This window comes from Mesorhizobium sp. M4B.F.Ca.ET.203.01.1.1, assembly GCF_004791025.1.
Taxonomy (GTDB): domain Bacteria; phylum Pseudomonadota; class Alphaproteobacteria; order Rhizobiales; family Rhizobiaceae; genus Mesorhizobium; species Mesorhizobium abyssinicae.
In genome coordinates this window covers 1-56357 of the sequence record NZ_SRUO01000023.1, presented here as the reverse complement: position 1 = coordinate 56357, position 56357 = coordinate 1, and the positions used below count along the sequence as shown (strand labels likewise).

The window sequence follows — 56357 nt, the reverse complement described above, 5'->3', positions numbered from 1 at the left end:
AGCCAGGGCGGAGGACACGTCCTGAGCATCATCTGCGTGCGCAACAGCACCTCTTGGATGGATTGGGGCTCCGCCACTTTGATCGGGTGGATTTTTGCCGCGACAACCTTGGCTGCCGAAGGTCCGCCAATCGCCAGACAAAACAGCAGATGACAGCCCTTCAGCGCATCCACCTTGGGCGTGATGCGGTCATCGCCCTCGGCCCGATGCTCCCCGCTTTCATCCGAAACGTCATCGAAGGCCACGGCTTCGACGAGGTTCCACTCCTCGCGCGTCACGTCGTAGACAGCAAAGCGTCTGGCCGACCCGAAATGGGCGTTGAGGTCCTTCATGTCCTGAGTGGCGATCGCGACGCGCAATGCGCATGCACGTTGTTCCGGCATCGGTGCGAAAACCTCATTACTGACCAGCGAGAGGCGGCGAACAGCGTTCATCTGATATTTCTCGATTACGGAGTGGATCAAGCGCCTCAGGAGTGGGCGCGTGTTGGTTGGCCTGGAAGATGTTGGCGACCTCGAAGATCAGGTCGCGGGTGCCCTGATAGAGAATTGCGAGCTTGTGCTGGCTGCCTAGTCGATCGAAGACCGGGAACCCGATGCGCATGAGCGGAATTCCGAGCCGCTCCGATGCTTGGCGCCCGTGCGAATGCGTGACAAGCAGGTCAGCACCGACGGCAAGACTTTCCAGATCGCCGAGATCGCCGATCTGAACCGAAACCGCCGGGACTTTCTTGAGAATTTTAGACCTGTCGGTCGTTGTGACGGCCGCGGCTATCTCGGAGCCGAGGCCAGCAAAGAAGGCTGCGAGTTGGAACAGCTGGTCTGGTTCGGCAGCGATGGCAATTTTCTTGCCGCCGAAATGGAAATGTCCGTCGAGCATCGCGTCCTGCAATTGCGCCCGGCGCCGGCGCACGCGGGCCGGTACCGCCGCGCCCGAAATCGCAGACAGCAGCGACACGAAGCGGTCCGTGTCCTGCAGCCCAGTCAGTGACTGGAACAACACGTAAGGCACGCCGGTCAACCCGTGCAGCACTCTCGCCGGACGGCGCATGTGCTCACCGATGGCGATGCATTGCATGGCCGTGCCCAACTCGCGAACGTCCTCGACGCTGGTGCCGCCGTATGTAGTCGCTACCCAGCGGTCAGGAACCGTACCGTCGAGCGAGCCTGAAATGTCGGGCAGAATAACCGGCTTGAGCCCAAAGCTTTCAACCATGTCACGCATATGCTCGACGTCGGCGACAGTGAGGTTGCATCCGGGCAGGATCGCGATCTTCTTCGGCTGCCGCGCACGTTCGCCCGAGCGTGTAATCCCTTTGATCATTGCGGTGACTGCCCTGGCCCAGCCCTCTTCGATCGCGCCGTCAAAATCCGGCGTGTTGGCCAGCACGACCTCCGTACCCGCAAGCTCTTGCGTGTGCTTCAGCTTGACGTTGGCGATATCACCCGCGCAATCTTCGCCACGCGTCTCCACGAGCGCGGTCGTGCACACCCCGATCAGCTTTGGCTTCGTGCGGTTCTTGAGGTTGAGGATCGCCTCTTCCAGATGGTCGGCTGCGCCGAGGATGGTCGCCACCTCATCCATCGCCGTAGTCTGCAAGGGAATCGCTTCTTTGAAGTGCCGCACGAAGAGAACGAGCGCAAAGCTTGTGCATCCCTGGCTGCCGTGGAACAGCGGCATCGCACCGTCGACGCCAAGAAAGGCAAAGGCGGCACCCAGCGGCTGCGACGACTTCAGCGGGTTGACCGCAGCCGATTTGCTCTGGAGAAGGATGCGGGCCATCGGTCGCCTCAACACTCGTGTGCCGTCGCGCATGCGAATTCATCAAACAGGTACGCGGTCTCGTTCCTCGTGCACGGCAATTCGCCTATCAGATCAGGCTGGCAATCCCACGGGGCCGGCTGGCGCACCTGAGACCAGATCGGATTGTGAATGGCGAGGTCGATCTGGCGTACGAGTTCCACCATGCCGTCATAGCCGGCATAAGGATGCTGGCGCTCCTGGTTGATATCGAGCCAGGGCGTCTTGGCCTTGAGCGCAATGAATTGCGTGCGACCGCCCGACAGCATGATATCGGCCCTGTGTTCAGAGAGCATGGCGTACAGCTCGCGCGCAGCCATGGATTCGAACATGTGCTTGTCGTGCTTGAGAACTTGTTTGATGCGCTCCTTGTCCTGCACCGTAGATTTCTTGACCGAGGTGCCGACGATCTCGATTCCGATCTCCATCAGCGCATGGACAACCGACCAGGACTTCACACCGCCTGTGTTGAGCAGCACGCGCTTGCCTTGGAGCCTTTGCCGGTAGGATTCGAGTTTCTTCCACGCGATCGCCTCCTGCTGCGCGATTAGCGTCTCTGTGCGCTCGAGGATCTCCGGATCGGCGCCCTTCCTCACCAGCAGCCTGACAAGGTTGCGAAGAGCTTGCGATGTGTCGGAGATGCCATAGAAGGAGCCCTCGAAGAACGGGATGTCCCAGCGCTCCTCCATCTTGCGGGCAAGACTGATCAGCGCGGTCGAGCACACCATCATTGCCGCCCGGGCGCGGTGCGCGGAAGCAATGTCGCGGTAACGCGCATCGCCGGGAATGCAGGCGCGCACCCGGATCCCGAGCCGATCGAGGAGCGGCTTTACAAGCCAGAATTCGCCCGAGAGGTTGAATTCGCCAAGGATGTTGATGTCGTAGGGCCCAGAGTCGTCGGGTTCGACCGTGCCGATGACATGATCGAGCAACGCCTCGGCGGCGAGCTTGTTGCCGAGGTTCTTGGAGCCTGCCAGGCCAGGCGCATTGATCGGCACCACGGCCAAACCGAACTTTTCCGTGGCGCGTTTGCACACGGCCTCGATGTCGTCACCGATCAGCGCCGTTACGCAAGTCGAGTAGACGAAGATCGCCGGCGGCGCGTATGTGTGCTTGATCTCGCGGATCGCCTTGAAGAGTTTCCGCTCGCCCTGCCCCATCACCAGGTCGAGTTCGGTGAGGTCGGTCGTGAAGCTTGTCCGCCACAAGGTCGGTCCTGACGAAACCGCACCACGGTTGTCCCAAGAATTGCCCTCGCAGGCAAGCGGCGCATGGACCAGATGCGCAACGTCGGTGATCGGCTGCAGGACGATCTTGGCTCCGTCAAAGGCGCAGCCGCCGGCTGCCGCCCCTGGTGTCAGCGACTTCGAGCAGCCCTCCTTGCGCGCCTTGGCATCTTTGCCACGGTTCTTATCGCAGGCGGGCTCATCGAAGGCGTCCTTGATTTTGGCGCTGAGGGAGGACATTGCTCAGCCTCCCCAGTCCATTGGGCAAGGAATGGCCTCGGCGAAAAGCCGGCCACGGCTCTTAGCGCGTGAGGTCATAGGAATAATCCGTCACACCCGTCTCGCTCGTCTCGCGATCGAGTTTGTCGAAGATCTTGTCGAGGATCGTCGTAAGCACGCGCAACGCGCCCTGGTAGCCAAAGAGCGCAAAGCGGTGATGATGGTGCCGATCGAAGATCGGAAACATCAGCCGGATCAGCGGCGTTCCGGTGTCGCGCTCCAGGTACTTGCCGTAGGAATTGCCGATCAAAAGGTCCACCGGCTCGGTAAAGAGCAGTGAGCGCAGCGCCCACAGGTCCTTGCCCGCCCAAACCTGGGCAGCCTTGCCGAAAGGCGAGGATGCTAGCAGCTTCTTCAAATCGGCTTCCCATGCCGAGGTGCCATTGGTGGCGAGGCAATGGGTTGGCTCGCCGCCGGTCTCCATGACAAAGCGGGCCATCGCGTGAACGAAGTCGGGATCGCCGTAGATGGCGTATTTCTTACCATGCAACCAGGATTGGCTGTCCGCCATGGCGTCTACCAGTCGGCCGCGCTCGAGGCGAATTGCCTCGGGGATCTCCTTGCCGGAAATCGCCGCGACCTCCATCAGGAATTCGTCGGTCGCCTGAACGCCGAGCGGATAGTGGAACGAGGCCGTCGCCTGCCCGACCTCCTCGCAATAGCCCAGCGTCTTTCGGGTGTTGTGATGCTGCAGCGAAAGCGTTGCCTCGGCGTTGAGGGCCTTCTTCACCTCGTTGATCTTCGTGCCCCCGTCATACATGCGGTATTCACCGTCCGAAGGCGTATCGAACTGGTCAGAGGCATCCTGGATGAATGTGTAGGACACGCCCATTACATCGAGCAGGCGCTTGAGCTCCCGGTTGTTGCCGACGCAGAAGCCGTCGAAGCCCGGAATGATGTTGATGGCTCCTTCGACTTGCGTACGCTCCTGGCCTTTCCAGAAGTGCTCCAAAATGCCTTTGACCATGTTGTCATAGCCGTCGACATGACTGCCAACGAAGGCCGGCGTGTGGGCAAAGGGCACGTCGAAGTCGCGCGGGACTGAATCTTCGTCCTTGGCGTTCTGGATGAAGCTGTGCAGGTCGTCGCCAATGACCTCTGCCATACAGGTCGTCGACACGGCAATCATCTTCGGGTCGTAGAGCTGGTAGGTGTTGGCGAGCCCGTCGACCATGTTCTTCAGGCCGCCAAACACCGCCGCATCCTCGGTCATTGAGGAGGAGACCGCCGCGGCAGGCTCCTTGAAATGGCGCGACAGGTGCGAGCGGTAATAGGCGACGCAACCTTGGCTGCCGTGGACGAAGGACATGGTTCGTTCGAAGCCGGCGGCAGCGAATACCGCACCCAGCGGCTGGCAGGCCTTGGCCGGGTTCACGACAAGCGCTTTGCGGGCGAGGTTCTTTTCGCGGTATTCCCACGTCTGGGTGAAATCGCGCTGATCGGAAACGATCTCATCGGGGTGCGGACATTCGAAGTTTAGCTTCTTCTCAGCGAGCATCTTTCTGTATTCCGGCTCGCGGAACAGGGGAGCGTGATCGAGAATTTTTTCAGCCGACTGCGGCATGATGATTACCTCTTTTGCATCTGGCTGCGCGGTACGGCAGCTCAGGACGTCAAGACGTTCCAGGCTCCGGCGGATCAGAGGCCGCGGGAGTTCACCGTCTCAGTGGGAGACTGGGGCTAAAGCAGATGTTTATTCGGCAGCCATCGCCCGCTCATCGCCCCGGCTTCTTTTCCAAGGCGCGTGGAATAGGTCCCAGACCGGGTTGTTGATGGCGAGATCCACATCACGTGCGAAAATGGCAAAGCCATCGTACCCGTGATACGGGCCTGAATAATCCCAGGAATGCATCTGGCGGAACGGTATGCCCATCTTCTGCACCGGGTATTTTTCTTTGATTCCCGAGCCGACCAGATTTGGGCGAATCCCTTCGATGAATTTCTCCAACTCATAGCCGGTCACGTCATCATAGATCAGCGTGCCGTTCTTCACGTAGTGGCCGGTGCGCTGATAGTCGTCGCTGTGGGCGAATTCATAGCCGGTGCCCACGATGACCATGCCGAGGTCCTCGTAGGCCGTGACGACGTGGCGGGGGCGCAGGCCGCCGACATAGAGCATCACGGTATTTCCTTCCAGGCGCGACAGGTACTTGGCGATGACCGCATCAACAAGCGGCCTGTACTTGGCAATGACCTTTTCGGTCTTTTCCTCGATTTCCGGCCCAAAATGCTTGGCTATGTTGCGCAGAGAGGCTTCGATCTGGGAGGGACCGAAGAAATTGTACTCCATCCAAGCGACGCCATACTTTTCCTCCATATGCCGACAGATGTAGTTCATCGACCGGTAGCAGTGGATAAGATTGAGCTTAGCCTTCGGGGCGCGCTCGATCTCTGCGAGTGTGGCGTCACCCGACCAGTTGCCGACCACGCGCAGCCCTATCTCCTCAAGCAGTATGCGCGAGGCCCAGGCATCGCCGCCGATATTGTAGTCGCCGATGACGTTGACGTCGTAGGGGCCGGCCTCGAACTTGACATCCTTTTTGTCGAAGACCCAATCCCGGATCGCATCATTGGCGATGTGGTGGCCAAGCGACTGCGAGACGCCGCGGAAACCCTCGCAGCGTACCGGCACGATCGTCTTGTCATACTCCTTGGTCTTTTTGCGAGAAACCGCCTCGGTGTCATCGCCAATCAGGCCGATAGGGCATTCGGATTGCACGGTGATGCCGTTGTTAAGCGGAAACAAGACTTCAATCTCGTCAATGATCTGTTCCAGCTTCTTGTCGCCGCCGAAGACGATGTCCTTCTCCTGGAAATCGGAGGTGAACTGCATTGTCCCGAACGTGTCGACGCCCGTCGTACCGACGTAGTAGTTGCGGCGCTGCGACCAAGAGTATTGGCCGCAGCCGACCGGGCCGTGCGAGATATGGACCATATCCTTGACTGGCCCCCACACCACGCCTTTCGAACCCGCATATGCACAGCCGCGAATCGTCATCACCCCGGGAATGGACTTGATGTTCGATTTGACGTCGCATTCGGAAAGGACCTCGCTTTCCCCGCCAGCCTCGTTGCCGCTCTTTGCGACGTTGAGGTGCTTCTTGCGGCGCTTCGCCGCCTTGTCGGGATAATGCGACAACACCTCTTCGATAAGCTTCGCATGAAGAGCACCGTCATTCTCGTATTCCCGGCTCATGAGTCCCCTTTCAAGGTTGGGTGACGCCTCAACGAATAGGCGCCGTTCTCTGCAAGGCGCGCCGATTCATGGCAGCGCTAATGTCACTACTGGGCCGCCGCCTTCGCCGCTTCCTTGGAGTGAAGCTCGGCAAGCATCTGCTCGTCGGTCTTCATGATGCCGAAGTCGAGCAGCATCTCCTCCAGCTCCTCCATGGTGATCGGCGTCGGGATCGTACCCTGGCCCGAATTGGCGTGGATCTTCTCGGCCAGAGCGCGGTATTCCCCTGCCTGCTTGGAGTCCGGCGCGTACTGGATCACCGACATCTTCCTGAGTTCGGCATGCTGGACGATGTTGTCGCGGGGCACGAAGTGGATGAGCTTGGAATTCAATCGGCCAGCCAGTGCTTCGGCCAGATCGAGTTCACGGTCGGTTTGACGTTCATTGCAGATCAGCCCGCCCAGCCGCACACCGCCCGAATGGGCATATTTGAGGATGCCCTTGGCGATGTTATTGGCGGCATAGAGCGCCATCATCTCGCCGGACATGACGATGTAGATCTCCTGGGCCTTGCCTTCGCGGATCGGCATGGCGAAGCCGCCGCATACCACGTCGCCGAGGACGTCATAGGAGACATAATCGACATCGTCATAAGCGCCATTCTCCTCGAGGAAATTGATCGAGGTGATGACGCCGCGGCCGGCGCAACCGACACCCGGCTCGGGGCCGCCGGACTCCACGCACTTGATGCCTCTGTAGCCGACCTTGAGCACGTCCTGGAGTTCGAGGTCTTCCACCGAACCTTCCTGTGCGGCGAGATCCAGGACGGTATCCTGAGCTTTCGAATTCAGGATCAAGCGTGTGGAATCGGCTTTGGGGTCGCATCCTACGATGAGGATTCTCTGCCCGAGGTCGACAAGGGCGGCGAGCGTATTTTGGGAGGTGGTGGACTTGCCGATGCCGCCTTTGCCGTAAAAGGCGATCTGACGCAGACCTGACATAATAGCTTTCCTTCCTTCGTTCTAATCATCGCGACTGCCCGCGACACAAGTGCCGATAGGCAGCTCGTGCCGCCTCACACCAAGCATCGCAAAAAGCGTACCAGCGTGATCGGCCGATCCGAGAAGAAACTTCGTTATTAAATTCCAGCCACTTAGACGGCGGCAAAACGCGCGAGCGGGCCTTTCAGGCGTCTGTCACGGACACGACAAAGCCGACACAGATTGTCGTGCGCCATCGAAACCGCCCTGTGTCGAGCTCGAAGCGGGATAATGGGGAGCTAGCCCAAAGCTGATGGCGAGACCATCGGAAGACGTCGGCTATTGTCTTTCCAGCCTGCGGTCGCTGGATGAGCAGGAGCCTGGGGCTTGACCGCCGCGCGGAATAGTTCAGGCAGGCTTGCGGAGCGGGAACGCCGGCGGCCGATAGACATCCGCGCTTAACCTTTCATAGCCCGTCTACGAGTTGGTTCCGCCGACGCGCTATATCGAAGGCAAATAATTCAGTACCTTAGCACGAGATCATTGATATTTTCAAAAAGATACGTATTATACGGATATAACGGATTATCGGGACAATTCTATGTCGGTCATTAGCTCGGTTGAATTTCAGCGCAACTTAGGGGTGTATCAGGACAAGGCGCTAGCGGAACCCGTGATCATCAGCAAGAATGGCCGCGAACGGCTTGTGCTGCTTTCGGTCGATGAATACCAGCGCCTAAAGGCGCATCGTGACGGCACTAGCGCGGGGCCTGAGAACGCAGCCCCCCCTGCTTTGCAGAGCACGGCGCACTTTTCACTTAAGAACCAAATACCAACCGAGCCACTAAGGGAATTGCTGTCGCACTTTCATTCGATCAAATCTGCCTTCGTGTACGGTTCAGTCGCCAAAGGCACGGACACAGAACGCAGCGATATCGATTTGATGGTGGTCGGCGATAACCTGAACCTCTCTGAACTTTATTCAGCCGCACAAAACGCGGAACTGAGACTAGGCCGAAAGGTCAGTCCGACATTTCTGTCGCCGGAGGAATGGCAACGAAAGGCGTCGCAGAAAGGGTCGTTTGTCCGAAAGGTAAGTACCCTTCCAAAGATTTTCCTCATCGGCTCGGAGAAAGATTTACAAGCGTGGGCAAGCAAGAACTAGACAACCTCGTAAAGATTGGGCTGATGAAAAGTGAGCCCCCATCGCTGTCCGAATATGACGGCATGCTGGGTGGCGCCCGCAAGAATTTAACTGACGCACAGAAAGGTCTCGACCCCGACAGCCAATTCACTCTCTTATATGGAGCTGCGCATCGGCTTGCCCTGGCAGCCCTACGCCGCGAAGGCTATCGCTCGGACAATCGCACTTCGGTGTTTCAAGCGCTCGTTCATACCGTCGGAACCGACAAGGCTGACATTCAGATTTTTCTAAAGCGCACAACGAGCGAAACCTCTCCGAGTACGAGGGGCACACAGACATTGATGCCAAATTGCTAGCTAACCTTATTGAGTGCACCACGAGGCTAGAGGTTTCGGTTGGCAAACTAGAACCGCCAGAAGATGACGAGTGAGCGGCAACCGAACGCGCGGGCAAGGGGTTGCGCCTTTTCGTTGTTGGTCAGCACGGTGCGCCACTACGGCTTCTCGAGAACGCTCACGATGTAAGTAGCCACCCGCTTGTCTGCATAGGGCTAATATGCACCTGGTCATGATAGATGGGCATACTGCCCCGCGGGGAGAAAGAGCGAGGGCAAACGGCGCTATGTAGACAATGAGTACAACCGCCGAACCCATGGCCGGCGCCATCATGCGCGTGAGACCCCGTTGTGGGCGAGGCTCGCGACTGGCTGCACGATCCTAGCCGGCCTGCTTGCCATTGAGTTTGGTCCCGCCGCGGTAGGCTGCGGCATCAAGGGCAACATCAGCTACAACTTGACCTCTGCATGATGAGAGCAGCTTTTACACCAGGTGCGCAGCACATGTCTTTAACGAACGCATCGCCTTCAAGAATATAGAGAGCAATTCGGAAAACCGAGTAGTTGGCGGCGAAGCTAAGAGAAGGTATACACCGCCCTCTTGTTACCCCAGAGTAGAACGTGCAGCTGCGGCAAGACGCGGGCTTCGAACCACCTGTCGCTGGTCACCTTTTCGGCCAGCTATTCCATGCGCATCATATTCCGTCGGACTCGACAGAGACGTCTTCATTGCCACGGCGGGGCGGCGTGTGATTGCCGGGTTGCAGACAAACCTCGCCGCGACGTCTTTGGGACGAGTGGTGCCGGCACCGAATCCCTATCCTTTAGACTAGCCAGCTTGGGGAGCGCCGTCAGACCGCCAGACCGGAAGAGGAGGCTTCGCGCCAATTTGTGCCAAGAATGTTGGACCGTGCGGAACCGCTGGGGCGGCGCTCAACTCTGGCGCAGGATGAAGCGTCGATTGGGTGAATGAAAAGGGCGCGCGTTCACGGGTAAAGTGAGGTAAATCGCTGGATGTCTGCCGGATCAACGTCAACCGGTTCCATCGCCACCATCCACTCGACGTTTTCGGCGCACGGCGGCGTCGTCAGTGAGCCCTCATAAGTCCAATAGCCAAGCGACGCTGGCAGAAGCCAGTTGGGATTCACCTCGTCGATCGTAACCTCCCCATTCGGCAGTTCGGGAAAGGCCGCAGCAAGGGCAGCAAAGCTGGCATTTGTCGCGCCGGGCGTTAAAAAGACGCCCAGCACGCCCAGAGTACCACTTTGCGTGTCCTTGTGAACGAAATGCACCTCCAGCGGGAAGCTCTTGCCCGCCACGTGATGTTCGCTTGGCGCATGGAAATGGAACTGTACCAGTTCGTAGACACGATCGCCGCGGGTCAGCGTGCTGCCTTGTGGCATATTGATTTGAATGGTGTGGCCGTTGTTCACCATATTGCCGCCGCCCTTGTGCCAGCCGATGGCGATATGCGGGATATCCGCCTTGACCGCGCTGTTGATATCGATCGGCGATTGCTGCGTGCCGGCAGAGCATACGAAATTTTTCTTATCCAGATCAGCCCAGTGCTCCGGTCCGACCGGACCGGTGTATCCCCAATGGGCACTGGTCGCTTGGGCGGCTTGAACGCAAATCCGGCATGCGCCGAGCGCAACCAACCCTTTGATCAGGTGACGACGATACATATTGCTTTTGCTCCTCTTGCGAACTGATGTTGGTGGCTGCCCTAATGGACCCGTGATGGCCAATCGGCGCGGCCACTATTGTCCTTTGCAACTGACGGATGCCCGCATGCCTTGGCGTGCTTTTATAAGTGCGGCTGCCGTTTCTCGGCCGGCCGGCTTCTGCAGCCCGCAACGGACGCAGTTTCAACCAGCTAGACGATAAAAATTCGAGCAGACCAGCGCTTGACCCCCGCCGCAAAGGCACAGGCGAAGGTGATCACTGCGCGGCTCGCCGTTCGCGCCTGAGGCCGCATCGCTACACTTTACACTCGCCGCCCAAGGAGACGCAGGCGACCCCAATACGTTTTCATCGCTACTCCTGACGCAGCCGACGACGCCACGAAGACGTTGCTATATTTCACGTTGGGCCAGTGAGGAAATCGATCTTCTTTATGGAAGGCATTTACGCAATGGATGCATTCCCATGCACATCGCCGTTCTGTTTAGCAGCTGCCGTTGACCGGCGGGCCAGCCCCGTTGGGCGTTCTGGTGTCTGACAGTCGAGCGTCAGGCCGGACAATGAGATACATCGATAAGAGCTGAACAAGGATGAGGGGATGACGTGCTTGCGACGGAGGAAACAGTCAAGCAGGTGGGGCGAGAAGGCCAGTTCTTGCGGATTTCAACTTTGCGTGACGACAGCTCATCGGAGTCAAGGTGACACACGCCGGCAGCGGGTGTCCGGGCGGTTTCCAGCCGCACAATCGCGAGACCGCTGGCGCGAACAAAGCTCGGCTGTACTCGGCACGCGAAGAGAGCCTGCCAAGCCGTCGGAGCCCGGCCTTCCGGTGCGACGCAAGCCGCAGACTAGACCGCCCTCTTGTTACCCCAAAGCAGAACGTGCAGCTGCGGCAACACGCGGGCTTCGAACCACCTGTCGCTGGTCACCCTTTCGACAAGCCATTCCATTCGCATCATTATTCCGTCCAAGTCGACAGAGGCGTCTTCACTGCCGGGGCGCGGCGGCGTGTGATTGCCGGGTTGCAGATAGATCGGAAGGTGCGGATATCGCGCCGCGACTTCTTTGGCGTAGGCATAGTCACTCTCGTCGAAAACGACGAGCTTGAGCACGATTTGCGGCTTCTCTTGCGCCGCTTCGAGGCACGCCTCAAACGCAGCCCAACGGGTCGTCATTTCGCTGGACGGCGGCTTTGGGCTAAGGGTCAGCACGTCAAGATCCGCAAACCACTCCCTCACCACGGAACCCTGCGTTTCCAGTGCAAAACGATAGCCCTCGCGATGGCCTCGTTCTATGAGGGGACCGAACGGCTGAATGGCCGGGTTGCCGCCTGACAAGGAGACCATAACCGGCCTGCCGCCGGAAAGCGCATGGACGGTTTGCCACACGGCATCGATCGGCATCGGTAGCCATTCATGGCGATACTGATTGTCCACCGCGTGAAGGCTGTCGCACCATGAACAGCGATAATCACATCCGCCGGTTCTGATGAACACCGTCGGCAAGCCGATGAGCACGCCCTCGCCCTGGATCGTCGGCCCGAATATCTCGCTCACACGGATTACGGGATGCATGTCGGTCACGGACGGTATTCCGCCCAAGTTTTCGGTGTTTCGCTAACGCGCACGGCCGCGGTCTGCGGCAGACGTGCCTTGCACCATTCATAGAAATGTCTGGCCAGGCATTCCGCCGTGACCTTCTCATGTCCCAGCACGTCGTTGAGGTGCCGATGGTCGAAGCTCTCGTCAATGTAGCGTTTGAGCGGCGCCAGATCGTGATAGTCGCGCACGAAGCCGTGGGCGTCCAGTTCCTTGGCCGACAGCTCCACTACGACGACATAGTTATGCCCGTGCAGGCGCGCACATTGATGGTTGGGAGGCAAGGAGGTGAGCTGATGCGAGGCCGAGAAGTGGAATTCCTTGCTGATGTGGAACATTACGCGCGCCTCCTGCGCAGCGCCTCGAGCCAGAAATCGGCGTCCTCGTAGTCGGTGGGATCAGCGTGCCCGGCGAGATGGAACGCTTCGCGCCGCTCGACGCAGGTCCCGCATCGTCCGCAGTGACGCACGCCGCCCTTGTAACAGGACCAGGTCTCGGCAAACGGGGTGCCGTATCTTGCGCCATCCGCAACAATGTCAGCTTTTCCGAGATTCACATACGGTGCATAGAGGCGTATCTGCGCATAGCCGTCGAGCGCGCGGTCTTGCATTGTCTGGAAAGCTTCAATGAAGGCCGGACGGCAATCGGGATAGATGAAGTGGTCCCCACCATGCATGGCCGCCGCCACCGCTTCGGCGTTGTGGGCGGCGGCGAGACCGAAGGCGATTGCCAACATGATGGCATTGCGGTTCGGCACCACCGTAATCTTCATCGTGTCTTCGGCGTAGTGGCCGTCCGGCACGTCGACACTGTCGGTCAGCGCTGAGCCGGAAAGGCCACGGCCGATTTCGCCGATGTCGATGATCTGGTGCGGGACCTTCAGTCGCTGCGCGCAAAGAGCGGCGAAGCCCAATTCCTTCCTGTGCCGTTGGCCATAGTCGAAAGATAGAAGGCCGGTGAGTTCGTGCTCCGCTGCCACCATGTGAGCAAGGGAAACGGAGTCCAATCCGCCAGAGCAGACGGCGAGAGTCTTCATCATTGGTATCCTTGTTTTGACCGGGTAAGGCTGCGACCGGAGATTTCTCTGCGCCCCCACTACTCCAGCGACTCAATTTTGTGAACCGGGAGAATTTCCGCACAGCCCGATTGGAGCGAGCATGGGTCGCAAGGAGCGATCTTGCCGGTGATCTCGAAAACCTGATCTCCTCCGGCACGCAGGCCAAGGACCCGATCCGCCTCTCGACCGAATCCGCCAAAGCTGACCGCGCGCATTTCCTCAACTTGTTGCGGGAAAACGAATACGCCCGCACCAATGCCGCAGCGGAACTCGACCGTGCCAAGCGACTGCTTTCGGCTTCTGCAGCGCCCGCGAAAACTGTTGAAGAAAAGACTTTCGCCCTCCACAACATTGAGCTCCAGGGCGAGATCCTGGCCCGGCGAAAAATCGCCGAATGAAACCAGCAACTCTTCGACATCAACCTGCGCCTCAAGGAGCTCACGGCCACTTTGCATGAGCTCGAGAACGAGCGGGATCTGACTCATATTCGAGCCCCAGTACTCTTGAGCAATTCTCAGGCCTCACTTCCGGCAGCTACGTACAGGCCGGGCAAAACGTCGGTTGGGTTTCGCCGGTACCGAACTGGTGGTGGAAATCTACGTTCCCCCCAAAGACATCGCTTTTGTGCACCCGGGCCAGTCGGTGCATATCCAAATCGATGCCTACAAACTACAATCAATGGGGTGTCACTGACGCCAAGGTGCTCAACGTGGCGCAGGACTCCATTCTCCACGGCGGGAGCCCTTCTTCAAGGTCCCCCTTGCGCTGTCTCGCAACCAACTCGTCCTTAAGAACGGGGGCATCGCTCACCTGAAGAAAGGCATTACCGTTTGGGCACGCTTTCTCGTTGCAGGCCGCACTTTGCTGCAACTCCTCTATGATAAAGTCGACGATTAGCTCAATCCGCTCTACGCGGGCGACTAATCTTCAATTTCCAGACAGTCAGCGAGCCGCCATGTCAAGCAAGGTCAGCAAGTTTAAGCAGCGCGATATCACCGATTGCGGGGCGACCAGTCTTGCTTGTGTCGCTGCCTTCTATGGCCACAAGCTGCTTTTGTCGCGCATTCGCCAGCATGCCTCGACCGACCACTCTGGCACCACTGTGCTCGGTCTCTTGGAAGCTGAAGAAGGCTTGGTTTCTTAGCCAAGGGCGTGAGGGGTGGCTTCGACCGCCTCGACAAAATCCCCAAGCCCGCTATCGCGCACGTCGTCATCAAATTTGCGTTTGGACTTGGCGTCATACAGTGCCGCTGGATAGAGCCCGCCGCCCTGATCTCCGGCGGGTCTAATCAGAGCCCCCAGCTCCGCTGATGAGCCAGGCGCGGGTGCCTCGGGGCTTCCTAGCCTGCACAGCCTTCATGGGACATGGTCAGGATACCTGTTAGATGAACTCCGATTAGTCTGGACATTCTGCGCGTTCGGATACGCGGCAACGTGAACTTTCCACCCTGCACGCATCCCGACTCGCCCCCTCAGTCACCGGTATGTTTCGTGATCCACTCGCGATAATACGACACGCGCGTATACACACCGTATGTCCTTCCGCAACCGGCCCCACTCGAGACAATTCCAACCAAGATAGGGTTTTTGCCATGGGCTTTGGTCAGAGGACCTCCACTGTCCCCTTGGCAAGGATCGGTCCCGCCGCTTTCGGTTCCGGCGCACATCATCCCAGGAAAGATCTCCTCCCCATATTTGCGGCTGCACGTTTTGTTGTCGACGTATGGGACCTTGCCCTCTCGGAGCTCTTCTGATTCCTCTCCACCATGTCGTGTAACTCCCTTACCCGTCACGGTAAGGAGCTCGCCATTAGGAATGTCCATCCGGGGGGTAGCAAGGGGAATGGCCACTGCGGGTAGCGTACTGCGCACCCGCACGAGCGCCAGATCATGTTTGAATGTCTTCGCGACATATTCTTCGTGAACAATAAAGTCCGTTACATCTAACGAAACGCCATTCTTCACAAAGGCCTCGACCTTGGTTGCACCCGCTAAACAGTGTGCCGCTGTGAGGATCCATTGGTCTCCGATCACCACTCCACCGCATAGATAAGATTTATCCTCTCTGACAATTTTATCCTCTGTGACAATATTGAGTTCGACGTACCAAGGATGCTCTTTAGACGTGGTCCGCTTGCCGCGGACGATATCGAGCCCGCCTTGTACAGAAGTTTGAGCATGGGCGTGTTTTCCACCAAAAAGGGCTGCGAGCGCGCAGAGGGCATGACGACGGGTGATGGGGGGCATCGGTTTCCTCGTACTATTTGCATTACATCGTGCGGCCGTGTGCCGTTGGCGCGCCACCCTGCCTGCCCACCCATTAGCTGGCAACCCTCGTCTCGGATGTGATTCAGAATGCCGCAGGCAAACATGCTTTGTCCTCGATAGGACGCTCTGGTTGCCGTGGGCGGACGACTTCTTCGGAAAGCGCGACGACGGCACGGGGTCCGTTATAGGCAGGCTCTCCATGCTGATGCAGCTCGAGACCCTCAGGGTTACTCGCCGCGCCGATGGCTCTCATGGCCAAGGCCGACGGCTCACGAAAATATGTCGGGGCCGCGGTGATCGGTCTGAACCGCGCCATGAAGGAACGGCTCTACGAGCGCGTCGCCGGATGCCCGGCCGGGCGCGCAAAGGAATTCCGATCAAGAAGCCGAACGCGCAGTGGATCAAGCCCGGCCTGGTCGGCCACATCAGCTTCCTGAAAGGCGAGGGCGGGCTGCGCCATGCCACTCTGACCGATGTTCGAGAGGACTAGTCGGCCCCGCAGATCGGTTCACCGGAAGGCATCCGAGCTGGCGCTCGGCGTTTTTTTAGCGCTTTGGCTGTTCGGGGTCGTCTGAGACAAACGACCCCGATGACCACGTCCATAACAGCTTCCAAGAGCGGCTTGCTGTCTTCGTCGCGGGCTTCAACGGTAAGGCGGCGGCAAATGACGGTGGGGGTGACTTCCCGCGCATAGTCTGTCAGCGCGGCGAAAGCCTCGAGCCTGACGGAATCCATGCCGCCGGCTAACCATGTCCCTTCAGTGTCGGAAAAGAGCCGATCATTGTTGCGTACGTCAAAATAATTAAGGGAAAGGGCGGCCATGTGATCTCCTATGGGCTCACTGCTGTCGAGGGTCCCTACAGCCTTCAGCGGAGTGGACTGCTACCGATAAGCCTTTCGTACTCGGCTTCCGGTGGGCCATAGCTGCCATCGGCCAGTTTGATCAGTCCTTCCCAATCACGGATGACGATCTTGCCGCACGTGGCGCGGATCAAGCCATTGCCTTCCAGGACCTCGATGGCGACGGTTACGCCCGGCCGCCTCACGCCGAGCATGATCGACAGGAATTCGCGCGTGAGTTTCAGCTCGGGGCCAGCGCGATCCTCACACAACAGCAGCCATCGGACGAGACGGCTTTCGAGCCCCTGGCGGGCGTTCGCGTGAGAGCGGTGTAGCTGGTCTGCACCATCAGGCATTGCACGAAGCGCAGAAGAAACAGCCGCAGGGTGGGACTTTGCTCGAGTGCCTCATGAAAGGGGGCTATCGGAATGCGCATCGCCTCTCCGGCGAGCTGGACGACGCAATCATGCGGCGCCAGATTGTCGCCGAGGACGACAACCGTTCCTGTCATGCCTTTGTGGCCCAGAATGCCGGCTTCGGCATCCCGGCCGGGCGCCATTTTGGCGATGATAGAGCCGAAGCCCTCCTCTATGAAGTACACGAAGTTGATCGGCCTGCCTTGCTGTTCAAGGCGATCGCTCAGTGCCAGTTCGACGTGCTCCAGATCCGGCGAGAGCAGGGACCCATCCTGCTGGTCGAGCAGGCCAAGAAGTCTGTTTCTGTATGGGGAATTTGCGGAGTGCGGCACTGCAACCGTCGCGGCAGGAATGTCATCGGGACTGAAATGGGCGAGGGCTGCAGTATCGCGGTCGGCGACCAAGCACCGGCCTAGTGTTTACGCCTGACACAAGAGTCCGGCCCCCACAACCGTTTCGGAATGAGCAGCAGCGCTGCCGCTGCTCCTCCAATCACACAACGGATTCACGATGCGGCAACTCGAGCCATGATTTCGGATCGAATGGTCGATGCGGTGTATAGCGAGGCATCCAGCGGCAAATCCCCAAATGCCAGTTGACACAGAAGATAATTAGCACCTGCCTCTTCCAGCTGATCAAGGAGAGCTTTTCGGACAGAAGCTGCCGTTCCCACGACGCACAATTCACTTTCAATTGCTGCATCGAAGTTCAAAGGCAAGTTTGGTGGAGTGGGAATGGCATTTAGTTCGTATAGAAATTTGAAGCTCTTGAGCCATCGTTCATAGGCAGGTGCTGCGAGCAAATACGCATCTGTTTCAGAACGCCCTATCACCACCATTCGGAGCAATCCAAGAAATGGCGCTTGGTGGCCAATGTCAGCATCGTGAATTCGGGCGGCGCGGAACGCGTCGGTAACGCTGCGAACAGAAGTGGAAGGTCCGACGCAGGCGATGTTTGCCCCATTCGCGGCGGCCCAGCTAGCCGGCTCGGGTCGATTGGTGGCGATCCATGTCGGCGGCTGGGGATATTGGTGAGGTCTCAACGTCAGCGGAACGTCTTTCAACTCAAAGTGGCGGCCCTCATAAGAAAGCGTCCCGCCTTTCATCGCATTGATGAGAATCTCGCTGGCCTCCGTGTACTGTTCTGGTGCTGCTTCTACAGCAACCCCGAAGTATCCCAATTCAGTCGGAGCAGAGCCGCGCCCTATGCCGAGTTCAAGCCTGCCGCCGCTCAACTGATCAAGCATGCAGATCTCCTCGAAGGCACGCAGCGGATGATAGAGCGCAAGTAGCATTACCATGGGACCAACACGAAGACTGCGGGTTCGCTGGGCGACGCTCGCTAAGAACAAATTCGGTGATGGACCTCTGCCATGTGGCGTACAGTGGTGCTCTGCGAGATGATACGCATAAAAGCCATAGCCATCGCACGCTTCTGCTAGGCTCAGCCGATCTGCATATTGTTGGGCGATGTCATCGCCGTTTTCGTCCAGATGATCGAAGATGCCGAAGGTTAGGCCCGAAGCGAAAATTTTCGTCAATTAATTATTCTCCAAATTACCTATGATTTATCCACTATTGGAAACATCATAACTTATAACACATCGACACTTATTACTTAATACATTTCCAATGCAATGTGAATTGACTTCATGCTTGCGCACACCGCGATTCCTCTTAAAGTTCATACAGACGTGTTTGGCGGCAGCAAGGAATTTGTCCATCTGCTCTGTGCTACCAATGCTGACGCGAATGCAGTTCTTCAAATCTATGTCAGGAAAGCTGGCGATGAGGATCTTCTGCTCTTTCAACGCGGCTTGCCAGCATGAGCCCTCCTGTCCCGCCGGCACACGGGCCAGCAAAAAGTTTGCGTGGGAGGGTGTTACGGAAAAGCCAAGTTGCAACAGCGCCAGGGTCACTCGCTGTCGTTCATGCTTGATGTGCCTGTGGTTCTCTTCGTAGGCGTGGCGATGCGCAAGAATGCTTTTCCCGACCGCCTGCCCGATCACGTTCATGTTGAAGACATTCTGGATGTTGCGCAGCCTGCCAATGATTTCTGGGTGACCGAAACCGAAGCCGACTCGCACGCCAGCGGCAGCATAGCTCTTTGAAAAAGTCCTCAAGATCAAAAGATTCGGATGTCTATTGACGAGGCGCAGGGCATGGTCGGGTGCGAAGTCAACGTAGGCCTCATCCAAGACGATCAAGCGATCTGCTTGCTCCACAAGGCGTTCGATTTCGGCCACCGGCACGAATGTTCCGGTCGGATTGTTCGGATTAGCCAACAGAATGAACTTCGCGTCTTTTGCGGGGCCGGACAGAAGTTTTTCTATCGGCAGGGGATGAGCTTCGCTCGATGCGATTTCGAGAAACTCGGCACCCTGTAACATGGCAAGTTTACGGTTGAACGAAAATCCGGGCGACAGCATCGCCACTGTATCTCCTGGGGCGAGGAAAGCTCTGTAGATGAGTCCGAGCAGTTCCGACGAACCGTTGCCGGCAATCACCTGATCTTTGGAAAATCCGTAAGCGTCGGAGGCAGCTGCCCTTAAGCTGAGATTGTCGTCTTCCGGATAAAGATAATGGTGTTCGATCGCAGCAATTGCACTTTGCATTACGCTCTTCGGCAACGGAAACGGGTTCTCGTTCGTATTTAGCTTAACGTAATTTGCATCCGTCGCTGGTCCGTTGGACGAGAGAGCATCTAATTTGCTGGCCACCGGCGAGAAGAGCGAAAGCACGGTCTTCAGTTTTGCATCGCACATGTTCTTCTCCGTTTTTCAGTCCCGCAGGGCATGTGACATGAGGCAATCGTTGATCGTGACTTGATCGACGTTCGGCTATGTCAGCGCTGCCTTCCCACCTTGGTGGGATCGCCGACCACGGTTTGGATTTGACACCGGGAAGCTGTCGAGAACCTGATGACGACCCAACGTGTGGCCGACGGCCGATTCGGCGCAACAGACGGTGTTTCAACATCGCATCGTCGTCAAAGCCGCATGCAGGGCCAGCACGACAGCCCGCCTCCAGCGCCCGCAGAAATAGGTGGAAACCGAGGTCTTGCCGAACCTCAGTTGCTCTGCCACCTCGCCCACCGGACTGCCCTGTTTACGGGTCAGGCGCAGGATCGTCCGGGTATCTTTGACGCTCGTTCGTCTTGCTTGCTTCCGTCTTGGCATGGGCTCTCTCGGTTCGCTGATGAGAGAGCCAAATACCGGCTCATCTGAGCATGAGACGCGGGCCTGACGATATGGAGCGTCTCTGGTGGCGCGCGTAGCCAAGAGGGTTCGCCTCGCTGGCGGGGCATGCAAGACGGCGCACCTCCTTGGCTATCCTGTCCCATCGTCTCAACGACTTCGCAGAGGTTGATATTCTGCAGTGACTTTCGTCTCGCTGCTGCACGGCATTGACGCTGGGAGCCATGCTCGCGTGGCGCAATTGTGCTGAAGAACGGTGCCCACGGCAACGTTTCTTAACCCGCCCCAGGTCCTGGCGTTTGGCTAATTTCCGACATTCGTGTCCGGCTTCGGACAAAGGCCGGGTTTGCCGAACGGAGTCCCACCCAATTTCCAGTGCTGCTTGAGCAATAATATCGACCGGCATTACTGCACAACACGAAAGTTGCTGCAAAAACCGAAGTGAACCCAAGGCATGGGGTCAATTGGCATGGCGCTTGCGACTCGGTCGCTAGAACGCAGTCAAAACCACGGTTGGAGACCATGCCTACCTCTCAAAGCTCGATAAAGCACGCGAGCAAACATTCCCCGTCCCCGCGGAAAACTGGAAGCTCGTCGCCGTTAAACGTCCCTGCTCGGGGGCGGTCTTGCACAAGACTGGTCCGAGGCAACCACGCCAGGGCGAAAGGCTGCCGGAACTGTCCACCGAAGTCGATGCCGCTTCAGTTTAACCGAAAAATGCACCGTACCACTTTGGCCTGGGAGCAAATCAATGACCGATAGAAAGAACGTTCCTCTCGTGACCTTTCGCACGCGTGTTCGCGATGAGTCGATCGGGGGGCCAAATCCTTATCGGTGGGAGAACAAGACCTCCGACGATTATTTCGGGGGCAAGCGCGTTATCCTGTTCTCGCTGCCTGGCGCCTTCACCCCGACCTGCTCGACCTTCCAACTGCCCGATTTCGAAAAACTCTATGATCAATTTCTGGAACTGCGAATTGACGCGATCTACTGCGTCTCAGTCAACGATGCTTTCGTCATGAATGCGTGGGGAAAGTCCTTGGGGCTGCAGAAGATCGAGCTGATCCCAGACGGGTCGGGCGAGTTCACGCGCAAGATGGGCATGCTGGTCGCGAAGGACAATCTGGGCTTTGGCATGCGCTCCTGGCGATACGCCGCTCTGATCGACGATGGCGTGGTGGAGCAGTGGTTCGAGGAGGAAGGCTTCTGTGACAACTGCGAGACGGACCCCTATGGCGTTTCATCCCCGCAAAACGTTCTCGACAAACTGAAGGCGGCGGCATGACCCAGAAGTGGCAAGTCTCACACAACCCCAGCACACACTAGAGCCTCCTCGGCAGATTACCGGTTCAACATGCATCTCTCAGCAAGCCTGCTTCAACGCCAGAAGCAACGTATGGTCTTATCGCCTCAAGCCATTGAAGCTATTCGCTTGCTGCGATTGACGCATACTGAACTCCATCAGCTCGTGGAGCAGGCACTCGAGAAGAACCCCGTTTTGAAGCCTGACCCGTTTGACGACGTTTCGCCGCTGTCAGGGGTGGATCAGCGGAGCAGTCAAAGCAGAAGCGAAATCGGCGAATCGCCCATTGGCGGGCCGTCTGGCGGGCGCGGGCAATGGAAGTCGCAACGCAGTAGCGGCAACGATCGACCTGCCGTCGAGGAGTTTACCGCCCACACCGAAACATTGCACGACCATGTCGCCCGCCAGGTCGCCCTCACCCCGTTCACCCCGCAGGAGCGGCTGATTGCCGGACAGCTCGCCGCCCATCTGGAGGACACTGGCTATCTTCAGGTAAACCTTTTCGATCTGGCCGGGAGGTTAAACGTTCGGCAAGCTGATGTGGAACGGGTCATCGGAATCTTGCAGCAATTTGATCCGCCGGGGATTTTTGCGCGAACTCTCAGCGAATGCCTGGAGATTCAGCTGCGCCAGCAAGACCGGTTCGACCCGGCTATGGCAGCTTTGGTCGCCAATCTCGAGATGCTTGCACGGGGGGATTTTCAGGGATTGAAGCAGCGTTGCGGAGTCGACGAGGAGGATCTCCTCGACATGAGGAACGAAATCCGCGCGCTCGATCCCAAGCCTGGAGACCGGTTCCAGTCCGGGACGCCGGAAACCATCGTACCGGACGTCTGGGTAATGCCCAAGTCCGAAGGTGGATGGCGGGTGGAGCTTGATCCGGCCACGCTGCCCAAAGTGTTGATCAACCACACCTATGTCGCCGAAATCTCGCAGCTGACCAATCAAAATCCGGAAGGCAAAGCGTTTCTCGACCATTGCCAGGAAAAAGGGAACTGGCTGATCAGCTGTCTCGAGCAGCGCGCTAAGACGATCCTTAAGGTTGCGACCGAAATCGTGCGCCAGCAGGATGCCTTTTTTACACACGGCGTCGCCCATCTGCGGCCTCTCTGTCTCAAAAATGTCGCTGACGGGATCAAAATGCACCAGTCGACGGTAAGCCGGGTGGCTTCGAACAGGTACATGTTAACTCCGCGCGGGGTGTTCGAGCTGAAGTATTTTTTCACAGCGACAATCGCATCCTGCGAGGGCGGCGACGCGCACTCCGCCAAATCTGTCCGCCATCGGATCAAGGCAATCATCGCCGAAGAATCGCTCGACAAGGTACTTTCCGACGAAGACATCGTTGCTCAGCTCAAGCAGACCGGCATCAATGTCGCTCGCCGTACCGTCACCAAATATCGCGAGGCGATGAACATCCCTTCCTCCATACTACGGCGCCGTGATAAGCGGTTGTCCGCAGCTGCGATCAAGCGAAGTGACTAACCGGCATTCCTGGTCGGCGAGAGGCGACTCTCAACTTCCTCCGGGCCGAAGCAGCTTTCGAAGTCATGGCATTCCCGACAACTGGGTGCAGTGCATGACGAAAAGCCTTCGGCCTCATACAGCTTGCGGTAAAAGTACTTTTTCCATTTCATGTTTTCTGTGTTGCCTGCCGCCAGCGCGGGAAAATGTCTGGCAAGCAGGCGGCTGAGCTCAGCGCGATTTGAGAGGCCAAGATCCCGCCAAAGATGGTCCGTGCGCATCGCACGCCGGGCGATGATCTTGGCCAAGCGGGCGCTCGCCGGGTCGCCCGGCGCAGCATGCGCTAGCAGCAGCCGGCGCAGCAGCTCCTCTTCCAGTTCCGGCTCGGGCTCGCTCAACTCCTCCAAAGCGAATACGCTGCTGGAGGTAGACGGGAAAGTTGCGGCCAAGACATCACGCAATTCGACAGACGAAAGGCCTGTCCCCTCCGTCGCCAACACCTCGCCCGCCTGGACCTCCTCAAGCGAACGCGAAAGCACGCAGGGCAGCACATGCTGATCGAAGCTCCTCCCTAGCTCGGACCCACGCCATTGCGCGCGTGGATAGGCAGCCATCATCGTAACGGCCGGCTTCAGCTTCCGGCATGACAAAGCGCCTTGTTGACCGCAGGGATGATCTTGTCGCCCCAGAGCTCGATCTGGCGCAGCATCGTCTTTTGGTCGAAGTCGCCCAATTGAGTCTGAACTGCGATCTGGTCCGGTTTCAAGACATCGATCTCTTCCAGCAGGCGATCAATCACGCGATTTACGCTGCCAATCGGCAAATTTTTGCGCATGGTCTCGAAGGACAGATCCTGCTGGGTCGGTGTCTCCTGCAGCAGGTAGCCATCGTGGCTCTGTTGGCGGCGCTGATGCAGGGCTTCAGAAAGCCGGCGCTGGAAGCGGGCATTGTCGAGATAGCTGTTGATCTCCAACTCGTCGTGGCTGGCATAGCAGCAGCGCAGCAGCGATATCTTGACGTCGGTGACGTTCTTTTCCTCGGATGCCGCCGCCCTCTCGACTGATTCACGCAGTGTGGTCAAAGTCTCTAAGCCGTCGTGGAAGGCTGTGACAAAAAAATTGTGCCCCTCGCGGTAGGCCCGAGCCATCCGTGCGGCTCCGCCAGCGATCCAGATAGGCGGCGTCGGCTGCTGGACTGTGCGGACCGAAATCGCTGTTGGGGGGATCTTCTCATACTGGCCGTCGTGTTCGAAGACGTTTTGGTTGAGGCCCTTGAGAATGATGTCCAGGTATTCCGAAAAGACGGCCGGCGCCTCATCGATGTCCACGCCGAACCGTTCGAACTCGAACTGCTGGTATCCCAAGCCTACGCCGAGCTCGAGACGGCCGTTCGCAACGATGTCGGCGAAGCCGATCTCGGACAGCAGGCGCTGCGGTTGGTAAAGCGGCAGCACGCAGACGGCAGTGCCCAGGCGAATCGTGCTTGTCAAGCCGGCGCAGTGCGCCACCATCATCAGCGGGGATGGTATGAGGCTGTAATTGTTGAAGTGGTGCTCAGCAAACCACGCGGTGTTGAACCCAGCCTGCTCCGAAGCGACGGCCTGTTCGATGGAGTTGCGGATGACGCTTTCTGAGGATTGGTGATAGCCACGCTGGGCGGCCAGAATGAAAGTGGCAAATTCCATGATTTCTCCTCGTTATAGACACGTCAGCCGACCGGGAATGTGCTCGGCATGCGCATGCTTGGATCTCAAGCACCTCGGGTGCGTCGTGGAGCCGAGGCTTCATAATGCTCGGCCGGTCGCCCTGCGAATGCCTGGCAATTAACCTGCGGCCTCCGCAAAACATTCGTCATAGAGTTCGCTGGCGTTTCCCGCATCACCGAACGAGGTCCAGCCGCCGTCCACGTAGAGGATCGAGCCGTTGATGTATGAGGCGTCAGACGAAGCAAGGAAGAACGATGCATCTGCGACGTCTTCTGGCCGTCCCATCCTGCCCATGGGGATGCGTCGTCCGATTGCTGCCAGGTCGATGCGGCCGGCTTTGGCCAACTGAGCAAGTGCGGGCGTGCGGATGTGGCCAGGAGCGACGGTGGCTGTCCGAATTCCGACCGGGCCGAGTTCGGCCGCCATGCAACGGGTCAGCATATCCATCCCCGCCTTGGAGGCGCCGTAGGCATGGCGCGGCGCGAACGGCAGAAAGCTGTCGATCGACCCGAGATTGAGGATCACGCCGCCCGGGCGCATAGCCTTGATCGCTTCGCGCGCGCAGGTGAAGGCGCCGGTAAGGTTGACATCCAGGACGTGTTCGAGCTGTTTCGACAGTTGCTCGATCGCAGGCACAATCCTGTCGGCGGTATCAGCACTATTGACCAGAACATCGATATACCCGAAGCGTCGCCTCAGCTCTTCGAACATCGACACCACATCGCTCTCGACGGCCACGTCCAGCGATTTCGCCAGATGCTTGCCGGGGAGCGATGTAGCCAGCTCTGCCGCTGCAGTGCCATCTTTATCAGCAATCACGACGGTGTCGCCGTTCGCGGCAAAGCGGCGAGCGACGGCCGCGCCAATGCTTTTTGCGCCACCGGTGACGAGCACGATTCGCGCATCTGTGCATTCGGCCGGACAGGAGAGCTCGGCTTGGAGCGCACTATCCACCGGCGGGTGAGCATCCCCCGGCTGGTTGAATGACATCCAGCCTCCGTCGACTGCCAGCACCGAGCCGGTGATGTAGCGCGCCTGCGTGCTGCTCAGAAAACGCACGACCCTGGCGATCTCGTCGGGGCGAGCCAAGCGCCCCATCGGCACGCGGCGGCGTATCGCCGCGAGGTCCATTTTGCCAGCGCGTGCCAGTTCTGTGACCATTGGGGTGCGGACGGAGCCCGGCGCCACCGCCGTGACGCGGATTCCTCGCATAGCCCACTCGCACGCAAGGGACTTTGTCAACGAGATCACGCCAGCTTTCGAGGCTGCGTAGGCGTTGCGCCTGGGATTGCCGACCACGCCCGCCATCGAAGCCACATTGACGATCGCACCGCCCGGCCTCATGCGCCGCGCCGCTTCCCGGGCCATAACGAATGGCCCAATAAGGTTCACTGTCACGCCGCGTCGGAAGGTATCGACAGCGGTGTCGATGATCCTATCCATCGTGGGTCCAACCGCCGCATTGTTGATGAGGACATCGATTTGCGCGAACCGTGCTTCGACCTGGCCGAAAAGTGAGAGCATGTCCTTCTCTCGCGACACATCGCACTCCAGACCGACGTGCGGCGACCCGAGATCCCGAGCCAGTTCAACCACACCACTGCCCGGAAGGTCCACCGCAACTACAGTGTCTCCGTCCGCGGCAAGGATATCGACCAGGGCACGGCCGATCCCGCCCGCGGCGCCTGTGATGATTACGGTGCGTGCTGCCAGTTTCACGAGAGCTTCTCCACGATGACCGCTTGTGATCTCAGCCCATCGACCTTGGGCGGAATGAAGGGTCGAGCCAAATCGTTGCAGTGACCGCCAGTTGCGGCCCCACACAGATCTCAATCCCGCAAGGCGCTCATCCTCCATTTCTACCCACTTATGCAGCTCCCAGTTGGGGACCCTCGACGCCATCTTGGTCGGTGGGGATGTGACGCTTGAGCAGCTGGTAGATGGGATCGTCTGGATGTGGTGCTCCAATCGGCTGTCGCCGGCCGAACCTATCTGCCTCAAGAATCGCTGGCGGGATTTGCTCCTCAACCCAATCGTAGACGACTGTCCGTTCCGCAATTCGCCACTCGTCCTGCCTCTTCTGAAACAGATCGCAGTAACGGCCGCAAAGCAGCGTCTGACGTATTTCTTGGTCTGTATCCGGTCCGCGTTGCAGCGCGGTGAAATAGCTCTCGACCGCGGCCTCTGCTGAACTGATGAAGTCGATCAGGCTGTTCGTGATTTGATGGATGTTACGCTGCCCCGGCAGACCGAGAGCAAATTGGATGAAGTCCTCTGCCGGTCCGCAATAGGGACCGTGCCTGTCATACGCTTCGGGCCAGTATGCGCTACGCAGCGCCGCCTCATCGGCGCGGTCTATCCCGCGGCAGTACCGATACAGGCAGTTGCGGATCGCCTCTCGGTCACGCAGTTCGGTAATTTTCGCGTGGTCGACAGGTTCTGTCGCGAATTGTATGATTGTTTTGTCCTTCCCGACGCCAGTCTGCACTTTGCGTGTGTCTCTCTCTACAATTGAGTTAGCGGGGGGCTCGTCAACTTCCAGAGCTTGTTCGGGGCAGGCTCTTACCCCTTGTGAGGCAAGCAGTTGCTCCCCATCGGCAACATCAATATCACCGGGCAAGATGTAGCCGTCGTCATCAAGCTTGAAGACTCTCGGCGCCCGCGCCAAGCAGCGCGCATGACCCTGGCATCTGGCTTTGTGTACGATGACACGCATAGCGAACTCCAATGTCGTTGGCGGAAACTTCAGGACCAGTCCAGGATCAGATTCTCGATCCCGAACACATGGCCGCCGAAGGTGATGGGTTCAGTCCCTGTCTTGATCCGAAAGGCTGGGATGCGCGCCAGCCACTCCTCCAGGCCAATGACAATCTCCCGCCGGGCAAGGTGTGAGCCAAGACAACGATGGGGACCATAGCCAAAGGCAGCGTGCCGGTTGTCCTCGCGCGCCAGATCGATCTCATTCGGGTATTCGAATTCCGCCGGGTCACGATTGGCAATCATCGTGGCACAGGAAACATAGTCTCCCTTGCGGATCGGCGCGCCTTTGAAGTCGACATCCTTCGTTGCCACTCGGATCATCTGAATGGTCGAATAGGCGCGCAGCAATTCTTCCGCGGCGACGGCAATCCGGTCCGGTTCGCTTCGTAGCAATTCCTGATCTTTGGGGTTGCGCGCGAGATGGGCCAAGTCGAAGCATATGGCTGCTGAGACCGTGTCGAGCCCCGCGACGAACACAAGCACGCCGATGCCACGGACTTCTTCGTCACTGAGCAGACGGCCCTCGACCTTTGCCTTCACGATGAAGGTCATGAAATCATCGACCGGCTCCTTGCGGCGCTCGGTGGCAAGTTCGTCGATGAAGGCCACGATCGTCCGGGCTGCGGGTGGTCGTTGCTCCTTATCGCCGTGGAGCAGATCTCTAGCCCAGCCGACAAATGTTTCTAGTCCGTCGTCCGAAAGCCCAATAAAGCGAAGGAAGATATTGACCGCGAACGGAACTGCAAAATCCTTCATGATGTCGCAGCTCGTGCCTGATGCGGCGATCCTGTCGATCAGCTTGATCGCTCGTTCCCGGACAGCCGGCTCCAATGCCATTACCCGCTTTGGCGAAAGCAGCGGATTGAGCAGTGAGCGAAAAACACCGTGGAATGGCGGATCGAGCTCAAGCGGGATCATCGGCCAGCTCTCGCCGAGCACAGAGGCGAAGATGCTGCGATGGCTGGAAAACGTTTCGGTGTCCTGCAGCACCCGGCGCTGGTCGCTCGCGCGAGTGATGACCCAGGTACCCCGACCGTCGCGCGTGTTGCTGGTTGAATAAAAGATCGGAGGCCCGGCATGAACGCAAGCAACCGCTGCATGCGGATCCCCGTTGGCCGTCGGCAACATGCCGGGCGACGTAAACAGGCTGAAGTCCCTCACCATTTCGGGCGGGACATGATCTGGAACCGGCCGCGATTTAACCGCGCCAGAATCGAGAGACCGTTCATGAGATGCTGTCGGCATTTGCATGCAATCGTTGGTGCAAGCTCCGTGCCGAATTCGTCTTTCGATAATCCTTGCCGTTTGCTGGGCAACAGGTGGCGCCTGTGCTGACTTACTGGTCGGGATTGCAACATTCTTGTCCAGCGTCGGACACAGAATGTAGAAAGCTAGACACCGACTTGGAGCAACTCAATTGGTGGGATCGCTAGCCGATCATGTGCCCGGGGAGCATCCAGTTCGAAAGGTTGCGCTAAGCGGTTTGGTGACTTGGCCGAGGTCACCCAGGTGGAAATGACCAACACTTGTTCGTGAGCCTAGTGGCGCTCCCCTCGATGATGTCTGGCGGGGTGGTTAGCCGCCTCCGTGGGACAAGGTCAGTCTACAAGAATGGGCTATAGCCTCTCCTCGCCTGCCTCATTGGCCCTCCTTCAGAGCCGGCCACACGAGCTTTCGTCTTTCAGCACGGCGTTTTCTCGCCAGCTACCAGAGCCACACCGATGCCGTTAATGAGCGTCCAGTCGAGGGGTTGTGTGGCCCTGTCCATCTTGCCCAGCACCTTGGCTTCGCATTTGCCGGTGCGGCGGAAAGCCTTCAAGACGCAGTTCTTGACCTTCTCCAGATCAGCCTCGGACGGATATCGGCAAGGGTTCAGCTCGTCCTTTTGAACTTGCGCATCTTCGTGTTGGCGAACCCCAGGCCGCCCGACATATTTGCGGCCTATCCGGCACCTCAACTTCGAACAACCTTGCGGCAAGCTCTTGGGATAGCCCACGCTCGTGCCTCCACCACCCGCTCAGCAGAGCCAGATTTGTCGTTGATGGCACGGTACTTGCGCAGTCATTCGCAGACGCGTCACGGACCGAGAGTGTCGTCCCATGAATTCAATCACCAAAAAGGCCGCCCGACGTTGCTGGGACCGCCTGCAATTACCTTATCCCAGAATTGGGAGCAACGGCTTCAAAAGGGATAACTCATCACCTCAATTCTGTCGATCGCGCGGCCATCGAACCGCAGCCATCGATCAGACTTCCGCCTCGTTGCACTCATTGCGACCGCCTTGGTGCTTGCGACGACCGCTCAATTCTGGCTGCCAGGATAACCGCATATGGCGACGGAACTTCCTGCTTCAAAGCAATATAGAGATCGTCGATCATCCCCCCATCAAGGCCTCGATCGAGGACACCGCGTTCGGCTTGCTTGGTTCGCAGTGAACAGGCCGCACTTCGACGGATGCGATCGATGCGACCGCGCCGAGAACTCTCCCGCATTGTCGACGGTTGTGTCCGTCGGCCCTCCGATGAGGCCTCGGATGCGTGGGCGCCGAGGCCTCGACTGAGGCCGACTGGCCGCCGCCGGAAGGTCTAGCGGCTTTGATCCCCGGCGATATAGCCACCCCTGCTGCAACAGCTCCTAGCTGGAGAACTCATTCATGACCGAATCGGCGACAGATTTAGTGGACGCGGCTCTGTTCGACCGAGATCGGCTTGACCCAGAAAGTCCCTATCAACGGTCTGGCCCCGCATGGGGTGCGATCATTTCGCTTTCCTTCGGCACCTTCGGGCTTGTGACGGCAGAGTTTCTGCCCGCCAGCGTTCTGACACCGCTCGCGCATGATCTCGGTATCAGCACGGGCACGGCTGGACAGGCGCTAACAGCGACCGCAATCGTCGCGGCGATCTCGGCACCGACAATGGCCATCGTGACAAAGCGTCTGGACCGCAGGGTCGTCATCTGGGCGATGACGCTGCTGCTGATCCTGTCGAACGTTCTGGCGGAGGTTGCGGGGTCGCTGCCGGTGTTGCTGGCGGCACGCGTCGTCCTCGGCATATCGCTCGGTGGTTTTTGGTCAATTTCGGCAGCGTTGGCAATGCGGCTGGTTCCAAGTCACCTCATGCCGCGCGCCATGTCGATCATCCTCACCGGCGTTTCTGTCGCCTCCGTCTGCGCGGCTCCAATCGGCGCTTATGTCGGTGACATTTGGGGATGGCGAGCCTCGTTCAAGGTCGCCGCAATCGTGAGTGCCGTTGCGCTGCTCGTGCAACTCGTAACCATTCCGCCACTGCCTCCGATCGAAGTGCGCAGATTCCGCAGTCCGCTGGATGTCGCGAAGAATCCGACGATGAAGGTTGCGGTCCTAGTCGTGCTATTGGTCGCTTCCGGCCATTTTGCCAGCTTCGCCTACATCCGCGACTTTCTCGAGAGCGTTCCTCCGCTCGACAAGAAGTCGATCCCGCTCGTGTTCCTTGCTTCTGGCACGGCCGGCGTCTTCGGCAATTTAGCGGGCGCATTCCTCACCAAACACAGTCTCAAGGCAGTCGCGGCCCTGCCGCCCCTGCTCATTGCCGTAGCCGCTGTCTCGCTCCTGACTATGGGAGCATCGGCCTTGACCTCGGCAATTGCAGTTGCCGTATGGGGCTTTGCTTTTGGCGCGGTCCCGGTCGGATTGCAGACCTGGATGGTGCTGCGCGCCGCTCCGAAACAGGCCGAGAGCGCTGGTGTACTGATGGTCATAGCCTTCCAAGTGGCGATCGCAGCCGGCACAACTTTCGGTGGCCTATTGGTGGATCACACGGGCATTGCCAGTGTCTTTCTCTACAGCGCGGTTGCCACGTTCCTCGCTGTCTTGACAGTATTTCTGCTCGGCCCGAACCGCAACAGCTGACCGCCTGGTGGGGAGTGACGACGGTCGGTGGCGTTAACGCTATTGTCACCTCTGAGCTCGGCCAAAGGCCGCGGCTTCGTCGTAACCATGCCTTCGATGGGGCAGCGCCAAATTGCTACCTGCTCATCGCGTTATGACAATACAGCGCGCTTATTGCGTCATCGTGTTCCCGATCTCGGCTTCAATGCCCGGCTACTCGCTGCGGAGGCAGATGGGCGCCGGCGTCCCACCGACAACGATCGGTCTTTCTCATGTAGCTGTTCTCATGTAGCTGTCGGGGAAACGCGGCAGGTTTTCCGCCAGAACCCGCCAGTCGTCGCGCTCGCGTTCGCCTTCCTTGCGCGCACCGAACAACTGGATGATCATCTTGCCGTCGGACCCATATGCTTCGAGCGAGGTGACGTGACTGTCATTGGTCGGCTTGCGCACGGCCCAAACCTCACGGATTTGGTGGCTCCTGAGATGCAGCCGGAAGGTTTCGTCCAGCACATAGATGCACGGCCCGATCTGCTTGACCGACTTGATTAAGCCGGAATGGGTCTGGATAGAGCCTCGGTTGCCGACGAAGCACATGATCGGCAATTCGTCTTCGGCCGCACGCTGGAGCACGGCGCCAACTGCAGCATTGTCGAGCAGCCAAGCGTAATCCTGGCCTACCATGCGCAAAGCCTGGCAGCGGCTGAGCTTGAGCGTCTTCAGAAGGTTGACGTCAGTCAGCCGGCTCCAGTGCTCGCGTAGGTCGTCCACCGTGCCGGCCCGGTCCGCAGTCCTCGCGCCCAGGTCGGCTACTCTCGCCTTAAGCGACATGGTCGGCTCCTGGTTGGCGGATACGAGCTCGGCCACCAGCTTTCGATAGGCATGAAGGTTGGAGACCGGCCTGAGATGCACCTTATGCACTGCTGCGCCGGCGGCGTCGAAGAATTGCAAACTGCGCTGGATTCCGCCGCGATGGCGCCTTTCAACAGCGAAACCATACCTCCAAGCCTGCGGGAAGACGCGAAGGTCGAATTCGTCACCAAGGACCATGGCGTGATTGTTGCCGGTTATCACTTTGTTGAAGACGCCAATCTTTTCGTGCACGGCACCTTGATTGCGGGTCAGCGCCGTCACTTCGCCCACGAATTCGAGGCCCGTCAGCAGGTGATTGACGCGCGGGTCGATGCGTGCCGCGCCGAAACCGCAATGGGCCGCGACCAGTTCCGCTTCCGAAATGCCCAATTGGGCGGCGAAATCACGCGCGGGAATGCTCGGACAGACTTCCCACGCACGCCGGATTTCGTTGGGCGACCGCTTCTTGCGCTGATCCATGTTTTTAACCCCGCCCCGTTCTTCTTTTGACGATCGGTCGAAAAAAGGGCCTCAGGGGTGTGCACGGCGGACGCGATTGATCGTCAGGCACACGCCAGTCGAATCCTGTCTCCGGGCGGTCAGCGGCCAATCGCCGGTAGAGAGCGATTGTTGGGTGGTCGGCGCCAATCGGCCGATCGAGCATTCGGGTTCCACCGGCGGTGCTGCTTTCCCACACAAGGCGGGTCTGAGGGAGGAGCGACATATTGCTTCCTTCGTTCTTCGATTGCGAGGGCAACCCAAAGGTGAATCGGCCGGCAATTTTGCCGCCGCAACGAAGGCTCTCAAAAGTCGTGCCAGTTGCTCCGCGGCAAGCTCTGAACATCTTTGGCTCTGTTCATTGCTTTACGCGTGAGTGCATCGCGAACTCAGGCGCCCCTCCTGTGACGCGGACGCGACAAACCCGACAGTAAGTGTCGGTTGTCGGACGTCTCCCCAGCAATCGAGCATAGAGACGTCGGGATGTCCTACCGTTTTTACACACGTCTTCCCTTTGGCACGGTTCATGCGAGATGATCCGCGAAAACGTCACGGACCGAGGAGAAATCGAGCCATGATTACGCTCACCGACAACGCTGTTGCCGCCATCAAGGCCGCTCTTTACCGCGCCAGCGAGCCGGCGGAAGGATTTCGCATCATGGTCCATGCCGGCGGCTGCGCCGGCTTCCAATACTCAATGGGCCTGGAGAGCGTCTCACATGAGGGCGATACGATCATCGAGCGAGATGGGCTCAAGGTGTTCATGGATAGAGGCTCCCAACCCCATGCCGCCGGCATGACCGTCGACTTCGTCACAGGGCTCGAAACATCCGGCTTTGTTTTCGATAACCCCAATGCGCAGGAGAAGTGCAGCTGCGGCAAGTCCTGCAAATGATTGCAGGGGAACAGGCTATGTTCGACTATAGCGACGCCAAGGAATACTGCGTCAAACCGGTAACCCCCGGCGCTCTGGAACCAGCCGACACGCACTGTCGGCCCGGAACAATTGCGTTCGGTGATGTGCCAAATCGCGATCATCGATCGTTGCCGTGGGCAAGCAAACAACATTGCCCGAAACAGCTGAATTCCCGGCGGATGCCGCCACCAAATGGCAATGTCGGCAGCGACCGGTCAGCCAAGCCATCGCTCGCCCGGCCGCCCACCTCACCAGATACGATATGCGCCAGAGGTTCAATGGCCCGCCTACCCTTGAATCATTTCAGCAGTTGAAGGATCACTCCCATGAGACCTGTCTATCTCGACAACAACGCAACGACGCGGGTTGATCCTGCAGTCCTTGGAGCGATGTTGCCTTTCTTTACGGAGCAATTTGGCAATCCTTCGTCCATGCACGCCTATGGCGCATCGGTTGCTGAAGCCGTGAGAAAGGCGAGGCGGCAGTTGCAAGCCCTCATCGGCGCGGGATTCGAGGACGAGATCATCTTCACCTCGGGCGGGACTGAAAGCGACAGTACAGCCATCCTTTCGGCGCTCGAGGTAATGCCCGGTCGAACGGAAATAGTGACTTCCGCGGTTGAACATCCGGCCGTTCTGAAGTTGTGCGCGCACCTTGAAAAGACGCGCGGCGTCAAGGTGCACATTATCCCAGTCGATCACCACGGCCGGCTCGACCTGGACGCCTACAGAACCGCCCTCACCCCACAAGTGGCAATCGTCTCGATAATGTGGGCGAACAGTGAGACCGGTACGATCTTTCCCGTGGTTGAGCTTGCCGACCTAGCCAGGGAAGTCGGCGCGCTTTTCCACACTGATGCAGTGCAGGCGGTCGGAAGGTTTCCGATTGAGCTGAAATCGACCGCGATCGACATGCTGTCGCTCTCCGCCCACAAGCTGCATGGTCCAAAGGGGATAGGCGCGCTTTATGTAAGACGTGGCGTGCGCTTCTCCTCCCTGATCAAGGGTGGCCACCAAGAGCGCGACCGGCGTGCAGGCACTGAAAACACACCCGGCATAGTCGGACTGGGCATGGCGGCCGAACTCGCCTTGAAATTCATGGACGAGACAACACGAATAAAATGGTTGCGCGACCGCCTTGAGAACGGGATCATCCAGCGCATCCCAAACGCATCCATCAACGGCGATCCGCAGGAGCGATTGCCAAACACTGCAAACATTGGATTCGAAGGTATCGAAGGCGATGCAATCCCAATTGTCCTCAGCCGGCTGGGAATCGCCTGTTCCGCCGGGTCCGCCTGTGCCTCTGGCTCAATGGAACCGAGCCATGTTCTGATCGCTATGAACGCGGCATGTGGGGCAGTCCGCTTCTCCTTGTCGCGTGACAACGGCGAAGATGACGTAGACCGCGTGCTTGAGGTCCTGCCTGCGATCATCGAGAAACTACGTGCCGTTCCCAGTGCTGGACTGTGCGGGCGAGGTGCAGAACACCTTCATTCCGGCCCGGGCCCGAGCGGCACAATAGCCGACGCCCACTCATGAGCCGTGAGGACTTCCTCAACGTGACGACCCTACGCAATGGAGAGCAGGCAACCCGGGGTCGCCTTCACCACTTCAGAAAAGCTTGAGATCGCCAAGTCTCTTGCCCCAGCCGCCGTGCCAGAGGTCGGCACGCCGTCAGCAATGTCACCAACGCATCGACACCACAATTTCGCGCCGGGAGAATACAATGAACTGCTCCGCTGACAGCCGCCCGATTGATCCCACCGATATCCTGGCGCGACTGAAGGGCCTGTCGGCTGCGGAGGACTTCTTCGCCTGCCTTGGCGTCTCCTACGACCCGAAAGTGATGAATGTCTCGCGGCTCCATATCATGAAGCGCGTGGGCCAATACCTTGCCGAAGAAGATTTCTCCGGTCTGCCTGACCAGGTAATCGCCGCGCGGGTGCGCGCCAAGCTGGAACGCGCCTACGAAGATTTCGCGACTTCCTCGCCGCTCACGCAACGTGTGTTCAAGGTGCTAAGGGACCACGATCCAAACATATGTCCCGCACCTGGCCGCGCCTTCGTCCCGCTCGACTCTGCACTGAAGCGGTTCGGAAAGTAATGAGCCCGACACGGCTGCGACGCGACAATGTCGGGAAGTCGACAAATCCAGTCCTCATGACGCCTCCTCGGACGCAAACGAAGCCACCTTCTGGAATAGAGGCAGGAAGAAGACTTGGCATGAACGATGCAGGCAATGAGGTGAACCGCCAAGCACGCATCCGGACTGGGAGCTTAGAGAAATCGCCAATGCACATCGTAATCTGCATCAAGCAGGTGCCGGATTCGGCCCAGATCCGCGTCCACCCGGTGACGAACACGATCATGCGTCAGGGTGTGCCGACCATCATCAATCCTTACGACCTGTTCGCCCTCGAAGAAGCGCTCAAACTGCGCGACGTTCATGGTGGCGAGGTTACTGTGCTCACAATGGGTCCGCCCATGGCGGAGGACTCGCTGCGAAAGGCGCTCGGTTACGGTGCTGACCGAGCAGTTCTCTTGACGGACCGCTATTTTGCCGGATCCGATACGCTGGCGACCTCCTTTGCTCTTTCGCAAGCAATCGCAAAAATTGGGGAGACTTTCGGCAGGCCAGACATCGTCTTCACCGGCAAGCAGACGATTGACGGCGATACCGCCCAGGTCGGACCAGGCATAGCCAAGCGCCTGAATCTATCGCAACTTACCTACGTCGCGAAGATTGCCTCCATCGATCTCAAAACGCGCGAGATCGAAGTCGCGCGTCGCGCCGAAGGCGGCACCCAGTTGCTGAAGAGCAGACTCCCCTGCCTCATTACCATGCTGGAAGACACCAACGAAATCCGCCGGGGCTCGCTCCAGCAGGCTCTTTGCGCGGCGCGCAGCCAAGTCGTGAAGTGGACTGCAGCCGACGCCGGCATTGACGATCTCACCCGGTGCGGTCTGCGTGGCTCGCCGACAGTCGTCAAGCGTGTTTTCGCCCCCACCGCACGGGCAGAAAGCGCGGCGCAGATCGACACCGCGGAAAAGGGCTTGCAGGACATCGCCGATGAACTCATCGCCGATATCTTAACCCGCCGGCCGGCGCTGGAACATGAGTTGGCCTTCAAGAGCGGCACGTGACGGCCAGGAGCAGAAAATGTCGACCGCAAGCCAAGCTACCCCTCGCCTTGCCCCCGGCCGTGCCGGTGTAAAGAAAGAACTTCCCGACCGTTTCAAAGACTACCGGCACGTGTGGGTCTTCCTCGAGCTCGAACGCGGCAATGTGCATCCTGTATCATTCGAACTGCTGGGTGAAGGCCGCAAATTAGCCGACAAGCTTGAAGTCCAGCTCGCGGGCGTCGTGCTGGGACCGCCGGGCGAGATGGTCGAGGACGCTGTTGCCGAGGCCTTCGCTTACGGGGCGGATCTTGTCTACATCGTCGATGCGCCGCCGCTCGCCGACTACCGCAACGAGCCGTTCGCCAAGGCGCTCACGGATCTGGTCAATACCCATAAACCCGAAATCCTCCTTCTCGGCGCGACCACACTGGGCAGGGATCTTGCGGGCTCGGTAGCGACGACCCTGCAGACGGGGCTCACGGCCGACTGCACCGAACTTGATGTAGATTCCGACGGTTCACTCGCCGCGACCCGTCCGACTTTTGGTGGCTCGTTGTTGTGTACGATCTATACACTAAATTACCGGCCGCAAATGGCGACGGTGCGACCAAGGGTCATGCCTATGCCGCAACGGGTGGATAAGCCGGTCGGGCGTGTCATGCGGCACAAGCTGTCGCTCGTTGAGGACGATATCGTCACCAAAGTCCTCGGCTTCCTACCGGATAACCAGTCGGCAATGGCAAATCTTGCCTATGCGGATGTCGTGGTTGCGGGAGGCCTCGGTCTCGGTGCGGCGGAGAACCTTCAGCTTGTGAAGAATCTTGCCCGAGCGATCGGCGCCGAGCATGGCTGTTCGCGCCCCTTGGTCCAGAAGGGCTGGATGCCGGCTGATCGCCAGATTGGCCAAACTGGCAAGACCATTCGACCGAAGCTTTACATCGCGGCCGGAATTTCCGGCGCCATCCAGCACCGAGTTGGGGTCGAGGGGGCCGATCTCATCGTCGCGATCAACACCGATCCGAACGCGCCGATTTTCGAGTTCGCCCACCTCGGGATCGTCACGGATGCAATCCGCTTCCTGCCCGCACTCACGGAAGCCTTCACCCGGCGGCTGTCGCCGCACAGTCGAGACAAGCTTGCGAGTTGAGGGAGAGGACATGATTGAACAATTCGATGCCATTGTGGTCGGAGCCGGCATGTCCGGAAACGCAGCTGCTTACACTTTGGCAAGCCAGGGGCTGAAGGTACTGCAGTTGGAGCGCGGGGAATATCCGGGCTCTAAGAACGTCCAGGGCGCCATAATGTACGCGAACATGCTGGAGAAGATCATCCCGGACTTCCGGGATGATGCGCCCCTCGAGCGGCACCTGGTCGAACAGCGACTTTGGGTGATGGACAACACATCTCACACCGGAATTCATTACCGGTCGGACGACTTCAATGAGGCGAAACCCAACCGCTACACGATCATCCGCGCCCAGTTCGACAAATGGTTTTCCCGCAAGGTGCGCGAGGCTGGCGCGACGGTCCTGTGTGAGACGACCGCGACGGAACTCGTCCGTGATGGCAATGGCAAGGTGATCGGCGTCCGCACAGACCGGGCTGGCGGAGTGGTCTTCGCGAATGTGGTCGTTCTCGCAGAAGGGGTGTCGGGATTGCTTGGCACTCGCGCAGGCCTGCGCGAGATGCCGAAGCCGGAGACCGTGGCGCTTGCCGTCAAGGAAATGCATTTCTTGCCCGAAGAGGTCATTGACCAGCGGTTCGGTGTCAAGGGCGATGAAGGCTGCGTAATCGAGGCCGTGGGCACGATCTCTCGCGACATGGCCGGGCTCGGCTTCCTTTACACCAACAAGGAGTCGATTTCACTCGGCATCGGCTGCCTGGTCTCGGATTTCGCCGCGATGTTGGAGAGCCCGTCCGCCCTCCTAGACGCGATGAAAAACCATCCTTCGATCCGGCCGCTGATCGCTGGCTCGGAGGTGAAAGAATATGCCGCCCATCTTATCCCCGAAGGTGGTTACAGGGCCATTCCGCAGCTCTTCGGCGACGGTTGGGTCATCGTCGGCGACGCAGCGCAACTGAACAATGCCATTCACCGTGAGGGTTCGAACCTTGCCATGACCTCGGGTCGTGTCGCGGCTGAGGCGATCATCAAAGTCAAAAGCCGCAACGGTCCTATGACCAAAGGGAACCTTGCGCTCTACAAGACGATGCTGGATGAATCCTTTGTGATCAAGGATCTTAAGAAATACAAGGACATGCCAGCCTTACTCCACACCAATTCCAGCAACTTTTTTACCAGCTATCCGCGGTTGATGTCGTATGCCGCTCAGAACTTCATGCGTGTCGACGGCACGCCGAAGATCGAGAAGGAAAGGGCCACCACGGCCGCCTTCATCAACGCGCGCTCGCGCTGGGGGTTGGTCAGCGACGCGGTCCGGCTGGCATTGGCATGGCGCTGAAGAGGGTACAAGATGACGATCGCAGTGACGAAGGTTCGTGTCGAGGACAAGCTTTACCAGAACCGCTACCTGGTCGATTCCGGCCGCCCCCATATCATAGTGCGACCGCACGAGAAGCCAAGCGCGAACTTGCTTGCGTTGACCTACGTCTGTCCAGCGAAATGCTATGAGTTGAATGACAGGGGCCAAGTCGAGATCACCGCCGACGGCTGCATGGAATGCGGCACCTGCCGGATATTGTGCGAGAAAGGCGGCGACATCGAGTGGAACTATCCGCGCGGCGGCTTTGGTGTCCTGTTCAAGTTCGGATGATCAGCCGGGACCGTGCCAAGAGCATGCCGGCAGCGAGCAACTGCGGCACACCATGAGCCTCTCCATCCACTTGCAAAGAGCTAGTGAATATTGGGCGTTCGCAATTCAAATTTCCTCGACTGGTAGGGGTGTCCTCAGGCCACGGCGGCGGCCTGTGCGCCGGACTTACCACCGGTAACGTGGTCGAGCCCCTTTGGGACAACGTTCGGCCATCGTGCCGGATGGCAGCCACAACGGCCGGTGAGCAAATGGAACGGCACAATCCATGACAAAGACGTATGTGCTAGTGCATGGTGCCTGGCATGGCGGATGGTGTTGGCGGGACGTCGCCGCCAATCTTCGCAAGATGGGATGCCACGTGACCACGCCGACCCAGACAGGTGTCGGCGAACGCGCACATTTGCTGTGCAAGGACATCACGCCCGACACATTCGTGACCGACATCGTCAACCACATTGTAACGGAAGAGCTGAGCGATGTGATCCTTGTCGGTCACAGTCTAGGCGGCATCAGCATCACCGGCGCCGCCGACCGGATACCCGACCATATCAGCCATCTCGTTTATCTCGCTCGACGGCGCCATCGTCGAGAGCGGTCAAAGTGTATTCAGCACCATGCCCCCCGACATCGTCGCCGCCCGTCGAAAATTGGTTGCGGAGGAAGGACGGGGTATCTTCATGCCGACTCCGCCGCCAACAGCATTCGGCATTCCCAAGGGACACTCGCTCACGGACTGGGTGCGGCGCCGGATAACACCGCATGCGGCAAGCACCTACGAAAGCAGACTTAAGCTCGAGCCCCCGCTCGGCAACGGCAGGCCCCGAACCTATGTCGTCTGCACTAATCCGCTCCACCCGCCGACGGCGGGAGCGCGAGAATGGGTCGCGAAGCAGGATGGCTGGGCGTGGCAGGAACTCGCCACTGGCCACGACGCAATGATCCTCGCACCGACGGAAGTTGCTCTCCTTCTTAGCGCTGTCGGCTGAGGAACCAAGTAAAGGGTGAGCGGGCGGCCGATTCTCAGGCCGCGGCCTTGAGTTCTGGTGCACGGATGTAGGCCCAACGGGTCGTTCCGGTGGCGCCACCGAAACCACCACCGGAACAAAGGCGGGAGTGGCCTGTCCTGCCGACGTCGCAAGCTTGCGAGCGTTCCGCCGCGGCCGCAGCCCGTAGCGCCGGGCAACCTCCGAGATCACCACGTTCGGCCCCAGGGTCTCGGCGATGACTCCGTCCCTTGTCGTCCATCGACCAATGCCTGCCGACTAACAGCGCCGTTGATCACCTTGAAACGCCGAGGCTGCCGCTCAGGGTCAATCGTAAAGTTCAAGTTCAGACACAAGCCGATCTCCGATCCACCTCAGAATCGGCAGGCCCACAGATCGCGGGCACTCCTGGAAGGACACAGCGCTTACCCTTAAAATATGGAGAACCATGGCTTTACGCCGTCGGCAGTTGAGCTGATCTCGCAATGCTATTTCCCCGGCAACGTCCGCGAGCTGGAGAACTGCGTGTAAAGAACAGCCACACTTGCGCGTTCTCCTCTGGAAGGAACCAATCTTTCGGAACGTGGCAATGGCATCGACGAGCTCTCACGGCCCAGCACGAAGCCGGTTAGGCGCATCGGCGCCCCTGAACACGAGATAGCCGGTTGCGATTCTAACGATACGGCCGGACCGGCGCTGGGACCGCGACGGACGGAGCGTGACCGGCTGATCGACACAATGGAGAAGGCCGGCTGGGTTCAGGCTAATGCGGCTCGAATTCTCCGCCTCACGCCGCGACAAGTCGGCTAGGCGATACGCCGGCATAGTCTCGAGGTGAAGGAAATTCTAAGAGCCTGATGAGCCAATCGTCAGGCCAGTGGTCTTGCGCGCCCTCTGCGCGACAAGGAGTGCTTTGTGCTTCTGAACGGATTTGGACTTGCACTGTCGCAAGCAGGACAAAATTGTGTCGCGCCGGCCTCACACAATCCGACATCGACCCAAATAGTGAACTGAAGCCGCTTTTTTAAGTTGGTATGGCTCTTGCACCTTGAACCGCGACGTTACCAGCAACGGAGCCGTTTGATGTCCTCACCGACAGTTTCGATTGAGGGGCCGACCAGCACGACATCCGAGGGTTTTCTGGCAGCCGCGAAATCCGGTGGCTGCGCACCGTCCTCCTACGGTTCGTCGCCGACCAGCCCGGGCGATGTGGATCCGGCTATTTGGGACAAGATCAAGGATCACCCCTGCTTTTCGGAGGAAGCGCATCACTATTTCGCGCGTATGCATGTGGCGGTCGCGCCGGCTTGCAATGTCCAGTGCAACTACTGCAATCGCAAATACGATTGCGCCAACGAGAGCCGGCCTGGTGTTGTGTCTGAGAAGCTGACGCCCGACCAAGCGCTACGCAAGGTCATCGCGGTTGCCAACGAAGTTCCGCAGCTTTCGGTTCTTGGCATCGCTGGGCCGGGGGATGCCTGTTACGACTGGGAGAAAACGAAGGCAACGTTCGACCGCGTCATCAGGGAAATCCCCGACATAAAGCTGTGCGTCTCCACCAACGGGCTCGTGCTGCCGGACCATGTAGCTGAGCTTGCCGAAATGAATGTTGATCACGTGACGATCACCATCAACATGGTCGACCCGGAAGTCGGCGCAAAGATCTATCCTTGGATTTTTTATGAAAATCGCCGCTACTTCGGCATCGAAGCCGCTCGAATCTTGCACGCGCGGCAGATGCTGGGCCTGGAGATGCTGAGCGCGCGCGGCATCCTCACCAAAATCAACTCGGTGATGATTCCTGGAGTGAACGACCAGCACCTGTTTGAGGTGAACAAAATGGTCAAGGAGCGGGGCGCGTTCCTGCACAACGTGATGCCTCTGATTTCGGACCCGGCGCACGGCACCCACTACGGACTCATCGGGCAGCGCGGCCCAACGGCAATGGAGATGATGGCTCTTCAGGATCGACTTGAAGGTGGCGCCAAGTTGATGCGCCACTGCCGGCAGTGCCGGGCAGATGCTGTCGGCCTGCTCGGTGAAGATCGTGGCCAGGAATTCACGCTGGATGGGATTCCCGACGATGTCACCTACGATGCTGGCAAGCGTCAGGCCTATCGGCAGGTGGTCGCACACGAGCGCCGTGATCATGAGGCGGCGAGGAGCGAGGCCATCGGTATGGTCAAGGCAACAGACTCCGAAAAGTCGCTTCTGGTTGCGGTGGCCACAAAGGGAGGTGGACGCGTCAACGAACACTTCGGCCACGCGAAGGAATTCCAGGTTTATGAAGTCTCGCCTAGAGGGATCAGCTTGGTCGGGCATCGGAAGGTCGAGCGGTATTGCCTCGGAGGCGGGGGCGAAGACGCCACCCTCGAGGGCGTCTTCGCTGCGCTGGAAGGCATACACATAGTGCTATGCGCCAAGATCGGAAATCGCCCGAAGGAACAACTCTCGCGAGCTGGACTGCGCGTAACCGACGCCTATGGCCATGACTACATCGAGACCGCAGTCAGCGCACTTTACGCGGCAGAGTTTGGGATCAGACCACTAGCGGCGACGGCCTGAGCGGTCTCGTCCGATAACCAGGAGTTAGAATGGCTTTCAAGATCATCGCATCCCAATGTACCCAATGCGGGGCCTGCGAGTTCGAATGTCCCTCGGAAGCGATCAAGTTCAAGGGCGACGCCTATGTGATCGATCCAATCAAGTGCACCGAATGCAAGGAGGCCTTCGATAAGCAGCAATGCGTGTCGGTCTGTCCGGTACCGAAAACCTGCGTTCCCGCTTGATTCCTACCGAAACGGTCGGGTTCGCCGCGCGAGGACGCCTGCAACCCGCGACCACACCAAAAGCCTCGAGAAAGGAATGGACAGCATGTGGTCCAGACGCGAACAGGAGGTCGAAATCGGCAGACCGCCACGGTTCATGCAGGGTGAGCGGGTCCGTGCAACACGCCACATAAAAAACGACGGCACCTATCCCGGCAAGGAGATCGGCGAAAACCTCGTGCGGAAGGGCGACGAAGGCTACGTGCGCGACATTGGAACCTTTCTCCAGCAATTCTTCATCTATGCGGTCGAATGGATCGATCGTGGCACGGTCGTCGGCATGCGAGCGCGCGAACTCATTAGCCTCGACAAAGTCGAGGTTCCCTGCGGAGCTGAAGGCATTTCCAACGGAGGAACAGCCGGATGAAAGTAATGATTCGCAGGACCGCTACTGGCTTGTCGGCTTATGTCCCCAAGAAGGATCTCGAAGAGCCGATCACCGAGATTGAGAACGCAGACTTATGGGGCGGGACCGTGACGCTCAGGAACGGTTGGCGGCTCATGCTGCCCGACCTTCCGCGCGATACGCGTTTGCCGATCACCGTCGAGGCGATGAAGATTTCCGACGGGGCCTGATGCCGGTGGGTTCAGTGGCGGAGAGGAAACGCGTATGAACACGATGCTGAGCTGGGACCATCTCGTCGTCGTCCGGGGCAGTTTTGCCAAAAAGCTGATTGACCTGCTGAAGGGCGCTCTCAAGGCCGATCGAGTGATCCCCTATCTCGGTCCTGGTCTTCTGCAGCTTAACACGCCGGAATCACCTGCACCTTGCACCCCTGAAGATGTCGCCGCGGCGCTCAACAAGCGGGCGCCTGCCCCTTCCAGGATTCGCACCAATATGTGGTCGGTCGCGCAGTTTATCGAGCAGCGCCGACATCGTCGGACTCTTCAAGCGTGGATGGCGGAGATATTCGCAGCCCCCGCCGAGCCGACCGTTCTTCACGCCTGGCTCGCAACCCTTCAACTGTCTGTCATCATCGACAGCTGGTACGATGGCGCCATGCGGGCAGCCCTTGCAGAGGCCGGCCAAACAGACGTTGTCGAGATACAAGGAACCACGCGAGCGACCGGAATTGGTAACATCTGGACGAGAACTTACGATTTGTCAGGAACAGAACTCGACGCCGAACAAGTGGCAAGGACGGTGCTCTATGCGCCGCACGGCAGCGTCAGGCCGGCCGCAAACTTCCTCGTGGCTGATTCCGATTACGTCGAAGTCCTAACCGAAATTGATATCCAGACGCCGATCCCGGACGTGGTGAAGCAACGGCGCGTCAACCGGGGCTTTTTCTTCGTTGGCTGTCGCTTCAACGATCAGATGCTGCGCACATATGCCAGACAGATGATGAAGCGCTCCACTGGCCCACATTTTGCGGTGATCGATTCGGCTACGCTGACCAGAAACGAACGTCGTTTCCTTGCCGAAGGCGCAATCACGGTCATCGACATGCCGATCGGCAACGCCGCGGCTCGCCTCGTCGGGGTCGATGCTAGCCAGGATTAATGGCCGGCGATTGCTGGTGAGTCGCTTGCCTCCAAGGGCGAAAACTCAGTTGGGAATACATCTGAGCAGTAATGCTACTGGCAGCACAACGGAGGCTCTGAATTCGTTGGGCCATGTGAAAGGGCCCGCTGCTGCGGGACGTGAGCACGTTGCGGCGGCATTACGCACATGATTTTGTGACACCCGTGGCAAAAGAACTGAAGCGCCCGAGCCGAACCGCGACAAGATATGCAGCGCTCAATGGCTTCGGCAGAAATTTGGCACAGTTTCGACAGTTCGCATGCACCTCCAGGGTCAAGGAGGTTGATTATGCCTGTTTATGTGGGTTGGCGACGCGAGCAGGAATTCCCACTACCTTTGCCCCGGCGGGAACATCGCGTGTGACCACGCTGCCAGCGCCTACGACCGCATTATCGCCAATCGTGACGCCAGGCAGAATGATTGCTCCACCGCCGATCCAGACACGGCTGCCAATGCGAACAGGACGCCCGACCTGCAGGCCGGCCTGTCGCTGCTCGGCATCATGTGGATGATCGGCGGTATAAATCTGCACGGCAGGCCCAATTGCCGTTCCTTGCCCGATTTTGACCTCTACCACGTCAAGAATAACGCAGTTGAAGTTGATGTAGGCATTGGCGCCAATGCGGATATTGAATCCGTAGTCGCAAAAAAAGGGCGGACGGATGACCGTTCCGCGCCCAACCTCTCCCAGCCGCTCGGACAAAAGCTCATGCCAATGCTCCGTGGTCTGCCCCAGCGTATCATTGTACCGCTTGAGCCAAGCCCCGGTGGCCAACAGGTCAGCTTGGATCTCCGGATCCGCCGCATTGTAAAACTCGCCTGCGAGCATCTTTTCTTTCTGGCTACGCATCATAGTCTCCCGTCAGGTCGTGTCCCGTGCAGTGATGCAGGAACGCACATCAAACTGCCTCGGCAACTTTGTAACTCGGTCTGCCGGGCGCGTGGTCAAGCCGGGGCGACAGTTTCGTCTCGACCAACTTCTGCGAATTTTGGAAATATCGCAGATCAACCGGTCGCAGGGCCAATACCTGACGAAGTCGGCAACTGTCCAGCGGTCGAACTCACTTTCATGCCCATCTCAACGGGTGCCATGAGCGCGGCGCAACGCGCTCGAACGCCGAAATACTTAATTCCCAAACACCCTCTAAGATTGAGAAAGTGCATCGTTTTGTACGAAACTAACAATCCCATTAGCTGAAGAGTTTGCAACACATCCGTGTCAGATCCCCATCAGCTTGAACGCCGCCTGGCTGACTTCAGTGTCGGGGTCTTTCAGATGCTCGGGTTCCTGGAAGTGGTTGGCGTTGAAGGCTATCGTTCGACTGGCCAATCTCCCCATGCCGCGCAGCGCTTCACCGAACACATCGGACTGGCGCTTGAACTCCGGACTGTCCTGGTCGGCTGACACGACGGCAATCGGGCAGGTGATCCGGTCGAGATGGCGCATCGGGCTGAATTCCGCCTCTTCCCCCCTCCGTCAGATGCAGGTAGCTGCTGCGCGAGGAAAGCATCACCGGATAGAGATCATACATGCCGCTCATCAGCAAGCCGCCCTTGAGGGCATCCGCCGGTAGGCTGCGCTCCGTCCAGTCGGTGATGAGGACGCAGGCCGCCAGATGCGCGCCGGAAGAATGACCCGCCACATACACCCGGTTCGGGTCGCCGCCGAAACTGGCGGCATTCTTCATCGTCCACTCCACCGCCCGCCTGCAATTCTCGACCATCTGTCGCAGCGTCAGCGTTTTCACACTGCCGAAGTCAGGCGCGGCATAGGCCGCCCCGCGCGAAACGAAGGTCGGGGCCGGATAGGATGCATCCTCGCGAGTGTTTCGGGTCCAGGCACCGCCATGGATGAAGACCAGGACCGGGGCGGCCTTGGCATCCCAGGCGCGAACACATCGATGAGATCTCTGGCATCTGGACCGTATTTTGCCGGACGCGGCGGCATCGCGCGCCGGACCTCGGCGCTGGCGATGCCATCGCCTTCCTCCAGTTCCGCCATCCGCGGCGCCCAGAATGACTGGTCATACGCCGTATCCAGTTGCTCCTGTGTGTAGTCGAGGAATACCGACGCGGCTAAGGACTTGCCGACCGCTACGGCAGACAGGGACACGCCCGCCATGAGAAACGTTCTGCGCATCATTACTCTTCTCTCCCTCAGGACAGCCGCGATGATTGTAAAGGTGGGCGCGATCAATGCGGGGACAAAGTACGACGTAATCCCGGATGAGACCCTCCTCAAGGTCAGTGTACGGACGTTCGACGAGAATGTTCGTGCAAAGGTGAAGAAGGCGATCGAGCGGATCGCTGCCGCGGAGTCGGAAGCGTCGGGCGCCACTCGCCCGCCCGAGATCACTCAGGCCGAGACCGCGCGCTTCTCGCGCGTGGGGATTATCTGACCAAAATGTCGAAAAGCCGTAGTGGAACAAAGGAAAGTGACAACCGAGATCATCAGCCAGCCAGCCCCCAATCTAAGCCCCGAGCAGCACCTTCAACCTGTCCAGCGCCGCCGTCAAACCCTTCAATGAAACCGACAAGGGCACATCCTTCTGGTCGAGACTCTTAACCGTGACCTTGAGCGTTGTGCCCGTGCGCAGCGACGCGGCTGCTTTCGCGTCGAAGCTGAGGGGCACGAAGCAGCCGGCGGGCAGGCAGGTCGAGAAGGGCAGCGGCTTGCCCGCTTGCCCATCGTCGACCTGAAGCGTCGCGCCGACGGCGAGTTGCAGGCCGAAGGGCAGGACGAGATTGCCCGCAATGCCGTCCTCCTGCCCCTTGCCCAATTCGACCGCAAGCAGGCGCCGTCCGTTCTGCTGCGACTGCTGATAGGTAGCCGCGCATACCAGCGTCGGCGTGGCCTGGCAGGAGAGATCCCAGTCCTCATAGGTCTCCTTCAGCGAGGAAGCACCGCCCGGCAGCCCGGCTTCCTGAGCTGCCAACGACGCGGAAAGCGCCATGAGGGTGGCCGCGGCCACCGCACAAATCCTGGACGAATCCGACATCAGCAAAGCTCCGTTGCCCCCTTGTCGTGGAGCGCCGCGCGTGCCTTCGAGGCGAGAATGGCGCTCTATCCGATTGAAACGACGCGTCGGCCCGAAAATCGATGCCGATCTTCGGGCCGACGTATCTGCAACAATTACCCGACCGCGATGCCGCAGGCAAGCGTTCCGCTCCGGCGTGTCGTAAGCACATGATTTGTCCGGATTAGGTAGCACAGGAGTTGTCCGGTTTCATCGCCAGCGAATGGAAGCTGGGGATGAAGCGGGCAGCGTGGCTCCAGGACGGAGAATACAGAAGTTTCGGGACGTATTGAGCCGTTGGACTGGCGGCGATCTCTCGATGATGGAGGCAGGCGAGTTGCTGGGCATGTCGGAGCGGCAATTTCGGCGTTATCGCGACCGTTACGAAGAGGCCGGGGAGGCTGGGTTGCTGGACCGGCGTTTGGGCAAGCTTTCGACGCGCCGGGTGCCAGTGGAGGCGATCGAGGAGATGCTGGAGCTTTATCGCCATCGCTACCTTGGCTGGAACGTGAAGCATTTCCACGAGCACCTGCTGCGCGATCACGATTTCAGCTGGGGCTACACCTTCATCAAGACGCAGCTTCACGCGGCGGGCCTGGTGGAACGGGCCAAGCGGCGCGGTGCTCACCGGCGCAAGCGGGAAAGGAAGCCGTGCGAAGGGATGATGCTACACCAGGACGGCAGCCGTCATCAGTGGCTGGCGAGTGGGCCGATGCTGGATCTGATCGTGACTATGGACGATGCGACGAGCACGATCTATTCGGCCTTTCTGATCGAGGAGGAAGGCACGGCGTCGAGCTTCCAGGGACTTCTGGAGACCTTTGTCGCCAAGGGATTGCCGTCAAGCCTCTACAGCGATCGTGGCAGACACTATTTCGTGACGCTCAAGGCGGGCGGGGCTGTCGACAAGATTCGCATGACCCAGGTCGGTCGGGCGCTCGAGCGGCTCGGCATCGAACATATTCCAGCCTATTCGCCTGGAGCCAGGGGCCGCTCCGAGCGGATGTTCTCAACCTTGCAGGACCGACTGCCGAGGGAACTGGCACTGGCCGGCATGGCTGATATCGAGGCCGCCAACCGCTTCGTCGCACAGACCTATCTGCCGGCTCACAATGCCCGCTTCGCCAGGCCCGCCGCGGTTGAAGACAGTGCCTTTGTCGCCGCCGACCCGCAGCAATTGGCCCAGATCCTGTGCATCGAGGAGGAGCGCGTCGTTGCTCGTGACAACACGGTCGCCTTCGCGCGGCTGCGATTGCAGCTCCCGCACAGTCCGATCCGGGATGATGATCGTTGTGGAGCTGCCGTGCACGACGATTTCGAACCATAGTTGGCGATGTAGAATTCTATTTTAATCGTATAGAACAATTGAGAAACGTCGCCAATCTGAACACCTCGCCTCGGATCATGGCGTTCGGACGATGACTGCCGTAAGATTCCACCCGTGTGGGGCAAGGCTGCTACCGGCCTGCGACGGAGGGGAACATGGCAATTGATACTCTTGATAAGGTGCCGCTGCTCTATCACTTCACCGACCGGAGGAACCTGCCGGTGATTAAAGAAATGGGAGGACTCTATCCACTCGCGCAGCTTGACCAGAAGAAGGTCAAGGTTCCGGCACCGGGCGGCAATGAATGGAGTCGTGACGCCGACGCGTTGAAGGGAATGGGCAACTACGTCCACCTTTGCTTTCGTAGCACCCATCCGATGGAGTACGTTGCCCGGCAGGATGGGAGGATTACGGACACGATCTTTCTGCAAATACACCCCTCGGTAATGCAGTTCACGGGTGTTCGTTTTACCAACGATGTCGCGAACAAAGCTGGCGTCGAATCGATTCCTATCGGAGAGGCTGAACCGCTAATCGATTTTGAGATACTTTACACCCGAACGGACTGGAAGGATTCGGCGATTAAGGCGCGTCTCACTCAGGCGGAGAAATACGAGGTGTTGGTTCCCCATGTCATTCTGCTGGGCTTAATAAGGAACATTTAGAATGGCTGAGAGACCAGTCTTTATCCCTGCAACCGAGGACGAAGGTTACGTCAGGCGATTGGATTTCGAAATTCCGTGGGCCGGTGGCTTCGCTGAGGTTCAGAAGAAGAAGAATATACGGTCGCTGCATGAGGCCGCCAAGAAAGCCGGATATGCGCCGCTGCTAGAAGTGTCTAGCAAGTCTGATGAAGTCGCCGGCCAGCATCTTAGCGCGTTTCACCTGCGCGTGAGGACCAGCATCGGCGAGATACCGCTGGAGAACGCCTTTCAGGGAAGTAAGGTATTCGAGCGTGGCGGGCCGTACACCGATCTGTACGAGGTTGAACCGCGCGATGCGAAGCGCGAGCCACGACTCCGCGAATCCGGCGCACTGGTGGGCTTCAAATTCGACGGCTTCGAGTTCCCGCTAGAACCCACGACCGTGTTCTACGATTGGCTTTATCTCAATGCCATCTTTCCTCACCGTGTATGGCTCAAAAATCGAGTGGACGGCGAAATGCGGTATGCCGGTTTCACTGACATAGAGTTCAACCCTACCAAGTCGGTCAATTGTCAGGCGAAAACGTGCGCTCTGTTCGTAGTGCTCATGAGGGAGAACAAGCTGGAGCGCTACCTAAAAACGCCCGAGGTTTTCATTGCCGCGATGGCTGCTCATTCGCTTCGGCCGACCGAGCATCAACCTCATTTGAAGCAGGCCAGACTTAGGGTCGGCTAGCAGGCAGTAGCGCAATTTATTCGCTAGAGCAGCAAGGTCACTGCCGAGACCGCACGCCGGGTAACCGGTATCAGTACACCTGTCTTCGGCGTGTCATGGTCGGACCCCAGCCCCTCAGAGACAGAAATCGTACGCCGCTTCCTCGTTTCTCGAAGATCGACGCGTCCTTTACAATCCCTTCGATAGCGGCGGAAGCCCATGAGTTGCCTGTCAGGATTGAGTGTAGCCGCGGGCTCTCATGCAATCCTTGACGAGATTGCCTTGTTCCATACCCTTGACGATACGATCCCCGACACCGTCCCCGATTGCATCTGTCATCGTTTTCGGGCGGCTATTCGTTCCGATCGTCGCCGTCGCCATTTCCGACTGATACTTGCATTCAGTGTAGTCCTGCTGGGCAGCACTGCGCGGCGTCTCGTCCTTCACCCAGTTGCCGCCGTCGGACGTACTGCACCCGGCAGCGAAAGAAAGGCACCCTGCCAAATCGCAATTAGAATTACTTTGTTCACGAAACACTCCTTCCGGAAAGCAAAAGCAGCAATGGCCGAAGGATGGTCGGCCATTGCAAGGCGATAAGATCTTTCAATAGAGATGGCTGTCAGTTCGCTGCTGGAATCGGGCATGACATATCGCCCTCCCTTGCGGCGATTAAAACCGAACACTGAGTTTGGCGTTGAAGCCATGCTCCTGCGCGTCCGAGGCAAGCTGACCTTTATAGGTAAGCCCGATGGTTGCCTTGTCGGTAAGGTTGACATCGATACCAGCTTCGAAGACGGCAGCGTTCTTTGCGATTGGCGTTCCCTCCACGGCGAAGGATGAGCCGCCTGTGAAGGCAAGCGCCGTTTCAGGCACCACATCGCCGAACGCATGACGCCAGCCGATACCGCCACGGGCGGTTGTATTGACGGAACCAAGCGGGAAAGCGGTCGAGGCGCGCAGCCCTATCGTGGTGAATGTCGTGTCGCTCGACCGGTCTTTTCCGGAAAGCGCAGCGGCACCGCCATGCTCTGTGAAGCCATCCGCGTTGAAGTTCACATAGGCTAGGTTCGCATAGGGCTCGAAAGATACGGAAGCTGTATCCAGTCGAGAGCCGAGTTCGCCGAAAGCCTGGAACGTGCCGGCATGGTAATCGGCCGAAAGGCTGTCGGAGAAGCCCGGAAACGCCACCGACCTGCCGGTCTCGATGCGGTTCCACGTATAGGCAAGGCCGGAACGGAAGCTGTGAGGGCCACGCTGCGTGCCAGCGTAGATCCCGAGGTGATAATTGTTGCCTGAGCCGGAGGAGGCGCGATCATCCACATGGATGGACGTATGGCTATAACCGGCAAGAAGCCCGAGCCGCCAGCTTTCGCCGATGGCCGCATCGCCGCCTGCAATAAAGCCTCCCGTCGAGCGGTCGAGGCGAGCAGCGTTGCCGTCTCCGTCCAAATGTCCCCAGGCGCCGAAACCGCTGCCCCAGACGGCGAAGTTTTCGCTGGTCGCGGGAGCCAGTTCCGGGCCTTCCGGTCCATATGCCATGACCGGCACGGTTGATGCGCCCACGCCTGCGAACGCTGCGCGAATGCGATCGCCGGCGGCGTCACGGACGAAATGGCTGTCTTCGACAAAGGCGCTGTGAACGGAAGCATGGATCTCGCCCGAAAGCTGATCGAATGCGTTGCGGGATCCCTGTCCCGTCAGGAAGAGGATGTTGTCGTGGATCGTGTTGCCGGAACCAAGGGCTTCCGCAGCCGCGCCCACGGATCGCTGATTGAAGGTATTGCCGACATCGGCAAAGGTGACAGAATTGCGATCGACGTCGAGATAGACGTTGGTCGGGTCATAAGCGAGTTCGAAATCGACGAAGGGCGAGTCTGTAAAGAGGCCTCCTGTCAGCCCGCCGTAGGTCCCGATCACGCCGCCAGCGGCGGTCAGAAGCGTGTAGCGGGTATCGACTGAGAAATGCCCGGCACCTTCACGCACCAGGTTGACGCTCGCTCCCTTGTTGATGGCGGCACTGCCGGCAACGTCGATGAGATCTGAAGCCTTGCTCGGTGCGATACCCGCCAAATAGGTCGACCCGGCCTGCTGCACGAAGTCACCGTTGACGGTGAGCACTGCAACCCCCTTGCTTGGATCGAGCACGCTGCCAGGAGCGACGGTGCCGCCTGCGCCAACCGTAAGAGAGCCGACTGCACCGATACCCGTAAGGGTACCAGTAGCCGAGACGCCTACCTTCGAAACAATGCGGCCATCGACGGCGAGTATGCCTCCAAGCACCTTGGTCGGCCCGCTGTAGCTGTTTTCGCCGGACAGGATCAGCGCTCCTTCGCCGCGCTTCGTCAGGTCTCCGGCGCCCGAGATTGAATTCGACCAGATCGAGGAGTAGCCTTTGGTGTCGACGTCGAAGACGCCGGCGTAGCGGAACTCGCCCGGACCCTCGATCGCAACGCCGAGATTGAGCAGACCCTGGCCGAAGACTTGTTCATCCTCGAACCCTTTGGTGGTCGTCGTTGTCAGGAGGGTTTCAATGGTCTGGCGGGCGTTCATGTAAGGGAATGCCGACCGGATCACTGCCGCCGCGCCAGCAACATGCGGCGTTGCCATGGAAGTACCTTCCTCGTACTTATACGGGTTGTTCTTGTTCGCCCGATCCCCTTGTGGCCAGGTAGAATAAATGCCGTTCTCATCAATCGGATTATCGGGATCGGCATTAATATCGCCACCCGGAGCCGCGAGGCACCACTCTGCTGTGGCTCCGCATCTATTGCTATAGCTGGCAATCTTGCCATCCTTGCCGACAGCAACGACTGTTATCAGCGAGCCTGCCAGATCCGAGAAGTCGAGCTTCGAGACATCAGACCCGCTCACTATCTTGTATGTATTTGGGTTATTGAAATCGAAACCTTTGTTTGTTTGATCGTTTGTGTCGATGAACTTATAAAGATTTCCATCTTTGGTATTTTCTGGCGTTATTAACGGCAACGTGCCGATGCCGCTGGGAATCGCCGAAGCAGCGCCGGGTTGGTCGTCGGTACTGGCATCATTACCGGCGGCGAAGACGAGCACGATGTCCGCCTTAGCCGCCTTCTTCAACGTATTGTAGGTATCGACGAGATTGCTCGGATCATCATAGATGGCCTGATAGTCGAGAATCTCATAGTTTTTATTATCGATGGCATATCCCTTGCCATCGAGTTTCAGTTGGCCGTTCTCGTCCTTGAGATACCGCCCCAGCAACAGGCCTGGCCCGTAGCTCCCATTGAGCACGCCAGCTCCCGCACCAATCGCGTATTCGATCGCTTCATTGGTCGGGTCCATCTCGGGATCATCTGGGTCGCCGATATCCACTGCTCGAAGGGGCAATACTGTCGATTCATAGGCCACGCCCTGCATGCCCGTGCCGTCGCGCGCGGCGCCGATTATCCCCGCCACATGGGTCCCGTGTCCGTCAGGCACACCGTCTTTGTCGACAGAATGGCTGACGTCAGCCAAGCGTTTATCCGTCCCGAAGTTGTGCAGCGCCTTCGAAATGCGCGCCACGAATTCGGGATGGTTGATATCCAGTCCTGTATCCACAATCGCAACGACGACGCCCTTGCCCGTATAGCCTTTAAGGTAGGCGGGCAGGGCGTTGATCATACTCAGGCCCCAATTTCTGGAATATTCGGCATCTGCCACCGGCGCAGGCGACGCGACTGATTCCTGGGCCAAGGACAGATTTGGTGCGAAGAGCGCCGTTGTTGCTAAAAACAATTTGATCGTTCTGAAGCGCGTTGGCATGCTTAATCCCTATTCCCAAAACTACTTATTTCTTTCAGATCAGATTGGCGCGATATCGAGCGGCAAGCGATCAGCTTATGTATCGACCAGGTCCCGCCAGCGGAGATCTGCGCGTCGCCTCTACGCATGCTGGCGTGTCACCAATGATACATCGATTATTTCTGGATTTCAGGCACGTCGGATTGGATTTGCCCTTGCGGTGTAGAGCGAAGTTACTAGCCATAGGATTCCTCCTTCTTAGTTTTGTCAGCCGCAGAGCCCCAGTACGACTGGTGGTAGAAAGCACACGGCCGGAATCTTGGCAGCGCTGTTCACACCCACGTTCGTAAGGTGGCCGATGGGCTCGGCGCCAGAGCACCAATGCTTGACCTGCTCCAGCTCTTGCTCGGCGGGTTGTTTCAGAGACGCTTGATCTCGATGCCGTGTTTTCTCAGCACGTAGCCGATCTGGCGCGGGGTCAAACCGAGCAGGCGCGCCGCCTTTGCCTGCACCCAGCCACACTTTTCCATGGCGGCAATGACCGTATCGGCATCGGGCACCCTACCACGAGTCGTGGCAGGGCCTATCGGCGCTTGCCCGTCGCCGACGGGCGGGGCGGCACGGGCGGCGGAAGGCTCGATCGTAGTCGAGTTCTCTGACGTCGGCGGTCCGTTCTTCCACAGCGCCGCGGCCAAGCACTCACCCACGCAACAGGCAAAGTCAGTTCTGAGGATTGATGGACCCGTCGCCAGAACTGCCGTCCGTTGAACGCAGTTTTCGAGCTCTCGGATGTTGCCTGGAAATTCGCAATTCATTAGCACCTCAATCGCTTCGGGAGCGAAGGTCAGCGTGTGATCATTCTCAGTATTGAAATTCTTGAGAAACTGAGCGGCCAAGAGCGGAATATCACCTCGCCTTTCGCGCAATGCCGGCACGCGTAAAGTGACGACGCTGATGCGGTAATAGAGGTCTTGCCGGAACTCCTTGCGTTGAACTGCCTTTTCCAAGTCCCTGTTGGTTGCGGCAATCACGCGAACATCGACTTTAATGGTGTGGTTGCTGCCGACACGCTCAAACTCCTGCTCCTGCAGGACACGCAGCAGCTTAGCCTGGAACGAGCCCGATATTTCGCCAATCTCGTCCAGAAACAATGTGCCTTTGTCGGCAGCCTCAAAGCGCCCCTTGCGCAAATTGATCGCGTCGGTGAAGGAACCCTTCTCATGACCGAACAAGTCAGATTCCAGAAGCGTCTCGGTGAGCGCCGCGCAATTGACCTTGATGAAGGGCTGCTTGGCGCGAGGCGAGAGTTCGTGAATGGCTTTGGCAACCAGCTCCTTGCCGGTTCCGGATTCACCTCGCAACATGACCGTAGTCTTCGCCTTGGCCACCTTGACAAGGTGCTCACGCAGCTTGCGCAGCGCCAGACTATCGCCAAGCATCTCCTTGCTGATCTTTTTACGCTCCATTTGGCAGCCCATCCCACTCCGCCACCCGCCGGTGGAACTGCACTTGACGGTGAGCTGTGTTGTTTTTCGTCATTATCATTCTCGATCTCACCTTTGTGCCTCGAAATTTCCGGCGCGCGGACGCCCTCGGCAAATGGCAATGGCGCCTGAGCATCGTTGCCTTTCACCAGGACGAGCGTCTTCTCCTCCGCGCGGGCGCTCGCAATATGCGGTTTGCGCAGGCCTTTACTCGACCGGTCGCCGTTCTGTCCGGCTTCTGCCGCACCGCAGCCTGCAAACCCATCGTTGACGCAAGAGAGGGAGGGGTCAATCGAGCTCTCCTTGCATTTGTGCAAGGAAAATTGTCAGTTTGATAGAATTCTATCAAAACGGCAGAAACGCCCCGCCCCCAATTTGGCTGTACCTGCGGCGTTCAGCGTACGTGACGACATGTGCGGACTTGTCCCAATTGCCATCCGAGTTGTGCGGAACAGTAGCCGCTGCGCTGTTCGCTTCAACCGCGTGATGCCGCTGACAGTAGAGGCGGCGGCTCGTCGAGCGAGGCTTCATTGTTCGGCTACTAAACCGGCTGTCCTTTGGTGGGAGTTGGTTTCGCCCAAGTTCTGGGCCTGGGGGGCCGGCCCGTTTCGCCGCACAGGCTCCTTCCACATCGTCGAGGCCGAGAAAGAGGGGCCCCACAGCTCCCCCTGTATCACAATGCCCCGCCCCTCAAGCAGCTAGATACGACAGGTGACCTCAAATGAGGCGTCTTGCATGGCTTCTACACCTGCCTGAATGCCAGAACTGCGTTCGTGCCGCCCATGGCGAAGGCGTTGCTCATGGCGACGCGCACCTTG

At 58.8% G+C, this 56357-nt stretch carries 53 protein-coding genes and 6 pseudogenes (1 of these 59 running past the window's edge); 27 read left to right on the top strand and 32 right to left on the bottom strand.

Features of this window, described 5'->3' with window-relative positions:
* The 6 genes from nifX to nifH all read right to left on the bottom strand — a co-directional run.
* Positions 1–434, bottom strand: partial view of a nitrogen fixation protein NifX gene (gene nifX / locus EN846_RS30990; protein ID WP_126057650.1) — the 5' portion only. It extends 64 nt beyond the left edge of the window; the window shows 434 of its 498 coding nt (coding positions 1–434); its start codon is at positions 432–434; its stop codon lies off the left edge, out of view.
* Positions 400–1782: a nitrogenase iron-molybdenum cofactor biosynthesis protein NifN gene (gene nifN, locus EN846_RS30985; protein WP_126057649.1), complete on the bottom strand. Its 1383-nt coding sequence runs from the start codon at positions 1780–1782 to the stop codon at positions 400–402. Before nifN ends, nifX begins: the two co-directional genes overlap by 35 nt.
* A gap of 8 nt (positions 1783–1790) precedes the next feature.
* On the bottom strand, positions 1791–3266 hold the full coding sequence (nifE, locus tag EN846_RS30980) for a nitrogenase iron-molybdenum cofactor biosynthesis protein NifE (protein ID WP_126057648.1): 1476 nt from the start codon (positions 3264–3266) through the stop codon (positions 1791–1793).
* Positions 3267–3327: 61 nt separating this feature from the next.
* Positions 3328–4869 (bottom strand): nitrogenase molybdenum-iron protein subunit beta, encoded by a 1542-nt coding sequence (nifK, locus tag EN846_RS30975; protein ID WP_029356526.1) that lies wholly within the window; start codon positions 4867–4869, stop codon positions 3328–3330.
* A gap of 129 nt (positions 4870–4998) precedes the next feature.
* Positions 4999–6501: a nitrogenase molybdenum-iron protein alpha chain gene (gene nifD, locus EN846_RS30970; protein WP_024505262.1), complete on the bottom strand. Its 1503-nt coding sequence runs from the start codon at positions 6499–6501 to the stop codon at positions 4999–5001.
* An 86-nt stretch (positions 6502–6587) separates the two neighbouring features.
* Positions 6588–7481, bottom strand: a complete 894-nt coding sequence (gene nifH / locus EN846_RS30965) for a nitrogenase iron protein (RefSeq protein ID WP_024505261.1) — start codon at positions 7479–7481, stop codon at positions 6588–6590.
* Between the two features lie 580 nt (positions 7482–8061).
* On the opposite strand from nifH, the gene EN846_RS30960 reads away from it, so the two are divergent.
* Positions 8062–8625, top strand: a complete 564-nt coding sequence (locus EN846_RS30960; RefSeq protein ID WP_245466524.1) for a type II toxin-antitoxin system prevent-host-death family antitoxin — start codon at positions 8062–8064, stop codon at positions 8623–8625.
* Between the two features lie 889 nt (positions 8626–9514).
* Here EN846_RS30960 and EN846_RS36135 read toward each other — a convergent pair.
* The 5 genes and pseudogenes from EN846_RS36135 to queC all read right to left on the bottom strand — a co-directional run.
* Positions 9515–9711: pseudogene (locus EN846_RS36135) on the bottom strand (7-carboxy-7-deazaguanine synthase QueE); the annotation flags it as partial.
* Positions 9712–9871: 160 nt separating this feature from the next.
* Positions 9872–10623: pseudogene (locus tag EN846_RS30945) on the bottom strand (carbonic anhydrase).
* A gap of 846 nt (positions 10624–11469) precedes the next feature.
* A complete protein-coding gene (queE, locus tag EN846_RS30940; protein WP_164747234.1) occupies positions 11470–12195 on the bottom strand; it encodes a 7-carboxy-7-deazaguanine synthase QueE in 726 nt (241 codons plus the stop codon).
* A gap of 5 nt (positions 12196–12200) precedes the next feature.
* Positions 12201–12557 carry a 6-carboxytetrahydropterin synthase QueD gene (gene queD / locus EN846_RS30935; RefSeq protein WP_063169374.1) on the bottom strand — a complete coding sequence of 119 codons (357 nt, stop codon included), beginning with the start codon at positions 12555–12557 and terminating at the stop codon, positions 12201–12203.
* Positions 12557–13255, bottom strand: coding sequence for a 7-cyano-7-deazaguanine synthase QueC (queC, locus tag EN846_RS30930; RefSeq protein ID WP_091599584.1), 699 nt, complete (start codon positions 13253–13255; stop codon positions 12557–12559). The genes queD and queC overlap by 1 nt, the downstream gene beginning before the upstream one ends.
* A 128-nt stretch (positions 13256–13383) precedes the next feature.
* Here queC and EN846_RS30925 point away from each other — a divergent pair.
* Together EN846_RS30925 and EN846_RS30920 are read left to right on the top strand one after the other, a co-directional pair.
* Positions 13384–14173, top strand: a pseudogene (locus EN846_RS30925) (HlyD family efflux transporter periplasmic adaptor subunit); the annotation flags it as partial.
* 58 nt (positions 14174–14231) lie between these two features.
* A pseudogene (locus tag EN846_RS30920) lies at positions 14232–14488 on the top strand (cysteine peptidase family C39 domain-containing protein); the annotation flags it as partial.
* Between the two features lie 260 nt (positions 14489–14748).
* Here the strand turns inward: EN846_RS30920 and EN846_RS30915 are convergent.
* Complete coding sequence (locus tag EN846_RS30915; protein ID WP_164747232.1) at positions 14749–15522, bottom strand: serine protease; 774 nt, start codon at positions 15520–15522, stop codon at positions 14749–14751.
* Positions 15523–15742: 220 nt separating this feature from the next.
* Between EN846_RS30915 and EN846_RS30910 the strand changes: the two genes are divergently transcribed.
* Complete coding sequence (locus EN846_RS30910; RefSeq protein ID WP_126057644.1) at positions 15743–16033, top strand: hypothetical protein; 291 nt, start codon at positions 15743–15745, stop codon at positions 16031–16033.
* On the opposite strand, the gene EN846_RS35395 is transcribed toward EN846_RS30910, so the two are convergent.
* The 5 genes from EN846_RS35395 to hisC form a co-directional block, all read right to left on the bottom strand.
* Entirely contained in the window at positions 16030–16365 is a 336-nt protein-coding gene (locus EN846_RS35395) for a hypothetical protein (RefSeq protein ID WP_187331497.1), read from the bottom strand. The genes EN846_RS30910 and EN846_RS35395 overlap by 4 nt on opposite strands.
* Before the next feature lie 44 nt (positions 16366–16409).
* A complete protein-coding gene (locus EN846_RS36130; RefSeq protein WP_245466525.1) occupies positions 16410–16739 on the bottom strand; it encodes a helix-turn-helix domain-containing protein in 330 nt (109 codons plus the stop codon).
* Positions 16625–16984: a hypothetical protein gene (locus tag EN846_RS36575; protein WP_348628846.1), complete on the bottom strand. Its 360-nt coding sequence runs from the start codon at positions 16982–16984 to the stop codon at positions 16625–16627. The genes EN846_RS36130 and EN846_RS36575 overlap by 115 nt, the downstream gene beginning before the upstream one ends.
* A gap of 320 nt (positions 16985–17304) precedes the next feature.
* The gene (locus EN846_RS30895; RefSeq protein ID WP_091599482.1) at positions 17305–18339 is read right to left on the bottom strand and encodes an LLM class flavin-dependent oxidoreductase; all 1035 of its coding nucleotides are present in this window, start codon (positions 18337–18339) and stop codon (positions 17305–17307) included.
* A gap of 27 nt (positions 18340–18366) precedes the next feature.
* Complete coding sequence (hisC, locus tag EN846_RS30890; RefSeq protein ID WP_091599485.1) at positions 18367–19563, bottom strand: histidinol-phosphate transaminase; 1197 nt, start codon at positions 19561–19563, stop codon at positions 18367–18369.
* 1183 nt (positions 19564–20746) lie between these two features.
* Between hisC and EN846_RS30885 the strand changes: the two genes are divergently transcribed.
* Both EN846_RS30885 and rpoN read left to right on the top strand, forming a co-directional pair.
* Complete coding sequence (locus EN846_RS30885; protein WP_029356553.1) at positions 20747–21280, top strand: peroxiredoxin; 534 nt, start codon at positions 20747–20749, stop codon at positions 21278–21280.
* A 69-nt stretch (positions 21281–21349) separates the two neighbouring features.
* On the top strand, positions 21350–22783 hold the full coding sequence (rpoN, locus tag EN846_RS30880; RefSeq protein WP_091599489.1) for an RNA polymerase factor sigma-54: 1434 nt from the start codon (positions 21350–21352) through the stop codon (positions 22781–22783).
* On the opposite strand, the gene EN846_RS30875 is transcribed toward rpoN, so the two are convergent.
* The 7 genes and pseudogenes from EN846_RS30875 to EN846_RS30850 form a co-directional block, all read right to left on the bottom strand.
* A complete protein-coding gene (locus tag EN846_RS30875; RefSeq protein WP_135914087.1) occupies positions 22780–23379 on the bottom strand; it encodes a nitrogen fixation protein NifQ in 600 nt (199 codons plus the stop codon). The two genes, rpoN and EN846_RS30875, sit on opposite strands and share 4 nt — an antisense overlap.
* 14 nt (positions 23380–23393) lie before the next feature.
* Positions 23394–24446: an LLM class flavin-dependent oxidoreductase gene (locus tag EN846_RS30870; protein ID WP_091599492.1), complete on the bottom strand. Its 1053-nt coding sequence runs from the start codon at positions 24444–24446 to the stop codon at positions 23394–23396.
* 138 nt (positions 24447–24584) lie between these two features.
* On the bottom strand, positions 24585–26186 hold the full coding sequence (locus tag EN846_RS30865) for an SDR family oxidoreductase (RefSeq protein WP_091599495.1): 1602 nt from the start codon (positions 26184–26186) through the stop codon (positions 24585–24587).
* A gap of 148 nt (positions 26187–26334) precedes the next feature.
* Complete coding sequence (locus EN846_RS30860) at positions 26335–26922, bottom strand: nuclear transport factor 2 family protein (RefSeq protein ID WP_236378846.1); 588 nt, start codon at positions 26920–26922, stop codon at positions 26335–26337.
* Between the two features lie 138 nt (positions 26923–27060).
* Positions 27061–27183, bottom strand: a pseudogene (locus EN846_RS36120) (ferredoxin); the annotation flags it as partial.
* A 29-nt stretch (positions 27184–27212) separates the two neighbouring features.
* Positions 27213–28391, bottom strand: a complete 1179-nt coding sequence (locus EN846_RS30855; protein ID WP_164746650.1) for a cytochrome P450 — start codon at positions 28389–28391, stop codon at positions 27213–27215.
* 517 nt (positions 28392–28908) lie between these two features.
* Positions 28909–29223 carry a hypothetical protein gene (locus EN846_RS30850; protein ID WP_091599500.1) on the bottom strand — a complete coding sequence of 105 codons (315 nt, stop codon included), beginning with the start codon at positions 29221–29223 and terminating at the stop codon, positions 28909–28911.
* A 657-nt stretch (positions 29224–29880) separates the two neighbouring features.
* Between EN846_RS30850 and EN846_RS30845 the strand changes: the two genes are divergently transcribed.
* Complete coding sequence (locus EN846_RS30845; protein WP_091599502.1) at positions 29881–31113, top strand: MFS transporter; 1233 nt, start codon at positions 29881–29883, stop codon at positions 31111–31113.
* A gap of 249 nt (positions 31114–31362) precedes the next feature.
* Here the strand turns inward: EN846_RS30845 and EN846_RS30840 are convergent, their stop codons facing one another.
* On the bottom strand, positions 31363–32421 hold the full coding sequence (locus EN846_RS30840; RefSeq protein ID WP_091599505.1) for a ChuX/HutX family heme-like substrate-binding protein: 1059 nt from the start codon (positions 32419–32421) through the stop codon (positions 31363–31365).
* 592 nt (positions 32422–33013) lie between these two features.
* On the opposite strand from EN846_RS30840, the gene EN846_RS30835 reads away from it, so the two are divergent.
* The 15 genes from EN846_RS30835 to EN846_RS30765 all read left to right on the top strand — a co-directional run bounded on the left by EN846_RS30835 (position 33014) and on the right by EN846_RS30765 (position 44569).
* Positions 33014–33334, top strand: coding sequence for an iron-sulfur cluster assembly accessory protein (locus tag EN846_RS30835; RefSeq protein WP_091599508.1), 321 nt, complete (start codon positions 33014–33016; stop codon positions 33332–33334).
* Between the two features lie 17 nt (positions 33335–33351).
* Positions 33352–33669 (top strand): hypothetical protein, encoded by a 318-nt coding sequence (locus tag EN846_RS30830; RefSeq protein ID WP_127284186.1) that lies wholly within the window; start codon positions 33352–33354, stop codon positions 33667–33669.
* A 12-nt stretch (positions 33670–33681) separates the two neighbouring features.
* Positions 33682–34896 (top strand): cysteine desulfurase NifS, encoded by a 1215-nt coding sequence (nifS, locus tag EN846_RS30825; protein WP_091599511.1) that lies wholly within the window; start codon positions 33682–33684, stop codon positions 34894–34896.
* A gap of 187 nt (positions 34897–35083) precedes the next feature.
* Positions 35084–35461 carry a nitrogenase stabilizing/protective protein NifW gene (gene nifW, locus EN846_RS30820; protein ID WP_091599514.1) on the top strand — a complete coding sequence of 126 codons (378 nt, stop codon included), beginning with the start codon at positions 35084–35086 and terminating at the stop codon, positions 35459–35461.
* 188 nt (positions 35462–35649) lie between these two features.
* Positions 35650–36501 (top strand): electron transfer flavoprotein subunit beta/FixA family protein, encoded by an 852-nt coding sequence (locus tag EN846_RS30815; protein ID WP_126059306.1) that lies wholly within the window; start codon positions 35650–35652, stop codon positions 36499–36501.
* A gap of 16 nt (positions 36502–36517) precedes the next feature.
* Positions 36518–37627, top strand: coding sequence for an electron transfer flavoprotein subunit alpha/FixB family protein (locus EN846_RS30810; RefSeq protein ID WP_091599520.1), 1110 nt, complete (start codon positions 36518–36520; stop codon positions 37625–37627).
* Positions 37628–37637: 10 nt separating this feature from the next.
* Entirely contained in the window at positions 37638–38942 is a 1305-nt protein-coding gene (locus EN846_RS30805) for an FAD-binding protein (RefSeq protein WP_091599523.1), read from the top strand.
* A 12-nt stretch (positions 38943–38954) separates the two neighbouring features.
* Positions 38955–39254: a ferredoxin family protein gene (locus tag EN846_RS30800; protein WP_091599526.1), complete on the top strand. Its 300-nt coding sequence runs from the start codon at positions 38955–38957 to the stop codon at positions 39252–39254.
* Positions 39255–39519: 265 nt separating this feature from the next.
* Entirely contained in the window at positions 39520–40044 is a 525-nt protein-coding gene (locus EN846_RS30795; RefSeq protein ID WP_128345484.1) for an alpha/beta fold hydrolase, read from the top strand.
* Positions 40045–40795: 751 nt separating this feature from the next.
* Complete coding sequence (locus EN846_RS30790) at positions 40796–41047, top strand: helix-turn-helix domain-containing protein (RefSeq protein WP_311202830.1); 252 nt, start codon at positions 40796–40798, stop codon at positions 41045–41047.
* 273 nt (positions 41048–41320) lie between these two features.
* Positions 41321–42802 carry a nitrogenase cofactor biosynthesis protein NifB gene (gene nifB, locus EN846_RS30785; RefSeq protein ID WP_091599529.1) on the top strand — a complete coding sequence of 494 codons (1482 nt, stop codon included), beginning with the start codon at positions 41321–41323 and terminating at the stop codon, positions 42800–42802.
* Positions 42803–42831: 29 nt separating this feature from the next.
* Entirely contained in the window at positions 42832–43026 is a 195-nt protein-coding gene (locus EN846_RS30780; RefSeq protein ID WP_091599532.1) for a 4Fe-4S dicluster domain-containing protein, read from the top strand.
* A gap of 85 nt (positions 43027–43111) precedes the next feature.
* Positions 43112–43432 carry a nitrogen fixation protein NifZ gene (locus EN846_RS30775; RefSeq protein WP_029356589.1) on the top strand — a complete coding sequence of 107 codons (321 nt, stop codon included), beginning with the start codon at positions 43112–43114 and terminating at the stop codon, positions 43430–43432.
* Entirely contained in the window at positions 43429–43641 is a 213-nt protein-coding gene (nifT, locus tag EN846_RS30770; RefSeq protein ID WP_024505230.1) for a putative nitrogen fixation protein NifT, read from the top strand. Before EN846_RS30775 ends, nifT begins: the two co-directional genes overlap by 4 nt.
* Before the next feature lie 34 nt (positions 43642–43675).
* A complete protein-coding gene (locus EN846_RS30765; protein WP_091599535.1) occupies positions 43676–44569 on the top strand; it encodes an SIR2 family protein in 894 nt (297 codons plus the stop codon).
* Positions 44570–44876: 307 nt separating this feature from the next.
* Here the strand turns inward: EN846_RS30765 and EN846_RS30760 are convergent, their stop codons facing one another.
* Together EN846_RS30760 and EN846_RS30755 are read right to left on the bottom strand one after the other, a co-directional pair.
* On the bottom strand, positions 44877–45443 hold the full coding sequence (locus tag EN846_RS30760; RefSeq protein ID WP_091599538.1) for a sugar O-acetyltransferase: 567 nt from the start codon (positions 45441–45443) through the stop codon (positions 44877–44879).
* 366 nt (positions 45444–45809) lie between these two features.
* Complete coding sequence (locus tag EN846_RS30755; protein WP_126057642.1) at positions 45810–46037, bottom strand: hypothetical protein; 228 nt, start codon at positions 46035–46037, stop codon at positions 45810–45812.
* A gap of 673 nt (positions 46038–46710) precedes the next feature.
* On the opposite strand from EN846_RS30755, the gene EN846_RS30745 reads away from it, so the two are divergent.
* Positions 46711–46989: a peptidase dimerization domain-containing protein gene (locus tag EN846_RS30745; RefSeq protein ID WP_091599544.1), complete on the top strand. Its 279-nt coding sequence runs from the start codon at positions 46711–46713 to the stop codon at positions 46987–46989.
* A 72-nt stretch (positions 46990–47061) separates the two neighbouring features.
* Here the strand turns inward: EN846_RS30745 and EN846_RS30740 are convergent, their stop codons facing one another.
* A complete protein-coding gene (locus EN846_RS30740; protein ID WP_236473430.1) occupies positions 47062–47562 on the bottom strand; it encodes an invasion associated locus B family protein in 501 nt (166 codons plus the stop codon).
* A gap of 268 nt (positions 47563–47830) precedes the next feature.
* Here EN846_RS30740 and EN846_RS30735 point away from each other — a divergent pair, with 268 nt between their 5' ends.
* From EN846_RS30735 to EN846_RS30725, 3 genes are all read left to right on the top strand, one after another.
* Positions 47831–48934, top strand: a complete 1104-nt coding sequence (locus EN846_RS30735) for an ISNCY family transposase (protein ID WP_126057641.1) — start codon at positions 47831–47833, stop codon at positions 48932–48934.
* Between the two features lie 155 nt (positions 48935–49089).
* Positions 49090–49599: a DarT ssDNA thymidine ADP-ribosyltransferase family protein gene (locus EN846_RS30730; protein WP_126057640.1), complete on the top strand. Its 510-nt coding sequence runs from the start codon at positions 49090–49092 to the stop codon at positions 49597–49599.
* Position 49600: 1 nt separating this feature from the next.
* The gene (locus EN846_RS30725) at positions 49601–50314 is read left to right on the top strand and encodes a hypothetical protein (RefSeq protein WP_091599555.1); all 714 of its coding nucleotides are present in this window, start codon (positions 49601–49603) and stop codon (positions 50312–50314) included.
* 210 nt (positions 50315–50524) lie between these two features.
* On the opposite strand, the gene EN846_RS30720 is transcribed toward EN846_RS30725, so the two are convergent.
* From EN846_RS30720 to nifA, 4 genes and pseudogenes are all read right to left on the bottom strand, one after another.
* Positions 50525–50740 (bottom strand): hypothetical protein, encoded by a 216-nt coding sequence (locus EN846_RS30720; protein ID WP_126057639.1) that lies wholly within the window; start codon positions 50738–50740, stop codon positions 50525–50527.
* Positions 50737–50937 (bottom strand): hypothetical protein, encoded by a 201-nt coding sequence (locus EN846_RS30715; protein WP_126057638.1) that lies wholly within the window; start codon positions 50935–50937, stop codon positions 50737–50739. The genes EN846_RS30720 and EN846_RS30715 overlap by 4 nt, the downstream gene beginning before the upstream one ends.
* A gap of 25 nt (positions 50938–50962) precedes the next feature.
* Positions 50963–54076 carry an autotransporter serine protease gene (locus EN846_RS30710; RefSeq protein WP_091599561.1) on the bottom strand — a complete coding sequence of 1038 codons (3114 nt, stop codon included), beginning with the start codon at positions 54074–54076 and terminating at the stop codon, positions 50963–50965.
* A 398-nt stretch (positions 54077–54474) separates the two neighbouring features.
* Positions 54475–55518, bottom strand: a pseudogene (gene nifA, locus EN846_RS30705) (nif-specific transcriptional activator NifA); the annotation flags it as partial.
* Between the two features lie 62 nt (positions 55519–55580).
* Here nifA and EN846_RS30700 point away from each other — a divergent pair.
* A complete protein-coding gene (locus EN846_RS30700) occupies positions 55581–55874 on the top strand; it encodes a hypothetical protein (protein ID WP_135914086.1) in 294 nt (97 codons plus the stop codon).
* Positions 55875–56357 lie beyond the last annotated feature (483 nt).

Bases quoted from the DNA above. Each gene is read 5' to 3' on its own strand.
- EN846_RS30815 (WP_126059306.1), top strand. From the start codon at position 35,650: ATGCACATCGTAATCTGCATCAAGCAGGTGCCGGATTCGGCCCAGATC.
- EN846_RS30760 (WP_091599538.1), bottom strand. From the start codon at position 45,443: ATGATGCGTAGCCAGAAAGAAAAGATGCTCGCAGGCGAGTTTTACAAT.
- hisC (WP_091599485.1), bottom strand. From the start codon at position 19,563: ATGTGCGATGCAAAACTGAAGACCGTGCTTTCGCTCTTCTCGCCGGTG.
- EN846_RS30840 (WP_091599505.1), bottom strand. From the start codon at position 32,421: ATGGATCAGCGCAAGAAGCGGTCGCCCAACGAAATCCGGCGTGCGTGG.
- nifB (WP_091599529.1), top strand. From the start codon at position 41,321: ATGTCCTCACCGACAGTTTCGATTGAGGGGCCGACCAGCACGACATCC.
- EN846_RS30775 (WP_029356589.1), top strand. From the start codon at position 43,112: ATGTGGTCCAGACGCGAACAGGAGGTCGAAATCGGCAGACCGCCACGG.
- queC (WP_091599584.1), bottom strand. From the start codon at position 13,255: ATGAAGACTCTCGCCGTCTGCTCTGGCGGATTGGACTCCGTTTCCCTT.
- EN846_RS35395 (WP_187331497.1), bottom strand. From the start codon at position 16,365: ATGGCCGCCCTTTCCCTTAATTATTTTGACGTACGCAACAATGATCGG.
- EN846_RS30800 (WP_091599526.1), top strand. From the start codon at position 38,955: ATGACGATCGCAGTGACGAAGGTTCGTGTCGAGGACAAGCTTTACCAG.
- EN846_RS30730 (WP_126057640.1), top strand. From the start codon at position 49,090: ATGGCAATTGATACTCTTGATAAGGTGCCGCTGCTCTATCACTTCACC.
- nifT (WP_024505230.1), top strand. From the start codon at position 43,429: ATGAAAGTAATGATTCGCAGGACCGCTACTGGCTTGTCGGCTTATGTC.
- nifS (WP_091599511.1), top strand. From the start codon at position 33,682: ATGAGACCTGTCTATCTCGACAACAACGCAACGACGCGGGTTGATCCT.
- queD (WP_063169374.1), bottom strand. From the start codon at position 12,557: ATGTTCCACATCAGCAAGGAATTCCACTTCTCGGCCTCGCATCAGCTC.
- EN846_RS30870 (WP_091599492.1), bottom strand. From the start codon at position 24,446: ATGGAATTTGCCACTTTCATTCTGGCCGCCCAGCGTGGCTATCACCAA.
- EN846_RS30710 (WP_091599561.1), bottom strand. From the start codon at position 54,076: ATGCCAACGCGCTTCAGAACGATCAAATTGTTTTTAGCAACAACGGCG.
- EN846_RS30885 (WP_029356553.1), top strand. From the start codon at position 20,747: ATGACCGATAGAAAGAACGTTCCTCTCGTGACCTTTCGCACGCGTGTT.
- EN846_RS30875 (WP_135914087.1), bottom strand. From the start codon at position 23,379: ATGATGGCTGCCTATCCACGCGCGCAATGGCGTGGGTCCGAGCTAGGG.
- EN846_RS30795 (WP_128345484.1), top strand. From the start codon at position 39,520: ATGACAAAGACGTATGTGCTAGTGCATGGTGCCTGGCATGGCGGATGG.
- EN846_RS30725 (WP_091599555.1), top strand. From the start codon at position 49,601: ATGGCTGAGAGACCAGTCTTTATCCCTGCAACCGAGGACGAAGGTTAC.
- rpoN (WP_091599489.1), top strand. From the start codon at position 21,350: ATGCATCTCTCAGCAAGCCTGCTTCAACGCCAGAAGCAACGTATGGTC.
- nifD (WP_024505262.1), bottom strand. From the start codon at position 6,501: ATGAGCCGGGAATACGAGAATGACGGTGCTCTTCATGCGAAGCTTATC.
- EN846_RS30765 (WP_091599535.1), top strand. From the start codon at position 43,676: ATGAACACGATGCTGAGCTGGGACCATCTCGTCGTCGTCCGGGGCAGT.
- EN846_RS30960 (WP_245466524.1), top strand. From the start codon at position 8,062: ATGTCGGTCATTAGCTCGGTTGAATTTCAGCGCAACTTAGGGGTGTAT.
- EN846_RS30810 (WP_091599520.1), top strand. From the start codon at position 36,518: ATGTCGACCGCAAGCCAAGCTACCCCTCGCCTTGCCCCCGGCCGTGCC.
- nifE (WP_126057648.1), bottom strand. From the start codon at position 3,266: ATGTCCTCCCTCAGCGCCAAAATCAAGGACGCCTTCGATGAGCCCGCC.
- EN846_RS30835 (WP_091599508.1), top strand. From the start codon at position 33,014: ATGATTACGCTCACCGACAACGCTGTTGCCGCCATCAAGGCCGCTCTT.
- EN846_RS36130 (WP_245466525.1), bottom strand. From the start codon at position 16,739: ATGCCTGATGGTGCAGACCAGCTACACCGCTCTCACGCGAACGCCCGC.
- EN846_RS30755 (WP_126057642.1), bottom strand. From the start codon at position 46,037: ATGCGCCATCTCGACCGGATCACCTGCCCGATTGCCGTCGTGTCAGCC.
- EN846_RS30715 (WP_126057638.1), bottom strand. From the start codon at position 50,937: ATGCCCGATTCCAGCAGCGAACTGACAGCCATCTCTATTGAAAGATCT.
- queE (WP_164747234.1), bottom strand. From the start codon at position 12,195: ATGCATCCCGTAATCCGTGTGAGCGAGATATTCGGGCCGACGATCCAG.
- nifN (WP_126057649.1), bottom strand. From the start codon at position 1,782: ATGGCCCGCATCCTTCTCCAGAGCAAATCGGCTGCGGTCAACCCGCTG.
- nifH (WP_024505261.1), bottom strand. From the start codon at position 7,481: ATGTCAGGTCTGCGTCAGATCGCCTTTTACGGCAAAGGCGGCATCGGC.
- EN846_RS30805 (WP_091599523.1), top strand. From the start codon at position 37,638: ATGATTGAACAATTCGATGCCATTGTGGTCGGAGCCGGCATGTCCGGA.
- EN846_RS30910 (WP_126057644.1), top strand. From the start codon at position 15,743: ATGCTGATGCAGCTCGAGACCCTCAGGGTTACTCGCCGCGCCGATGGC.
- EN846_RS30855 (WP_164746650.1), bottom strand. From the start codon at position 28,391: ATGGTGAGGGACTTCAGCCTGTTTACGTCGCCCGGCATGTTGCCGACG.
- EN846_RS30780 (WP_091599532.1), top strand. From the start codon at position 42,832: ATGGCTTTCAAGATCATCGCATCCCAATGTACCCAATGCGGGGCCTGC.
- EN846_RS30735 (WP_126057641.1), top strand. From the start codon at position 47,831: ATGGAAGCTGGGGATGAAGCGGGCAGCGTGGCTCCAGGACGGAGAATA.
- EN846_RS30845 (WP_091599502.1), top strand. From the start codon at position 29,881: ATGACCGAATCGGCGACAGATTTAGTGGACGCGGCTCTGTTCGACCGA.
- nifK (WP_029356526.1), bottom strand. From the start codon at position 4,869: ATGCCGCAGTCGGCTGAAAAAATTCTCGATCACGCTCCCCTGTTCCGC.
- EN846_RS30915 (WP_164747232.1), bottom strand. From the start codon at position 15,522: ATGCCCCCCATCACCCGTCGTCATGCCCTCTGCGCGCTCGCAGCCCTT.
- EN846_RS30830 (WP_127284186.1), top strand. From the start codon at position 33,352: ATGTTCGACTATAGCGACGCCAAGGAATACTGCGTCAAACCGGTAACC.
- EN846_RS30745 (WP_091599544.1), top strand. From the start codon at position 46,711: ATGAGAAACGTTCTGCGCATCATTACTCTTCTCTCCCTCAGGACAGCC.
- nifW (WP_091599514.1), top strand. From the start codon at position 35,084: ATGAACTGCTCCGCTGACAGCCGCCCGATTGATCCCACCGATATCCTG.